The 54,375-nt window shown below is 62.6% G+C and carries 47 protein-coding genes and 4 pseudogenes; 27 read left to right on the top strand and 24 right to left on the bottom strand.

Going from position 1 to position 54,375, the window contains the following annotated elements; translation table 11 throughout:
• Positions 1-341 precede the first annotated feature (341 nt).
• A complete protein-coding gene (locus IVA82_RS48945; RefSeq protein ID WP_247386449.1) occupies positions 342-542 on the top strand; it encodes a hypothetical protein in 201 nt (66 codons plus the stop codon).
• Positions 543-851: 309 nt separating this feature from the next.
• A complete protein-coding gene (locus IVA82_RS12365; protein ID WP_247386447.1) occupies positions 852-1,010 on the top strand; it encodes a hypothetical protein in 159 nt (52 codons plus the stop codon).
• Positions 1,011-1,095: 85 nt separating this feature from the next.
• On the opposite strand, the gene IVA82_RS12360 is transcribed toward IVA82_RS12365, so the two are convergent.
• From IVA82_RS12360 to IVA82_RS12325, 8 genes and pseudogenes are all read right to left on the bottom strand, one after another.
• Positions 1,096-1,575 (bottom strand): hypothetical protein, encoded by a 480-nt coding sequence (locus tag IVA82_RS12360; RefSeq protein ID WP_247386445.1) that lies wholly within the window; start codon positions 1,573-1,575, stop codon positions 1,096-1,098.
• A gap of 48 nt (positions 1,576-1,623) precedes the next feature.
• Positions 1,624-2,856 (bottom strand): plasmid replication protein RepC, encoded by a 1,233-nt coding sequence (gene repC / locus IVA82_RS12355; protein ID WP_247386443.1) that lies wholly within the window; start codon positions 2,854-2,856, stop codon positions 1,624-1,626.
• 197 nt (positions 2,857-3,053) lie between these two features.
• Positions 3,054-4,073, bottom strand: coding sequence for a plasmid partitioning protein RepB (gene repB / locus IVA82_RS12350; protein ID WP_247386441.1), 1,020 nt, complete (start codon positions 4,071-4,073; stop codon positions 3,054-3,056).
• Positions 4,070-5,284, bottom strand: a complete 1,215-nt coding sequence (gene repA / locus IVA82_RS12345) for a plasmid partitioning protein RepA (RefSeq protein WP_247386435.1) — start codon at positions 5,282-5,284, stop codon at positions 4,070-4,072. Before repA ends, repB begins: the two co-directional genes overlap by 4 nt.
• A gap of 1,407 nt (positions 5,285-6,691) precedes the next feature.
• Positions 6,692-6,912 (bottom strand): annotated as a pseudogene (locus tag IVA82_RS12340) (integrase); the annotation flags it as partial.
• A gap of 13 nt (positions 6,913-6,925) precedes the next feature.
• Positions 6,926-8,014, bottom strand: coding sequence for a hypothetical protein (locus IVA82_RS12335; RefSeq protein ID WP_247386433.1), 1,089 nt, complete (start codon positions 8,012-8,014; stop codon positions 6,926-6,928).
• Positions 8,011-8,448 (bottom strand): type II toxin-antitoxin system VapC family toxin, encoded by a 438-nt coding sequence (locus IVA82_RS12330; protein ID WP_247386432.1) that lies wholly within the window; start codon positions 8,446-8,448, stop codon positions 8,011-8,013. Before IVA82_RS12330 ends, IVA82_RS12335 begins: the two co-directional genes overlap by 4 nt.
• Complete coding sequence (locus IVA82_RS12325; protein WP_247386431.1) at positions 8,445-8,723, bottom strand: type II toxin-antitoxin system Phd/YefM family antitoxin; 279 nt, start codon at positions 8,721-8,723, stop codon at positions 8,445-8,447. The genes IVA82_RS12330 and IVA82_RS12325 overlap by 4 nt, the downstream gene beginning before the upstream one ends.
• A gap of 136 nt (positions 8,724-8,859) precedes the next feature.
• On the opposite strand from IVA82_RS12325, the gene IVA82_RS12320 reads away from it, so the two are divergent.
• Both IVA82_RS12320 and IVA82_RS12315 read left to right on the top strand, forming a co-directional pair.
• A complete protein-coding gene (locus IVA82_RS12320; RefSeq protein ID WP_247386429.1) occupies positions 8,860-9,159 on the top strand; it encodes a prevent-host-death protein in 300 nt (99 codons plus the stop codon).
• Positions 9,160-9,415: 256 nt separating this feature from the next.
• Complete coding sequence (locus IVA82_RS12315) at positions 9,416-10,597, top strand: RHE_PE00001 family protein (RefSeq protein ID WP_247386427.1); 1,182 nt, start codon at positions 9,416-9,418, stop codon at positions 10,595-10,597.
• 13 nt (positions 10,598-10,610) lie between these two features.
• On the opposite strand, the gene IVA82_RS12310 is transcribed toward IVA82_RS12315, so the two are convergent.
• Positions 10,611-10,889 carry a DUF2285 domain-containing protein gene (locus IVA82_RS12310; protein WP_247386426.1) on the bottom strand — a complete coding sequence of 93 codons (279 nt, stop codon included), beginning with the start codon at positions 10,887-10,889 and terminating at the stop codon, positions 10,611-10,613.
• A gap of 209 nt (positions 10,890-11,098) precedes the next feature.
• On the opposite strand from IVA82_RS12310, the gene IVA82_RS12305 reads away from it, so the two are divergent.
• Positions 11,099-11,434, top strand: coding sequence for a type II toxin-antitoxin system PrlF family antitoxin (locus IVA82_RS12305; RefSeq protein WP_247386425.1), 336 nt, complete (start codon positions 11,099-11,101; stop codon positions 11,432-11,434).
• Entirely contained in the window at positions 11,431-11,934 is a 504-nt protein-coding gene (locus IVA82_RS12300; protein WP_247386423.1) for a type II toxin-antitoxin system YhaV family toxin, read from the top strand. The genes IVA82_RS12305 and IVA82_RS12300 overlap by 4 nt, the downstream gene beginning before the upstream one ends.
• 328 nt (positions 11,935-12,262) lie before the next feature.
• On the opposite strand, the gene IVA82_RS12295 is transcribed toward IVA82_RS12300, so the two are convergent.
• The 3 genes from IVA82_RS12295 to IVA82_RS12285 all read right to left on the bottom strand — a co-directional run bounded on the left by IVA82_RS12295 (position 12,263) and on the right by IVA82_RS12285 (position 15,052).
• On the bottom strand, positions 12,263-12,574 hold the full coding sequence (locus tag IVA82_RS12295) for a DUF736 domain-containing protein (RefSeq protein ID WP_029083789.1): 312 nt from the start codon (positions 12,572-12,574) through the stop codon (positions 12,263-12,265).
• Between the two features lie 667 nt (positions 12,575-13,241).
• Positions 13,242-14,168 carry a zincin-like metallopeptidase domain-containing protein gene (locus tag IVA82_RS12290; protein ID WP_247386422.1) on the bottom strand — a complete coding sequence of 309 codons (927 nt, stop codon included), beginning with the start codon at positions 14,166-14,168 and terminating at the stop codon, positions 13,242-13,244.
• A gap of 296 nt (positions 14,169-14,464) precedes the next feature.
• Positions 14,465-15,052: a hypothetical protein gene (locus IVA82_RS12285; protein ID WP_247386421.1), complete on the bottom strand. Its 588-nt coding sequence runs from the start codon at positions 15,050-15,052 to the stop codon at positions 14,465-14,467.
• Between the two features lie 413 nt (positions 15,053-15,465).
• On the opposite strand from IVA82_RS12285, the gene IVA82_RS48940 reads away from it, so the two are divergent.
• Positions 15,466-15,669, top strand: coding sequence for a hypothetical protein (locus IVA82_RS48940; RefSeq protein WP_346658749.1), 204 nt, complete (start codon positions 15,466-15,468; stop codon positions 15,667-15,669).
• A gap of 535 nt (positions 15,670-16,204) precedes the next feature.
• Here IVA82_RS48940 and IVA82_RS12275 read toward each other — a convergent pair.
• The 8 genes from IVA82_RS12275 to IVA82_RS12240 all read right to left on the bottom strand — a co-directional run bounded on the left by IVA82_RS12275 (position 16,205) and on the right by IVA82_RS12240 (position 28,937).
• Positions 16,205-17,071 (bottom strand): hypothetical protein, encoded by an 867-nt coding sequence (locus tag IVA82_RS12275; protein ID WP_247386419.1) that lies wholly within the window; start codon positions 17,069-17,071, stop codon positions 16,205-16,207.
• The gene (locus IVA82_RS12270) at positions 17,068-17,544 is read right to left on the bottom strand and encodes a hypothetical protein (RefSeq protein ID WP_247386418.1); all 477 of its coding nucleotides are present in this window, start codon (positions 17,542-17,544) and stop codon (positions 17,068-17,070) included. Before IVA82_RS12270 ends, IVA82_RS12275 begins: the two co-directional genes overlap by 4 nt.
• 92 nt (positions 17,545-17,636) lie before the next feature.
• Positions 17,637-19,316, bottom strand: coding sequence for a ParB/RepB/Spo0J family partition protein (locus IVA82_RS12265; protein WP_247386416.1), 1,680 nt, complete (start codon positions 19,314-19,316; stop codon positions 17,637-17,639).
• Between the two features lie 256 nt (positions 19,317-19,572).
• Positions 19,573-24,672, bottom strand: coding sequence for an N-6 DNA methylase (locus IVA82_RS12260; protein WP_247386414.1), 5,100 nt, complete (start codon positions 24,670-24,672; stop codon positions 19,573-19,575).
• Between the two features lie 167 nt (positions 24,673-24,839).
• Complete coding sequence (locus IVA82_RS12255) at positions 24,840-25,445, bottom strand: DUF1419 domain-containing protein (RefSeq protein ID WP_247386413.1); 606 nt, start codon at positions 25,443-25,445, stop codon at positions 24,840-24,842.
• 324 nt (positions 25,446-25,769) lie between these two features.
• The gene (locus IVA82_RS12250) at positions 25,770-26,678 is read right to left on the bottom strand and encodes a DUF3991 and toprim domain-containing protein (protein WP_247386455.1); all 909 of its coding nucleotides are present in this window, start codon (positions 26,676-26,678) and stop codon (positions 25,770-25,772) included.
• A gap of 203 nt (positions 26,679-26,881) precedes the next feature.
• Entirely contained in the window at positions 26,882-27,058 is a 177-nt protein-coding gene (locus tag IVA82_RS12245; RefSeq protein WP_247386411.1) for a hypothetical protein, read from the bottom strand.
• Positions 27,059-27,830: 772 nt separating this feature from the next.
• Positions 27,831-28,937 (bottom strand): citrate synthase, encoded by a 1,107-nt coding sequence (locus IVA82_RS12240; RefSeq protein ID WP_247386410.1) that lies wholly within the window; start codon positions 28,935-28,937, stop codon positions 27,831-27,833.
• 270 nt (positions 28,938-29,207) lie between these two features.
• On the opposite strand from IVA82_RS12240, the gene IVA82_RS12235 reads away from it, so the two are divergent.
• Together IVA82_RS12235 and IVA82_RS12230 are read left to right on the top strand one after the other, a co-directional pair.
• A complete protein-coding gene (locus tag IVA82_RS12235; RefSeq protein ID WP_247386408.1) occupies positions 29,208-30,614 on the top strand; it encodes an MFS transporter in 1,407 nt (468 codons plus the stop codon).
• Positions 30,611-31,624 carry a D-glycerate dehydrogenase gene (locus IVA82_RS12230; RefSeq protein ID WP_247386407.1) on the top strand — a complete coding sequence of 338 codons (1,014 nt, stop codon included), beginning with the start codon at positions 30,611-30,613 and terminating at the stop codon, positions 31,622-31,624. Before IVA82_RS12235 ends, IVA82_RS12230 begins: the two co-directional genes overlap by 4 nt.
• Before the next feature lie 451 nt (positions 31,625-32,075).
• Here the strand turns inward: IVA82_RS12230 and IVA82_RS12225 are convergent, their stop codons facing one another.
• Positions 32,076-32,804 (bottom strand): LuxR family transcriptional regulator, encoded by a 729-nt coding sequence (locus IVA82_RS12225; RefSeq protein ID WP_247386405.1) that lies wholly within the window; start codon positions 32,802-32,804, stop codon positions 32,076-32,078.
• 205 nt (positions 32,805-33,009) lie between these two features.
• Here IVA82_RS12225 and IVA82_RS12220 point away from each other — a divergent pair, with 205 nt between their 5' ends.
• The 15 genes and pseudogenes from IVA82_RS12220 to IVA82_RS12150 all read left to right on the top strand — a co-directional run bounded on the left by IVA82_RS12220 (position 33,010) and on the right by IVA82_RS12150 (position 46,655).
• Positions 33,010-33,645: an acyl-homoserine-lactone synthase gene (locus IVA82_RS12220; protein ID WP_247386404.1), complete on the top strand. Its 636-nt coding sequence runs from the start codon at positions 33,010-33,012 to the stop codon at positions 33,643-33,645.
• A gap of 43 nt (positions 33,646-33,688) precedes the next feature.
• A complete protein-coding gene (locus IVA82_RS12215) occupies positions 33,689-34,255 on the top strand; it encodes a type IV secretion protein (RefSeq protein ID WP_247386391.1) in 567 nt (188 codons plus the stop codon).
• Positions 34,256-34,331: 76 nt separating this feature from the next.
• Positions 34,332-34,628 (top strand): TrbC/VirB2 family protein, encoded by a 297-nt coding sequence (locus tag IVA82_RS12210; RefSeq protein ID WP_247386389.1) that lies wholly within the window; start codon positions 34,332-34,334, stop codon positions 34,626-34,628.
• Entirely contained in the window at positions 34,628-34,966 is a 339-nt protein-coding gene (locus IVA82_RS12205) for a type IV secretion system protein VirB3 (protein WP_247386387.1), read from the top strand. Before IVA82_RS12210 ends, IVA82_RS12205 begins: the two co-directional genes overlap by 1 nt.
• Entirely contained in the window at positions 34,959-37,325 is a 2,367-nt protein-coding gene (locus tag IVA82_RS12200; protein ID WP_247386385.1) for a VirB4 family type IV secretion/conjugal transfer ATPase, read from the top strand. The genes IVA82_RS12205 and IVA82_RS12200 overlap by 8 nt, the downstream gene beginning before the upstream one ends.
• A complete protein-coding gene (virB5, locus tag IVA82_RS12195) occupies positions 37,322-38,044 on the top strand; it encodes a P-type DNA transfer protein VirB5 (RefSeq protein WP_247386384.1) in 723 nt (240 codons plus the stop codon). The genes IVA82_RS12200 and virB5 overlap by 4 nt, the downstream gene beginning before the upstream one ends.
• Complete coding sequence (locus tag IVA82_RS12190; protein WP_247386382.1) at positions 38,041-38,286, top strand: EexN family lipoprotein; 246 nt, start codon at positions 38,041-38,043, stop codon at positions 38,284-38,286. The genes virB5 and IVA82_RS12190 overlap by 4 nt, the downstream gene beginning before the upstream one ends.
• 38 nt (positions 38,287-38,324) lie before the next feature.
• On the top strand, positions 38,325-39,284 hold the full coding sequence (locus tag IVA82_RS12185; protein WP_247386380.1) for a type IV secretion system protein: 960 nt from the start codon (positions 38,325-38,327) through the stop codon (positions 39,282-39,284).
• 352 nt (positions 39,285-39,636) lie between these two features.
• Positions 39,637-40,308 (top strand): virB8 family protein, encoded by a 672-nt coding sequence (locus tag IVA82_RS12180; RefSeq protein ID WP_247386378.1) that lies wholly within the window; start codon positions 39,637-39,639, stop codon positions 40,306-40,308.
• Positions 40,305-41,156 carry a P-type conjugative transfer protein VirB9 gene (gene virB9 / locus IVA82_RS12175; RefSeq protein ID WP_247386376.1) on the top strand — a complete coding sequence of 284 codons (852 nt, stop codon included), beginning with the start codon at positions 40,305-40,307 and terminating at the stop codon, positions 41,154-41,156. Before IVA82_RS12180 ends, virB9 begins: the two co-directional genes overlap by 4 nt.
• 11 nt (positions 41,157-41,167) lie before the next feature.
• Positions 41,168-42,313 (top strand): type IV secretion system protein VirB10, encoded by a 1,146-nt coding sequence (gene virB10, locus IVA82_RS12170; RefSeq protein WP_247386374.1) that lies wholly within the window; start codon positions 41,168-41,170, stop codon positions 42,311-42,313.
• Positions 42,310-43,340: pseudogene (gene virB11 / locus IVA82_RS12165) on the top strand (P-type DNA transfer ATPase VirB11). The gene virB10 and the pseudogene virB11 overlap by 4 nt, the downstream one beginning before the upstream one ends.
• Positions 43,306-45,270 (top strand): type IV secretory system conjugative DNA transfer family protein, encoded by a 1,965-nt coding sequence (locus IVA82_RS12160; protein WP_247386372.1) that lies wholly within the window; start codon positions 43,306-43,308, stop codon positions 45,268-45,270. Before virB11 ends, IVA82_RS12160 begins: the two are co-directional and overlap by 35 nt.
• Entirely contained in the window at positions 45,236-46,390 is a 1,155-nt protein-coding gene (locus IVA82_RS12155; RefSeq protein WP_247386370.1) for an LPD7 domain-containing protein, read from the top strand. The genes IVA82_RS12160 and IVA82_RS12155 overlap by 35 nt, the downstream gene beginning before the upstream one ends.
• A complete protein-coding gene (locus tag IVA82_RS12150; RefSeq protein ID WP_247386368.1) occupies positions 46,380-46,655 on the top strand; it encodes a hypothetical protein in 276 nt (91 codons plus the stop codon). The genes IVA82_RS12155 and IVA82_RS12150 overlap by 11 nt, the downstream gene beginning before the upstream one ends.
• 132 nt (positions 46,656-46,787) lie before the next feature.
• Here the strand turns inward: IVA82_RS12150 and IVA82_RS12145 are convergent, their stop codons facing one another.
• Complete coding sequence (locus tag IVA82_RS12145; RefSeq protein WP_247386367.1) at positions 46,788-47,270, bottom strand: hypothetical protein; 483 nt, start codon at positions 47,268-47,270, stop codon at positions 46,788-46,790.
• Between the two features lie 359 nt (positions 47,271-47,629).
• Here IVA82_RS12145 and IVA82_RS12140 point away from each other — a divergent pair, with 359 nt between their 5' ends.
• A complete protein-coding gene (locus IVA82_RS12140; protein ID WP_247386365.1) occupies positions 47,630-48,946 on the top strand; it encodes a cytochrome P450 in 1,317 nt (438 codons plus the stop codon).
• Positions 48,947-50,335: 1,389 nt separating this feature from the next.
• Here IVA82_RS12140 and IVA82_RS12130 read toward each other — a convergent pair.
• Complete coding sequence (locus IVA82_RS12130; protein ID WP_247386363.1) at positions 50,336-51,178, bottom strand: cyclic nucleotide-binding domain-containing protein; 843 nt, start codon at positions 51,176-51,178, stop codon at positions 50,336-50,338.
• 888 nt (positions 51,179-52,066) lie between these two features.
• Between IVA82_RS12130 and IVA82_RS12125 the strand changes: the two genes are divergently transcribed.
• Both IVA82_RS12125 and IVA82_RS12120 read left to right on the top strand, forming a co-directional pair.
• Positions 52,067-52,270, top strand: coding sequence for a cold shock domain-containing protein (locus IVA82_RS12125; protein WP_247386361.1), 204 nt, complete (start codon positions 52,067-52,069; stop codon positions 52,268-52,270).
• A gap of 294 nt (positions 52,271-52,564) precedes the next feature.
• Positions 52,565-52,885 (top strand): annotated as a pseudogene (locus IVA82_RS12120) (transposase); the annotation flags it as partial.
• Between the two features lie 528 nt (positions 52,886-53,413).
• Here IVA82_RS12120 and IVA82_RS12115 read toward each other — a convergent pair.
• A pseudogene (locus IVA82_RS12115) lies at positions 53,414-54,287 on the bottom strand (IS110 family transposase); the annotation flags it as partial.
• Positions 54,288-54,375 lie beyond the last annotated feature (88 nt).

The raw sequence follows: 54,375 nt of genomic DNA, 5'->3' as shown, positions 1-54,375 counted from the left end.
GGCGCGCAAGCGCGCGTCCTTGACCGCTCCTGCGCGCGCCGCCGTCGAGATAGCGCGGGTCGGGGCGGAGAAACGGGCTTCAAGTCGAACAAAGAAACCGACAAGGAGGGCTAACCCGGCGGCAGTATCCGTGGCATGACCATCTCGGCGGAACCGTCCACGCCTTCCGGCTCCGCTCCACCTCCACAACGAAGGCGACAGATCACGAGCTACAAAAGTACGACATCTTCACCCGCTACGGACAGTAGATCGCCGAAATTGTCCGCATGCACCAGAGCGCTTGACGCCGAGCGCGTCTCGCACTGAAATGAAGCTTTCAGTGATGTTGCGGGGGTGGCGTCGTGGAGGAATTTTACAGGGGCTTCGCGCAGCGGGCGCGCGATCTGGCCGAGAACGCGGACCCATTCACCAAGCGGCGGCTACTCGACCTAGCCAAGCGATACGATCTCAAGAGCAGACCAGGATCCGGAGGCGGTCGGTCCATCCCGCCCCCACGTGCGACACCGCCGACGGTGCTGTTTTCCGGGTCCGGCGAAGCCTAACACCTAGTCCGAGCGCGGCCCGGTCGCCGGTTTTCCGTATCTTCATCGGGCGGGACGAGTGTTCACGACTGTCCTGGCCTGTCCAAGTGCCATCTTGGCCGCCGCTTTTCGCATCTCTGCTACGAGATTGCTGTGCCGCTCGACAGCATCGAGATGCGTGGTCGACGACTACAAATCGGCGGCACCAAGCTGGTGCAATGCTTGCCCGCCAACCGACTCTCTAAAATCGAGCCGTCATTGAGACGTAGCTCACACGGCTCCGCGGCCCGGTGCTCTATGGTCTCGTCTCGCGTTCTTCGGAGGAGACAGATGATAGCCACCTTGGCGAGGGCGCTCTCGCGCGTCAGACGTCCGGCCACCGACGTTGAAGACCTGAAGACCATCGCGATCTTCTGCAGTGCCGGTCTGCTGTTCACCCTTTTGGCGGCTATGGCCTTCGGCCTTGCTCTTGGCCCGGAGCCGTTCTGAAGAAATACAGCCGGGACCGTTGTTGCAGCCAACTCGCGCGCTCGACGCAGAACTGAACCGCGCAGGCGCATACGCGGCTCGGGAGTCATCGCCTGCGCCGCGCGATCTCGTTAGCGACCATGCCTTGCGCCCGCACCAGCCGGTCATGCAGGGTTTCGAACATCTCGAGGATGTCATCATTCGGTTCATTCTTGCCCTGCTCTATGGCTTCGGCGACGAGTTCATCGAGGGGCGTCTCCTTCAATTGGCCCTTCTCCAGAAGCTCTTCAAACAGGCCATCGCTGGTCGGCTGCGGTTGAATGCGACCGTCAGAGTTGCACCAGACGGTGAATGTCTGTTGTCCCAGAACGGCGCTTTCGACCATCTCCGCATCCAACGGGACCAGCGTCCCCCAAGCCTCGCCCGCCTCGTCGGCGAACCCTGCCACGTACATCCGTTGCTCCACGGCGTCTTCATCGCGAAGCTGGAAGAACGGCGTGAGCATGATTGGAGGGCATTTTGCCATGACGATCTCTCCGAACGGCTTTGCGCCGACACAGTGCAGCAGCCGGGCCAGCGCCGGCACCTTCGATCACACGAAAAAGGCGAGGTCTGAGAGCGGCACCTCATCGCCTCACGCCCGCTGCTTGTCTCGCCGACGGGAATTGATCTGCGCCATCAGGATCGGGCCAAGCGAAAATTCGCCGACCTCGGCTTTTCGCGTCAGACCCCGCAGATAACCGCCGGCGGAATTGATCGCCGTCCCGCGCTGCAGGATACACGCGACGACGATGGCTGCAGGCACCTCGCCCATGACCGCTTGCGCCTCCTCCCAGGCGCTCGGACTAATCCCCAGCATCGATCGTACAACGGCCGCTGTGGCCAGGAAATCGCGCCAGTTCGAAACCCCAGCCTTGGCATAATCGACGATGTCAGGGCATGCACCCAAGACCATTCCCAACGGATACGAACTCTCAGCGACTCGGGATGGTTGAGGTTTTGGCTCAGCTCTCGCCGCCCTGCCTTCTCGAAGGCTAGGTTCAAGATCAATAAGGGCTTCTGGATTTGAATTCTGTATGTGGCGCTCAGGATGGGACTCATTGGCGCTCGGATTCTCGGATTTGATGTGTGCTTCCAGAAGATTGAGCACGTCATCAGCAAGTTGCGACAGCTCGTCGGCGATCGGCTCGAGCTCCTGGCGCGTAGCCGTGCGCGGAATCTGATCGACGATCGCGCGGAAGGCAGCGTGCACGACCTGCCAATCGGCAGGCCCCTGCCCTCCCCGTCGCGTCGGGACGCCTTCCTCGAGGCCGGTTGCAATCATCTTCGCGACGTCGCGCCGGCACAGCGTGATCCGCTCACGCACGAGCTTGAGTGCGCGGGCTTCGGCTTCGATATCAGCCGCCAGGTTCTCGAACTCCTCCGAGCGCACGACGAGCGGCGACAGATCAAAGCCGAAGGCGAGCTCGATTTCGCCGGCATTGCTCTTTCGCGCAAACCGCTTGCCATTCGGACTGTCGCGCCGAACGATCAGGCCCGCGTCGACCAACACAGCAAGGTGACGACGGAGCGTCGATGCCGGCATGCCGTGCGCCCGCCGAGTGAGTTGATGGTTTGACGGAAAAACAATCAGATCATCCTCCCCGGTGAGCGCGGTTTCGGGATGGAAGGTCAGCAGCGCGTTCAATACCGATAGCGAGCGCTCCGAAACCCCAAGGCGCGGCCGTGCTGTGCAGATGGCATGGAAGATCTTCCATTTGTGCACGATCTTTTCGGGCGGTCGTGCCGTTGCGACCATTTGGCTTGCCACGTGGGCAAGCGTCAGCGATCGCCGCCCAAAGGGCGTCGTTGGAGAGTGTGACTGCATGTCTTTGCCTCAGCTGGGCAAAGAAAACCTGCTCGCCGAAACGGCGATAAAATCGCGTAGAAACTCTTGACTGCGATTCGCGAAAGTGATTCTCTGTCAGTCGCCAAACTTGAAGAGAAGGCTTCCGGAACTCCGTTTCGGGGGCCTTTTTTCTTTTCCCTTGTCTGCTCCTGGTTGGTGTTTACGGGACGAGGCCGTCAGGCCTCGGTAGTTTCCTGGCCGCCACTCGTCTTGGAAAAGGCGTCGAAGATGGCCGGGAGTTGGTCCACAAGAAATGCCGCGAATGTCACCGAGACATTCTTGTCGATGGTAAGCTTCAATTCGCGCTCGATCTGACGCACGTGCGCAATCTTGTCCCCGGATGCGGAAAGGACTGGCTTCTCTTCCGAGGGCTTCGATGTCCCCGCGGGAGATGGACGGCTTGCTGCTGAGAATGCAGCGAGAAATCGCGCGTCGGTTTCCCGCTCTGCAAATTTCGGGTCAGCGATCACCGCTCTGACACGTTTGAGCGCCGCGGCATCCTTGAGTAATTCAGCGAAGGACTGCCAGCGGCCGCGGCCAACTTTCGGAGCCTTCCCGATTGCTCGAACGACTTCGGGTGGAACCGATCGAGCGACGGCAAGGAGTTTCGATGCCTCAGCCCGATCGATCGACAACGCATCCTGCACGATTGACCGGCTATGCCCGGCATCTTCGATATGCATCGCGAAGCTGGCGCGCTCAATGAAACTCAAATCCTCGCGCGGTGCGTTCTCGAGTCCTTGCGCCACGACAAGGGCTTCATCTGACAGCGATCGCAGGATCGCTTTGACGGAAATACCCAATTCGCGCGTGGCGCGGACGCGGCGATGACCATACGCGCTTTGATAGCGCCCTTTTGCTTCAGGATGCTCCCGAACGAGAATGGGCACCTCTTGGCCACGCTGTGCGATCGACTGTTTGAGTGCTTCGAACGAGCTATCATCATTGTCGCGAAACCGGTCGGACAGGGGTGACGGATCAATAAGCGAAGGGTCGATTTCAAGGATCACAGCCCCAGACGCGATTCTTTCGCGAAGCTCCTCGTTCTCCTTCTCGACTTCGGAAAAAGAATCCTTCAACGAACGGACCGAGCCCGACGAGACCCGCGGCAAGGCAGCGGGCACGTTGTCAGCTGACAACGTGCTTGATTGCGGGGCCGTGAAAAGGCTCTTGATAGTGTCAGTACGTTTGCTCATCGACCCCACACCTTCTTAAGAAGTTGCGCGATTTCGGCATTGACCGCATCGACTGATTCCAGCGCGCGGTCGTAGGCGCCCCGCCCTACCGCGCCGCGCTCCAGCTCATAAAGTGATTGCTTGGTGAGGCCAGCATTGGCGATTGCAGTCGATTTCCAAACAGTGGCCTGGAGCACATCCGATCCAAAGAGATTACGAAGGAGGGCCACGATTTGAGCTTCGGGCACGTCGTTGGGATCGTGACGCGTGATGACGTACCGGATGAAGTCGTGGTCGAGTCGCCCGCCGGCTTCCTCGATGACGGACATGAGATCCGACGTCATGAGGAGAAATTGGCTCATGGATGCGACATCGACCATCTGCGGATGGATGGTCACGAGCATCGCGGTGGCCGCGTTTAGCGCGCCCATGGTCAGGTAACCAAGTTGGGGTGGGCAGTCGATAACGACGACATCGTAGTCGTCGGCAACCTGGTCGATGGCGCTGGCGACTCGGCGAAAGAACAGGTCGTGTCCGCGTTCACGCCGCTCGATCATTGCGCGAGGCGTGTGGTGCTCGAACTCCATCAGCTCAAGATTGCCCGGAACAAGACCTATCCCGTCAAAGTAGGTCGGCCGGACAATGTCGCGCATCGGCCGGCGGTGCTCGTCATACCGGATGGCACCGTAGAGAGTTTCATTCGCCCCAATATCAAACTCGGGCTGGTACCCGAACATCGCGGAGAGCGACGCTTGCGGATCGAGGTCAATGGCAAGGACCCGAAAGCCGGCAAGGGCGAGGTATTGGGAAAGATACAATGCCGTCGTCGTCTTGGCGGACCCGCCCTTGAAGTTGGCGACGGTGATAATTTGGAGCTTGTCGCCCGGCTGGCGGCGCGGGAGAAATTCCGACGCGTCTCGGTGCCGCGCCGTGGCTAGATAGGCGCGCAGCTCATGAATCTGAGCCAGTGTATAGGATCGGCGGCCCCCAAGTCCGGTCGCTGGGGTCGGTCCAAGTCCGTCGAGGGAGAGCTGTCGGAGATAACCATCGGAGACGCGTACAATTCGCGCAACCTCCCCTGAGGAGAACGAGCGGAGAGACTTACTGGCTGAAGGCGGGAAAAGCGTTGTCGCCAGCGAGCGAAGCTGGCCGGAAAGGATGCCGGCGTGCCGGGTGATCCGGGCAGACGCAGTCTCGCTCATGGTAAGTGAATCTTCCGCTAAGCTCGGCATTTGCTTTCTCAAGACGTTTTCTGCGCGTCAGACGCCTGATCTCCGTCTTGAGAGATGGCCACGATTCTATGATTTGAGCAAGAATTAAAGGGTTAACGAGTTGTTAACGCCCAATGGCGCGCTGCCCACAAGCAATGGGGCTTTTCGGTGCCTCGTGCAGCTGTTGTCAGCTGACAACAAAGCCTCCAGCGACCGGGCGGAATTCTACTTTAGCATGAGTCGGCGCCCCCGCTCCCGCCGCTGCATCGAAAGGTGCAGCCATTGTGCATCGTCTCGATCAAAGAGACTCGCGCAGCTCGCAAAGTGCTCCGAACCGTCCCCCTCCCCCACTCTTGCCAGCGCGGGCCGCCTCGACATTATTCACCGCGGATGATGTGATGGCACGCTGCATCCAGCCCCCGTCAACCCGCTTCAGCCGCCTCGTCAGCGACACGGGCCTTTTAGCGCCCACGTTGGACGGGCGAAGAGTCGGCAACGCCGGCTCACTATTCCCGAGCCGTCGCAGATGAATCGAGGACTTCCCCGCCTACGCTGTACCGCCGCCGGGCAAACACGCTGTCGACGCTTCGGTCCGGATCTGCTGGACATGCCCCGCCCGGCGCGCCGCGAGCGGATATTAGAGGCAGTCTTCCTTGGTATTATAATACCATCGTCGCCAAAGTCTGCCAAATTCACGACGCTGGTTGCAACGGGGACCTTCTGCGGCGGCGCCGCGTTCCCGTGTGCCGCCAACGGCGGGTCCTGGGTGCCCATCCCGTTCGCGACCGCGACCGGATAGGCGACCTGGACTCGGTTCGCCACCTCGGCCGGGCACCACCAAGCAGCAGAGAACTGGCCTCGCCCGGCTCAATTGTAATGGCAGTGACTTGGCCCGGCTTCGGACAGTCGGCCGAGGCGACGTCCATCGCCAAGCTTGAGATGCGCTTGGTTCGGCGCATTCGCACGCAGGGGCTCGGCATCGCTGGAGTTAGGGATGGGGCCATCACATGCGACATTGGGATGACCCGGTCGAGGGGTGAATCGACCTCGCGGCGGACTGTCCTAATCGAGTTCAACAAGACGAGGCGCCCAGTGCCGAAGGCCAGCCGCTCCTTTGGATAGCAAGCAGCAAAGCATCCGCACCGAGCCTCGGCCCGTGGGAGATCCGCCGAGATCCGAGCTGCGAGCCACTCCGACATAGCGACATCGGACGGGCGGAACTCTTGCCAGATAACAGCGCCCCGGGAAGAGGTTGTTGTCAGCTGACAACAGGGGGCTTGCCTGGGATGGATGTTGTCAACTGACAACATTTCCCTGCTGCGCTGGCTCCCAATGCCATTCAGCACAGGCTCGCGGGAAGCACCAAAGAGGAGGGGTGGCATTCATAGAATGCTAACCTTAAAAATTCGGCCTCGGACGAGTTTCGCGCCAAGCTTCGAGATAGGCGAGGTCCGAGGCCAGCGCCCGCAGACTATTCTCGCCATGCCCTCGCGCGCGAGGTGCTTCAGCGTTTCGACGTCGTCGTCGGTCATGAGCGCGGCGAGCCGGTCACGCCGTTCCATCGGCAGGATCGCCGAGAGCGTATCGAGCTGCAATGCCCGCCGGGTTTCGGGATCGGAAACCAGCGCGCGGGAGGTGATGTCGTCCATGGGTGGCGCTCCCTCAGAAGCCGTAGGTGCGATCCGCCCAGCGCAGCAGCACGCGGGCGTCGGGGTCGGGTAGCCGCACGCGCTGCGCCTTCAGGCCTTGCGCGATCGCCAGGCCAACGTCGGGGTCGACCCAGTGGCCGTGGGTCATCAGGAAGAACCAGCCGAAGGACAGGCCGACCTCACGGTCGACCGCCTCGACCCGGTCCATCAGCAGATGAACCGAAACCTCCGGCGTCATCAACAGCCGCTCCTTCGGCGGCCTCAACGGTCGGGGAATAAAGCCAACTTCGCGCTCGCCCTTGTGGGTGTAGTCGCGGATATCGAGCGCCCAATGCGCGAAGACGCGCTGCGGTCTCGCGCTCGATTCTTCCCAGTCTTGAAAGAACCGCAGCTCGCGCGGCACAAAATCGAAATACTCCGGAACCGCCCCCAGGAACGGCGTCTCGCGCGTTCCGCCCGGCCCGACCTCGCGAATCACCCGCTGTTCAAGCTCCGGCCGCTTGGCCTCCCGCTTCTCATGCTCGACGCGGCCGCAGCGATCCAGAAAGCTGCGGACGTGAACCACTGCACCGCCGGCGCGGCCGAGGAGACGATAGACCGGACCGGCCAGACGATCCGAGTCCGGGAGCTGGTCGGTGCGGGGCCAGCTCGGATCGAGCAGTTCCTCTTCCCCGAACGGGCGGTAGTTGGGATTGACGATTGGACCGGCGCGCCATTCGATTTCGCGACCGAGCGCGATCTGGACGTAATCGGCTGCGCCGGGTCCAGTCGGCGCGAACACGAAGGCGCTGGTGCCGCGCCATTCGGTGATTTGCAGGTCGGTCTCCTTCAGGCGCCGCCACAGCGCGTCGATGTCGCCCCCTTCCTTGGCGAGCTCCGCTGCCATCCACGGCCGCAGTTCGCCGAGCCGCGTGCCGTCGGGACGAAGCACCGATCGGGTATCGCGCCAGTAATCGTCATCGATCCGCGCCACGCCGAATGCAAAGCCCGGAAACGCCGCGGTGAGGGCTGGGACCAGGGCCGTGTCTGCCGAGGCCGGATCGAGCCCGGCGAGGACGGTTTCGAGCGAGGCGGCATCGGGGAGGCGGGCAGGGGTGGTCATCCCGGTGAACTCTCATCGGTCCAGGGGTTGAACAGCGGCACGCCCAGCGGCGCAAAATCCTTAGTGTTGCGGGTCGCGAGCACGAGCTCGTGGGCGAGCGCCGTGGCCGCAAAAAACCCGTCCATGACCGAGAGCGCAATGCCGCTCTGGCGGGCTTGCGCCATCAGATCGCCCCAGCGTTCGGCAATTCCCGAATCGATCGGTACAATCCGTCCGGCGAAGCGCGCCGGCAGATCCTCGGCGAGCCAGGCCGCCAGCGCCTCACGACGCCGGCCGGAATCCATCAGGGCGATGCCGCGCTTGAGTTCGGCGATCGACGCCACGCTGATGAAGGCTCGGTCTTCGTCGATCGCGTCAAGCCAGGCGAGCACCTTGGGGTCGGGCGCCGGGCGACGCACTTCCGACAGCACGTTGGTATCGAGCAGCACCTTCATAGATCGAGGTCACGCGGCTGATCGCGGACCCGCTCAAGATCGAGATCGGCATCCCGCAGCGGCGACGTCATCAGGAACTCGGCAAGCGTGCCTTTGCGGACGGTCTTTCGCGCCCATTCCTCGGCCGAGACGATGACGACGCTCGGCTTGCCGTGGCGGGTAATGATCTGAGGATCGGTTTGAGCGCGCTCGATCACCTCGGACAGCCGCGCCTTGGCGCCGGCCACGGTCCAATGGCCCGAACCGGGCGCGGGGGACTTTTGGGATGTGGTCACGGTTTTCCCCTATGACTATAATGACTAATATGACTATAGGCGACTTCAAGGCGATTTTCAATGTGGCTTCGTGCCAGAAATGGCGCGGTTCTGCCGCCGCGCTGCTATTGTCGGCGACCGAAAGGAGAGGCGCGTCATGGCCCATACCGACAAGCAAAAGACCTCCCCACTGCGCGAAGCCGCCGGTAACCAGATCGCCGCCCGCGATAGGCGAGCCGTGCGCACCGAGGATCTGAGCGAGGAGGAAATCGCCGCGGTCGAGGCCAGCGAGATGGGACCCGGGTTCGAACATCTCGATGCCGAGCTCGACCCGGCCGGGGCGTCTGTGGTCGAGGTTGGCGTCGACTTCGGCCGAAAACTTCGGGCGCACGGTGATGCCACCAAGGGACGGCCGGCCGACAAGGCGTTTCGCGACAGCCTGTTCGACGATTCTTGACCACGATCCCGCTCCGGCGCGAATTGCCGGCGCCAATATCGATCGGAAGGGCAGGGGACTTTGTCTTCCGGAAGGGCAAAGCGCCTTAGCATGGCGGGCTCTCAGGTCGATCTGCTGCTCAGACGACGCGATGTCCGGGCTTGTAGACGACCAGAATCCCTGATTTGCGGATTTGCGTCCAACACTATCGATAAGGGGGAGTTATCGATAGTGAGCGGTCGCCGGAACAGGCGTCGCTGTGACGGAAACCAACACTATGTTAGCTTCCGTTTCGCCGCTCCCTGTTAAGGTTATCAAGACCTTGCCGTCCAGCTACAAAATCCCCGATCCGCTGCCCTGGCCCCAGCTCGCCGGGCCGCTTGCCGCCGCCGAGGATGCGCTCGCCCGCCTCGACGAGCGGCTGGCCAAAAGCCCCATCGGCAACGGCGCGATCAGCCGGATGCACTTCAGTGATGCCTGCGCCAGTCTGTGGCTCGACGGCGAGCTCGTCCACCTCGACGACTTGGTGCTCCACGACGCCGGCATGGATGTCCGCACCCCCACCCACGAGCTGACCCGAGCCCATGCCGTGCTGCGCGCCCGTCGGCGCATCGCCGAGGCGAAGCCCGAGTGGGCGCTGTCCGTTGCCGGGCTCGCTGGCCTCCGCGGCCGGAGCGAGCGAGAGGAGGGGGCGGCCAACCGAAAGGAAGCTGGGGGAAGTCTTGGGCTCGACGAAGACGCGGAGCGGGAGGAGGTGGGTTTCGAAGGGCCGGTTGGCGCCATCAACACCGATCCTCATCTAACCGCCGCCTTCGCCGCGATCGACGCCGCGAACGCCAGGACGGAGCGCAGGCTCGCTGACGAGGCTCGGTCGCGGCCGGAGCGGGATTCCCTCGTCTACGATCCGGAGTGGGACGAGGACGGCCGCCTCGACGACTGGCGCGCCGTCGTCGACGAGACCCGCACGCTGCCGCCGACCCTGGCGGCGGCGATTGCCGCGGATGCCTGGGACGAGATCGAACCGCTCGAGCACACGCCTTGGCTCGGCCGCCTGCTCGCAGCTAGCATGTTGCGCGAGCGCGGCAAGACACGCTGGCATCTGCCGTGCCTGCATGCCGGGCTGAAAAACATCTCGCGTGAGCGCCGGCGGCCGCGCGACGCCGCAGCGCGGCTCGCCGTGCAGCTCGAGGCGATGACGGCCGCGGCCGAGGCCGGCCGCAAGGACCACGACCGCTGGCTGATGACCAGAATCCTGCTCGCCCGCAAGCTCGCCGGCCGTCGCGCCACTTCAAAACTGCCAGCGCTCCTCGACTACGTGCTGACCCGGCCGATTGTCTCGGCCGGCATGATCGCGGCCGAACTTGGGATCACGCCCCGTGCGGCCCAAAACCTCGTCGCCGAACTCGGCCTGCGCGAGGCGACCGGGCGAGGACGCTATCGGGCGTGGGGCATCCTGTAGGACGCCGAGTTAGTTAGTGCGGTGCCCCGCCACGAAGCAGATGCCGCTGGCCGTGCTCGGTCATCCAGCGGGCGCGGGCAAGATGGGATCTCCAGGCGCGGCTGGCCCGATCAGGCTCCTGGGCCGGATCAAGGTGCAGCACGATCCGCGCAACCTCTTTCCAGTCGGCGCCGTCGGCTTCGGCATCGAGCAGGCGCAGGTAGGTGACCAGGTGCTCTTCGTCGTAGCCGGTCGGAACCGAGGCGGTCGGTGCGTCGTCGGCGACATCGGGGTCAAGCGGGGGCTTCTGCATGGGGCGACTTTCGCGGACGAGATTCTGGCGACCGGAGCGTAGGTGAGATGCTGCACCGGCGAATAGACCCCAAATGCGCACCACGTGGTGCATCACCGGCATTCCCCGGCACCGTGGCTGCTGCCGTATCTCCATCGCGCCCGGTGGCGCGGCTTGACATACAATGCAAATGCATTACATCGAAGCGTGTGCAACCCCCGGAGCCAGCCATGGCAAAAACGGCTGAAATTCTCGAAATCCCCGCCACCATCACTGAGCGTGGCCAGACGACGGTGCCCGCGGCCATCCGGAAAATGCTCGCGCTCGGCAAGCGCGATCAGGTGGTGTTTCGCGGACTTGCGGATGGCACCGTCGTGATCGCGAAGAAGGTGGTCGAGGATGGCGATCCCGTGATCGGCAAGTTTCTCTCATTTCTCGCGCGCGACATGGCGAAAGAACCGTCGCGGATTCGGCCGGTGCCGCGCTCGCTCGTGTCCCGCGGCAAGGATCTGGTCAAGGGCGTTAAGGTCGATCTCGACGCGCCACTTGCGGACGACGAGGCGTGAGCCACGAGACGCTCGAAATCAACGGCTGGACGATCTACGCACACCCGCTGTTTCTCGACCAGCTTGAGGCGATGATCGACGCCGTCGAAAAAGCGCGGAAGAAAGACCCGCAAGGATACAAGAAGAAGCGCACTACAAAACTGCTCGCGGCCGTTCTCAAGATCGCGTTCGAAGACATTCCGAGCGACCCGACGCGCGACACCTACCGCCAGGGCGGCACGCTCGGCGATGCGTACAAGCATTGGTTCCGGGTAAAATTCCTGCAGCAGTTCAGGCTGTTCTTTCGCTACCAGCAATCCGCGGATGCGAAGGTGATAGTGCTGGCTTGGGTCAATGACGACACGACGTTGCGCGCTTATGAGAGCGCAGACGACGCCTACGTGGTCTTTCGCAGGATGCTCAATCGCGGCCATCCGCCCGACAGCTGGACCGACCTGCTCGCGGCGGCGGGCGCAGATTCGGCGAAGCAACGGCTGGCTCGCGCCGCTCCCAAGACATAGCTCTCGCCCGGCCACCAACCGAGCGTCAGCCGGGGGTTGGGCTGCTCGGCGGATGGTAGCGGACAACTCGCCCCCCGACGCGCCGCAGGATCTCGTCGCGGAACTAGGCCTCGCAGGGCTAATCGTGCTCCTGGTGCGGGATCGATAAAGCTCACTCGACTTTGGCCTCGAGTTCAAACTGGTCGGTTCATACCTCGTAGCAATGCGACGATTCACAGGGATAAGCTAAACAGTTCCGTACCCGCGCCTGGGGCCCTGAGCGTGGCACATCTGCTGGTATCAATGCAGACGCGGGTACGCCTTTCAGCGAGGCCGCTCTCGCGGACCCTCAGTCCCGGCTGGGGCGGGACCAGATGAGCTGAAGACCTTCCTGGCCTTCCACCTCGATCAGGGTGGCGTAGATCGGAGCCGGGAAGCTCGGGTCGTCCAGCTTGACCGAGAGGTAATCGCGCTCGGTGTCCCTGGCGGTCTTCTGCCAAGCCGCTCCCAGCTCGACATTACCGGCGAAGATGCGGAAGTGTGGTCCCTTGTCGGAGGGGTTCTCGACCCGCACTAGCTTGGCTTTGGCATTGAGGGCGAGGGTGCGAACCGTGCCGGTGAAGCCGTTGCCGGTCGAGGTGAACGTGCCGATGGTCGCCATTCTCGTGTCCTTTTTCAGTTTCCGGGCCACGCCCATCGCGGCCTCGATGGCTGGCGACAGACCGGAGGCGGTCGACCCGCACCCCGAAGGGGCCGGCACGCAGTAGAGGGCAGTCAGGGCACGACTTTCTTGTCTTGCGCGAGGAATGGACGCGCAGCGGTCCAGGGGAAGAAAGTCGTAACCGGCTGTTGCGGGGGTTAGAGCGAGGCGGCGCTTAAGCGACGACGCCCTTCGGTCAGACATGCCAAATCGAGCACGACGTGGGTGTGCCAGAAGAAACGCCCGAGGAACACGACTTGCGATCATCGAAACCCTGACCGGGGAAACAACCCGATCACCGCTCATCGCACATCTGACAATTCCTCACGCTTGCCGGTCGAGGTTCGAACCCCAGAAGGCAAGGACGCTGCTCAGCCGCCGAGAGTCACGCAACCCGCAAAGTGAACCCGCAGGGTGCGAACGAGATTTGCTCGGCAAAACCGACGCCCCGTGCAAAACCAGAACGTTGCCCGCCCTCGAAGGAAGACAGGCAAGATTCCCCGTCAGGTCCCGCAGCGCGAGGAATAAAGAGTCAGCTATAGCGGCCAAGCAAGGGGCTGCGGTGTCTGCGCTGATCGCCGGATAAGTAAGGGCCGGGAAGCGCCGATGGCAATCCCGTGTGCGCGCATCATGCTGCCTCCTCGACACCTGCGGCTTTCGGCTGCAGGTCGTGCAGATAGGCGACGGCGCGTTGTGCATGCGCGGCAGCCGAGAATATAAGGCGCTTCTCATTAGACAAGAGGTCCATCCACGACGCGAGGTAGCTTGCATGATCCGGCCGAGGTTCCAGTTCAGGAGAGATCCCGAGATCAGCGCAGAGGAAGCAGCTCCCGAGTTCAGCAATCAGCTCTTCGCGCGCGCGTTCGCTCCGATCCTTGCCGTAACGGCTGAGATCGCGATTGACGCGGTGAGCAGGAGCGGTCCAGTGCACGGTCTCATGGGCTCTGACGGCGACATACGAGGCCGTGTCGCGAAAACTTTCGATCGGCGGCATCTGAATATGATCGGACGAAGGCGCGTAAAACGCCATCGAGCCGCCGTGCCGAACGATCGCGCCGGTGTTGGCAAAGAAAGCGTCGGCGTGCGCGTTGCGCTCGATCGTTGATGTGACGACGGGCGGCCGAGCGTAGTAGTGCGCGGGCAAACCATCGATTTGATCGACGCAGAAGACGGTATAGGCTTTGAGGAAGGGGATATCCCGTTCGACTTCGTCGCCGAGAGCGTCGGTCTCCGTCTTGGTGAAGCGGCTGGCATACACCACGGTGCTGCCGGTCTCACCCTTGCGGACATGCGCGCCAAGTTCATTTGCCTGCTTGAACGTCATCGAGATCGGCGAGCAGAAGCCGCGCGCGATGGCTTCTGACCAAAGCAGCAAGACGTTGATGCCCGTATAGGGCTGGCCGTTGTGTCGCAGCGGTCGGGTGATGCGGTTCGCTATATTCGCGGCGGTCCAAGGTTGAACCCAGGGGCGCACGCCGCGTTCGAGCTCGGCGATGATGCGGTCCGTGATGCGCGCGTACAGGTCGCCTCGCGACTTTTCTGCGTTCCTGCTCATTACAAGAACCTCCGTTCGGGAGGCCGCGCCAATCGCGGCTCCTCACGGGGTCCGCCACCGCCGGGCTCAAAGTCCGCGCACCCGAAGGGCCGAAGCACCGCGGAGGACGGCGAAGCCGTTGCGCGGACGTTGGGCCCGGCGCAGGACCACAGGCCGGGAGGGGCCGACGATGGCGAGCAGCAGGGGCGGCGGCTCCCTTTGTTGCAGCGTCGACACGAAAAAGGGTCGGTCTCGCGGATCGGCCCGTCAGCTGGCAGCAGTGGAAGAGGCGCGGGGCCAAGGCCCCGCGCCGACAGTCAGTCGAACGCCGACATCTGCGCCTTGGCCGCTTTCCGGCCGACGGTGTCGGTCGTGTTGTCGACGGGACGCTCGAAAGGCTTCCACTCCTCGCCGACGACCCGTTCGTAGGCGGCGACGGCGCCTTCGGCGGCCATGCGAAGCGCGTGAGCCTGCGCGCCCATGTCGGCGGCGAATTCGCGCTTGCGCTGTGCCTGGCTATCGAAGCCGACCGGACCATCGAGGTCCTCATCGCGGCTGTCGTTGGCGAGCTTGGCGGTCGCATCTCGCGCTTCAGTGACGGCTCGGGTGTAGAACTGGCCGGCGCCGTGCGCCGAACCGACATAAGCACCGACGATCCGTTGCAGGTGGATCTGCATGGCGCGTTCACTCAGGCCATCCTTGAGCGCGTCGGCGGTCTCGATGACGAGTCGCTCGTGCAAGTCGCGGATGCCGTCGCTGTCGAGGACGGCGAGGCCGAAGCTCTCGGAGATGCGCAATGTCTGTGCGGAGTCGGGGCAGACGAGGCGGACCATTTCGAGGGTCGTGCCGCGGCGGAGCGGGATGACACGGGCGGAGGAGCGGGGAGAGCGGGCGGTTTTGGTCATGATGAGATCCTTCTCGGTTTCGCCTTGGGAAGCGATCGGCCCTTGGCCGTCGCTCCCTCGGGTGCGGTCGACACGAACCGGCTGCAGCGGGCCGCTTCAGGGGGCGGCGGCTGCCAAGGCGAGGAAGGGCGGGTTGCGGGCAAGCGGGACTTTAGGCCTGCGAAGAACGCGGCTCCCCATCGCGAGACGGCGGCCGCCGATCGCTTCGCGACTTGCCCTTGAAGCGGACCGCGGGCGGTTCAGACCGCAGCACAAACCGAGGGAGTGACCGGCAAGGGTCATCCGCCGCCGAAACCGTGAGAGGTCGGGCCAATCCCGCTGGACTCTCCTCCTCGACATGGTGTGTTCGCGCCCGCCGCTCGCGCTCCGATTGGTGGATCCTTTGTCTCTCACCGCCACGCAGCGGAGACCCGATGGCGCGTACGAAACTCGGCGATCGCCGTCTCCTGCCGATCGAGCTTGCGCGTGAGAGCGTCGATCTCGCCGCGACGAGCCAAGGCGAGCTCCGCGACATGCTGCTGAAACAGCCGCTCGTCCGCGCTCGTCCAGCTCGATGCGTTGCGGCCGCGCTGCTTTCGCTTCGTCCGGTCGGTGATCGTCAGCCGTTCGGCCCGTGACGTGATCTGGCGCTGGATGAGGTCCGAGACGGCGCTGAGTCTCGGCTTGCGCGGCTTTCATGCGCGCGAGTAGGAGGCGTTGGTCTTGACGCTCAATCATCGCCCGGTCCTCACGGGCCATAGAGGAGGCGGACTCGTCGGGAGTGTTGTCGTCCGGGAGGGACACCGCGGCGATGGATGAAGCGATTTGGTCGCCAGCGACGCCCCGCGCCGAATCGATGCCAGCGTGCTTGCGCATGCCTGGCGTAAGGATGCCGTCGAGTGCGTAGGCGATGGCGCTCTCGGGATAATGGTGCACGTGCATGAGGAGATCGACGGCGACAAGGCATTCATGCTGAATCTCCTTTCTGTCGACGTCAGCCGGGCAGGGCTCCGGTGCGTGGATGGATACGCGCACGGCGCACCTCCAAGCGTCGGCGCCGGTGAAATGCCGTCGAAGCCGCGGATGCCAGACGACGAGGACCGGAGTTTCGCCGTGCTCGTCAGCGGCCATGCGCCAGCCGAAGGCTTTGGCAATGAGGCGCCAGGGCATGGGTCACCTCCAGCCGACGAAGTCGGAGGGGCCGCCGTTGACCTGGTGGCGGGCCTCGTCGATCACGAAGCCGAAGCGTCCGACCTGAAACTCGCCGGACGGCACGAGGAAGCGGCGCTCCTCAGTCCCGGGCCCGCGCTTTCCGCCCGGCGTGGCCACAGTTTCGACGAAGCCGGGCGCGTGCTTCGAGGTGATAGCCGACACGACGATCCAGTCCCGCGCGTGCGCCTGCTCGAATGCACGGCGGTCCTTTTCGCAGGACTCGCCCGGCTTGAGGATCGCGCCGAACATCGTTTCCCACGTGTCCGGCCAACTGTCCTTGATCGTTCTCTCGGCGCAACGGCGTTCGAACGCCGTGAAGAGATGCGGGAAGGTGATCGCCACGATCGCCCATTCGGCATCTTCCTCGTACCAGCCGCCCTTCGAGCGCAGCAGGGGGTGGACCTTGCGGTTTTGCTCGGCCGAGAGCTTGAAACCGCCGTGCCCAGCTGTGGAATGCGCCGTAACGCCTTCAGCGTAGACGGTCGCGCCCTGCGAGGCGCCCCAAGGCGTGTGGGCGCGCGATTGCTCTTCGACCCGGCCGAGCATCTTGCGCTCGCGTTGATGCTCGGCGTTTTCGAGCACGGCGTTACGAAACGCCGTCTCGTCGGCGAGCTCGCCGGAATGTCCGTAGAAATCGCCGCGCGTCCACTCGCCCATCGGACGGGAGAGGCGCCAAGCTGTGACGAGAAAATGCCGCCCGTCGTGGGCCGGCGCCATCCCAAAGCCCGTCTCGCCGACAAGCGCGACGAGAAGGCCGTCCGCGCTGCGGCCAAAAGACACTCCCGGGGTTCCAGGAGCCTCGTCGGAAGCGGAAGATGGCGCGTTCATGCCGCAGTCCTCCCCTCGATGATGTCTGTCCCGTCTTCCTCGACCGTCACGCCCTCGAGTATCGCGTTCGGATAACCGTGGCGTGTCAGCCACTCATTCGCGTCGGCCTCGTTCGTGGCGAGATAGACGAGTTCGGCATCTTCACCGGCGCGGTCGAACACGCGGACCGAGCCGATGGCCGGACGTTCGACGACGGTGAAGTGCAGCTTCGACTCGAGCGAAAACGTCCGGCGGACGCGGATGGCGATGACGCCGCCGGCGCCATAGTCGACCTCGTGCAGGGTGAAACAGGCCGACAGTGAGACATTCCCGACGCCTCGTCCGCCCTGCTTTCGGATCAAGCGGCCTTTGCTGTTGCTGGACTGCCAGGCGGCGAGCTTCTTCCTGAAGCGCGCCGGCGGCTGCGGCGTTCCGTCGGACCAGGCTATGATCGAGCCTATAGATGCATTGTCGAAGATCGTGTGCGCGGACATCGTGTCCTCCTTGTTTGCGCATGGGTGGAAACAGCACCGCCGCCGGCGGGGACCGGCGGCGGGAGATCGTTCGAAGGGGAAGTCGGGTGCGATTACTCGGCCGCCTCCCGGAACGCGTCGGCGTCGCCGTCGGCGCGCTCGTCGCCCGCGCCGTCCACGTCCTCATCGGCTTCGCCTTCGTCGTCCGGGGCGGCCGAGCCGGAGGACAGCCACTCGGAGAGTTTCGTCGCGTCGGGCGCGAACAGCGCGGAGGGGTGGACGAAGTGGCCCTCCTTGAAGTGCTCGACCAGCGCGGCGCGCGTGTCCTTCACGCGCTGGCGCGGCAGAATGGGGGTGTCCTTGCACGCGGCCTCGAGCGCTGCGCGCGACAGGCAGGAGAGGAAGTCCTCCGTGCCCATGTTCGGCAGGAAGGTGTCCGCGCCGATCACCGCGCCGGCGAGGCGGGCGACGATGCCGCTATTGGTAGCGTTCTCCCGGCATGAGAATACGTCGGCCAGCATGGCGCGCGCCGCGACCCGAAGCGTGTCCATGTCGAAGGAGATCTTGCCGTCGCCGTCGAACAGCGCCGCCGCGTTCTTCGCCAGGCGGCTGTGGCCGTAGTAGGTTCCGCAGCTTCCCGCCGTCACCGAGACGTTCTGCCCCGCGAAGGCGAGAATGAGGAGCGCCATCAACGTGTCGTCCTCGATCGGCGCGCGGCCGAGCGCCTCGCGCAGCGCGTCGGTGCGGTAGTCGCCGATCATCTCGACGCCCTTGCGCGTCACGTCGGGACGGAGCTTCGTGACTTCGCAAACATTGTCCGGAGCGTTGTCAGAATCTGAGCCGGTCTTACCCTTCGGCTTCTTCGGCGCAGGCATGCGGTAGTGCGCCGTCTGCACGCGGCCGTCGCGGTCGAGATACATTGCCGTGCAGTCCGACTTCGCCGGCTTGCCGTGGACGCGCTCGGCTTTCGGCGGCAGCTTCACCTCGCCGTAATTGGTGGTCTCGGCGATAATGCCTTTCTTCGGCAGGTTGGCCGTCATCCACTCCTGCTGCGCGCCGAGGAAAGCCTCGACGTCTGTGGTGTAGCGGCTGTCCTCGTCAGCCGGAGCAAACAGGTCCTCGACCCAATGAATGCCGTAGGCCTTCGCGAGATCGTCGCCGAAGCTGGCGTGACGAGCAAACATCCGGGTCTTCTGCAACGCCTGGGCGACGCTCCACCACGAGACCTGCGGATCGGCCTTCGACGGCTTGTGCTTCTTCCAGACCTCCTTTTGCTCATCGAGCGAGGCGGCAGCGATCGTGCGGAGCTGGCGCTCATCGGGCATGTCGCCCTTGGCCATGTGGTCGAGCATGGCGGGAAGCACGTTCGCCAGCAGGCGTAGCTTCCTGATTTGACGCACCGGCAGCGCGAGCGCGACGCCGATCGCCTCCTCCGTCCAAGCGAGCGCGACCAGACGCTCGATTGCGCGCCACTGGTCGACCGGGTTAAGCGCCTCGCGGGCGATGTTCTCGACCATCGAGCGCATGCCGCCGTTGTCGTTCGCCGCCTCGTCGACGAGCACGTCGATCTCCTCTAGGCCGGCGGCGATCGCCTGCTTGACGCGGCGGTGGCCGGCGTTGATGACGTAGCCGTTGCCGCCGCCCGTGTCAGGCGAGATGACGGGCGGCTGGACGATGCCGACGGCCTTGATGGTAGCGAGCAGCAGGGCGTCGGCCTGGGGCGTCGACTTCGTCTGGCGCATGCGGTCCGGGTTCTCTTTCAGCGCGCGCGGATCGACCTTGATGAGTTGCATGGGAACGCTCCTTTTTGGGGTTGCGGACCGGCGCTGCCGACCCTTTCTCGTCTTCTTCCCGAAGACACCCCTGGGCCCTGCGGAGCGGGCGGGGCCGGTGCAACTGCGGCCGAGCATCCCTGGCCGGCAGGCCCAGCGGGGCAAAGCCCTGCGCAGGACGACGGGCTGGGATCGCGCAGGCGGCGGTTGAGCGCCAGCGTCGGTGGCCCGCCCGATCTGCGAGCGGGCCTTCTCCCTTCCTCTCTCCTCCCTTTTTTCATGCGGCCGCGGTCAGCTCACCGGCGCTATCGCTATCCTCCGCCAAGGCCTTCTCCACCTCGGCCAACTGCCTGCGCTTTTCGGCAAGCTCGCCAGTGAAGGCGAACTCGCCGCCGTCGCGCGACTCGTAAGACGCCAGCCGTCGCCGAGCCTCAGTGAGGCGCTGGCGGTAGCGCTCGCGCTCGCCCTCGAAGTCCGCCAGCGCGTGCTCAAGACGGGCGACCGCGCCGAGTGGCGTGACCGTCACCGGCAACTCGATCTCGTATTCGGCGCCCGTTCGCAGCAGCATCGTGGTGTAGCGGTAGCCGTCGCGACCGATGCGCTCGCCGCTGTACGCGACGTCGAAGCCGCCGATCGAGGCGATGACGATCTCGCCCTCCTGCTGAAGCTGTACCAGCGTCAGGATCTCCTTCGTCAGCGCGCGGCTAGCGAGCTTGCGCTCGGCGTACGGCGTTCCGGTCACCTCCATGGTGAAGCCGTCACCGGCGGTCGGGATACGATGCTCGATGTCCCGGCCAATCTCGCCGATGCGACGGACGGAAAGCTCGATGTCCCGATCGGCGTCGCGCATCTGCCGCCGCACCGCGTGCTGATCGTCAATGTGCGCAGCCCGTAGCCGTTCGAGCCGCGCGATGTCGGCCTCGAGGCCAGCTTTCTGCATCAAGCGCGGGTCGCCCGACGCGATGGCTTTCGCCATGGCGAACTGGTTGGCCTGGCTCTCTCCCATGTCCTCGAGCCGACGGATCGAGGTGTCGCCGGAGAGCGCGGCGGCGATGAAGCGGGCCTTGCGCTCGTTGTTCTGCCACATCTGCGCATCGAGGCTGCCTTCAGTCGCGTAGGCGAAGATATCTACCTCATCGTGCTGGTTGCCCTGCCGCACGATGCGGCCCTCCCGCTGCTCGATCTGCGACGGAAGCCAAGGCACGTCGAGGTGGTGCAATGCCTTCAGCCGAAGCTGCGCGTTGACGCCGGTGCCCATCGTGTCGGAGGAGCCGATCAGGAAGCGGACCTTGCCGGCGCGCCCGTCGCCGAACAGGCGCTGCTTTGCCTCCGACTTCTTGTAGTTCTGCATGAAGGCGATCTCGCCCGGTGGCACGCCGAGGCGGACCAGCTCGTCGCCGATCCAGCGGTAGGCGGAGAAGCCGCGGCTCTTCTCGACGCTGATGGTGCCGAGATCGGAGAAGATCATCTGCGCGGCGCCGGGCAACTCGAACGGCTTGCCATCCGTGCGCGTGTAGCTGCTCTCGGCTGTCTCGTTCCAGATGCGAAAGGCATTGCCGACAAGCATGTTCAGCTTGTTGTCGGCCTCGTTGTCGCTATCCGGATCAACGAGACGCAAGTCGATCGCCGCGTGGCGGCCATCGGTGATGACCGACAGCAGGATGTCGTCGCCGGGCTCCGGGGCGCGGTCGCGCTCCTCGATTGCCTTGATGCGCTCGCCGAGCAGGGTCTGGTAACGCTTGAATGCCGCGGAGGGCCTCGCGGTGAGGATCTGGCGCTTGCCGGTCGAGATCGCCGGCACCTTCACGTACTGGCGTAGGTCCTCCGGCATCACCACGTCCGCGAAGGAGCGGAACATGGCGATGAGCTCCGGCACGTTGACGAAGGTGGCGAAGCGCGTCACCGGCTTGTATTTGCCGGAGGGCTGCAGCTCGAGTTCGGTCGTGACATCGCCGAATGTACTCGCCCAAGCGTCGAACTCGTGCAGCCCGCGCTCGAAGAGCGCCGCGTAGCCGAGGTAACGCTGGACCGAGAACATCTCGCCGAGCGTGTTGGTGATCGGCGTGCCGGAGGCGAGCACGAGCGCGCGGCCCGGGTTCTTCGTCTCGATGAAGCGCGACTTGACGTAGAGGTCCCAGGCGCGCTGCGAACCGTTCGGGTCGACGCCCTTCAAGGTCGACATGTTGGTCGCGAAGGAGAGCTTCCTGAACTCCTGTGCCTCATCGACGATGATCTGGTCGACGCCGATCTCGGAGATGGTCAGCAGGTCGTCCTTGCGCGTCGATAGCGATTCCAGCCGCTCCTTCAGGCCTTCCTTCAGCCGTTCGAGCCGCTTGCGCGAGACCCGGTCGTCGCTCTCGACCTTGGTCAGCAGGGTCTCGTAGAGTTCCAGCTCGTCCTGGATCATCTGCTGCTCGAAGGCTGAGGGCACGGCGATGAAGCGGAAGGCGCTGTGCGTGATGATGATCGCGTCCCAGGTCGCGGTCGCAGCGCGCGACAGGAAGCGGTGCCGCTTGTCCTTGGTGAAGTTGGTCTCGTCGGCAACGAGGATGCGGGCGTTGGGATAGAGCGCCAGGAACTCGCGTGCGGCCTGCGCCAGGCAGTGGCCGGGCACGACCAGCATCGCCTTGGCAATGAGGCCGAGCCGCCGCTGCTCCATGACGGCGGCGGCCATCGTCATGGTCTTGCCGGCGCCCACCGCGTGCGCCAGGTAGGTCGAGCCGGCCGAGACGATTCGCCAAATGCCGCGCTTCTGATGCCCATAAAGAACGAAAGCGCCAGAGGCGCCCGGAAGCTTCAGGTGCGAGCCGTCGAAAGCTCTCGGCGCAATGTTGTTGAAGCGGTCATTGTAGACGCGCGCAAGGCGGTCGGTACGATCAGGATCCGACCAGATCCAGCGCTGGAACGCGTCCTTGATCTTCGATAGCTTCGTCTTGGCGGCTTCGGTGTCGACGATATTGAGGACGCGGCGCTCGCTCTCGCCGTCCTTGACCGTGTCGAAGATCTGCGGGACGCGGCTGTTCAGCGCGTCGCCGAGAAGCTCGCCGGCGTGCCTGCGATCGGTGCCCCACTCCGACGTGCCGGCCGCCATCCAAGCGAGCTGACGTGCCTCCACCGTCCAGGAGGCGAGCTCCGGCATGTGGTGGATCCTGATCTCGGCGTCCATGGTTTCCTTCACGAAGGCGACGACATCGGCGGCCGGAATCCACGGCGCGCCCAGACGCGCGGTGATGTCGGAGGGCTTAAGGTCTGCGGGCTGCACGCCTTGCAACGCCGTAAGGTTCGGCTCGTAGGAAGGGTCGAGCGCGGCAGCGGCCTCCGCAATCTTCATCTTGTCCCGCACGTGGCCAGAGAGGTAGGCGTCGGCCGTCTGCCACGAGCCGTCAGCGGGGTCGCGAAAGACGGCGCTGCCGAGTTCGGCGACGACGTCGTCGCGGTCCCGGTGCAGCAGCTCGGCCATGTGGTCGATGTCGACGCGGCCGCGCTCATTGAGCACGACGGCGAGCGCGTCGGCCGCGCTGGTGATTTCCGGGGCCGCCGGCGGCGCGATCACCCGCTCGGTGAAGATCGGCCCGGGTTTCGCGGTGTTGGTCTCGAGGTCGTAGTCCTCGATCGAGGCGACCAGCCAGCAGTCGGGGTCGTCAAGGAAGGGCTGGATGTTCGGCCGGCGGTGCGTCTCGCGCACCTCGCCGGTCTCCTCGTCCTCGGCAGTCGAGACCGTCGTGAAGTTGATCGGGCCGAAGTCCCGAACGAAGTTCGACCAGGCGATGCGCAGCCTGACCTGCGCGTCCTTCCACGGCCGGTCGAGCTCCTGCGCCTTCAACACCTCGCGCACGGCGTCGCGGACCGGAATCAGCCTCCGGATGATGCGCACGTGCTTTTCCGGGATGCCGTCGGCGCTGCGGCCCTTGCGCGCTTTCACCGCGAGGGGCTCGCCGTCGACGACCTGCATCAAGCCGTGGGCCTTGTCGAAGAAGTAGCTGCCCTCGCGCACATGGCGATCGGCGGGCCAATCGCCGCGCGATGGATCGCTGGCCGCTTCCAGGTCGGGATCAATCACCTCCGGCTCGCCGTCGTAGACGGCTTCCGGAAGGAGGCCGATCGTGGCTTGGAGCATCGCTTCGAGATCCTCGTCCTCGCGCAGCAGGCAGGTGTAGGCCTCGCCGAAAGGACCGGACGCGAGCGCGTGCGCGCCGAGCACGAAATCCGGGCGCTGTGCGAACCATCGGTTCACGCGGATCGCGCTCTCGTCTTCCACCGCCGGCCGAAGCTCGTCGAGGTCGAGCCACGACAGGTCGCCTTCCGCGTCGCCAACCTTGCGCTTGCGGAAGAACAGGATGTCGACGACAACGTCCGTGCCGGCGCTGGCGCGGAAGCTGCCCGCGGGCAGGCGAATGGCTGCGATCAGGTCGGCCGACTTGGCGATGTGCTGCCGCGCCGAGGCGTCCGCCTTGTCCATCGTGCCGGAGCTCGTGACGAAGGCGGCGAGGGCGCCGGGCTTCAGGAGGTCGATCGCCCTGGCGATGAAATAGTCGTGCAGCCGCAGGCCCATCGACCTGTACGCGCGATCCGAGCGCACGGTCCGGTCCGAGAACGGCGGATTGCCGACGGCGAGGTCAAAGCTCGCCGGTAGCTCGGTGCGTGCGAAATCGCCTGTGACGATCCGCGCCCGCGGCTGCAGCAGCCGGGCGATGCGTGCGGTGACGGGGTCAAGCTCGACGCCCGTGACGTGGGAGGTCTCGCGTAGTTCCTCCGGCATCAGCGCCGGAAACAGCCCGGAGCCGATGCCGGGCTCGAGGACGCGGCCGCCGCGCCAGCCGAGGCGCTGCAGGCCTGACCAGATCGCGAGGACAATGAACTCAGGCGTGAAGTGGGCGTACTGGGTGCACCGCGCGAGCGAGGCGTAGCCGGCGTCGTCGACCGCGTCCTCGAGGTCGGCGCCGATCTCTCCCCAGCCCGGCGCGAACTCGGATTCGCCTGGCCTGCGGAAGACGCCGTTGGCGAGCTCGGAGGCGCCGAAGCCCGTGAAGCGCATCAACTGCCACTGCTCGTCCGGCGAGGCGGGCCGCTGCTCCGCCTCGATCTGCGCGGCGAGCCGAATGGCGGCAACACTGTCGCGGGCGCGCTGCTTCCAGCCCTTTGCCAGGCCGCGCTCGCTGGCGAGGTGGAAGTTGTCGCCGCGTGTGCGCGTCTTGGGCGCGCACAGACGCGCGGGTGCGAGCGCCGGCCCGGCGGCGGCCGGCGCCGACGGCGGCGGGTCGTGGTCGTGGTCATTGCCGTCCAAGTCGGCGGCGAAGGCGGTGACGCCGAGGCCAAGGCCCGACGAGTGGGTGGTGTTGCCGAAGAGGTCGATCGTGAAAAGGTCGTCCTGCGCCATTGGAAATGTCCTTCTGCTGGGTGCGCGCGACCGCGCCGCCGCCGCGGCTGCGGCGGACGGCAAGGTCTTGCGGGATTGACGGGAGAGCCGCGGGAAGCTGTGTGCTGAAATTGCGAATCCCAACGCAGGCGCCGGGCAAGGTCGAGGAGGGCGGGGGCACGGCCAGGCTAAGCCGCGACCGCTTCCGGCAGGTGGCGGAGCTGCACCGGCAGTTTCGCCGCGATCTCCCTTTCAGTGAGGTCGTCCAGCAGCTTCAGCGCGGTGCCATGCTGGCCGGCGTAGACGAGCACGGTGCGGCGGCCGCGCACGGCCGCGGGCCAGCGCTCGCCGGCATAGCCGCGGTAGTCGTCGTGCGTGCTCGACCAGATGTGCTCGAGCCGCTCTTCACGCGTCATCGCGCGGACAGGACGAGACTCGCGCGCGACGATCGCGGCCTTCAGCCGCTCCGGCGACGCTCTGTCCGATAGGTCGCAGTAGCCGTGGAACCAGCGCATTTGGCCGTCAATCGACAGCGACAGGAAAACGCTTGTCACGCTTGCCGTCATGAATTCACGCATTGCGAACATGTCGCCTCGCATCCAAAGTGGCGGCAGGATCTCGAGCATGTAGTCGTGTTCGCGCTCGGCGAGCTCGAACCATTCGCCAGCGAAGAGGTGGGCGGCGTCGCCTTCGGCCATCGCCGGATCGTCGCGATGGCGGTTGAACATGCGGTACATCTCGGGGCGCGTCGCGACGCCTTCGAAGACTTTACGGATAGTGGGTGAGGTGTGCATCGGCGGCTCCTCTTGGCCTGGCCGGACTGAAGCGCGAGCGATCGGCGTGATCTCTTCGTCACTTCAGTCCTTCATCACACCTCCTCGGCGGCCGCATCGAAGGTCCGGCGGGTCAAGGGCCGCGGAACGCGGGCGAAGCTTCACCCTTGACGCGCCGGCCGGGCATGCGGCAGCGATTTACCTCTTCCTATTTTCTCCCTCTTATTCGGACTTCCCCGTCGCATCGCTCAGGTGCAAGCCCCGCCATTGCGATCATGTGGCGCCTTGACGTCGCGTGACCCGCGCGGGCCCGCGCATCGGGCGTGCCTCCGGCATCGACTTTGCTCAGCAGTTCTTCAATCTCTTCGCCAGCCCCGTCAGATCCTCATTCCAGTCGCCGGCGCACGGGCGCGATCGCACATAGTGCACGCCCGCTTCCGCGGCGATGGCACGAACGCGATCAGCGTAGACGTCACCCTGTCGATTGTTATCGGTTGCTGCCACAAGCCGGGCGTTGGGGCGCTTGGCCAAGCCGCGGATGGCTTCATCGGTCGCCGGCGACCAGCCGCCTCCGGTGCTGACATAGAGGGTGTCGGAGCGGTGGATCTCGATCGCGGCAAGGCTCATGGCATCGATGGCCGCCTCAGTGACGCAAATCCGCTCGGACCTGGCCGGTCCGAAGCGAAACAGCTCCTTGGCGCCGTCACTGGCGAAGCCGCGCCATGCCGGCCCGCGCTCCTCCCAGCCCGTGAGTGCTCCAGCAGAATCGCTGTGTGCCGCCCACATGCTGCCCTTTGGCCCCTCACGCAAACGATCGCAGATGATTGCCTGCTTCACGATCTCGGCCGGCAGCCCGCGTTCATCCGTGAGATAGTGCCAGGCTTGCGAGCCCCGGCGCGGCTTGACCCGATGTCTCCACCGCTCAGCAATAGGCCCAAGCGCCTTGGGCCTTGCCGGACGCTGCCACGCAGGCGTGCTGGGAAGGAAGCCAACCGCCTCCGCAACATGGTCGCATGCGTCAGAGAAACCGACAGATCCAAGATGTTCGGCGAGCGAAAATACGTCCCCTTTCGCCGGCGACAATGGGTCGAACCAGCCGCGACCTTCGTGGATGACGATAATGATACTGCTATCGCGGCGATACTTGATCGCGCGTCGGGTGCTTTCCTTAACGTCGATCTTCCAACCGTCTTTCTCCAGCAGGGCCGCGCAGCCAACCTTTTGGCGCAGCTCTTCGATTTCTCTCTTGTCCATTTGCTTGCACCGGACTCGCGCAGGCGGGTCCGCCCCTTCTTCTGTTGGTCTCTCTTGTTCCTCGCCTTGCGGAACATCCCCGACCGGCCGCGAAGCCTGCCGAATGCAAGGGCGCGCTGACCAACGGTCAGTCGTCGCATCGTCAGGCGCGGCGAAGCCTCCCTTGCAGCCGGCATGGCGCCAGCGGCAGCCGGTCACCCGGCTCAATGAGCCGGGGTCCAGGGGTCGTACTCATGAACGATGGCGTCTTGATCGCCGTCGTACTCGCTGGAGACCATCACGCCGAACTCTTCGTCAACCTGGAAAAGAATGACCGGCACCATGAGCGTGCGAGCCAGATCGAAGGCGTGGTTCTGAGCGAGAGTGAGATTGTGCGACATTGAAGGCTCCCATCTTGCAGCGGGGACCATCCCCGCTCGACAGGCGCCGACGTGTTCGGGGGCGGCTGCGGTCACCTCGAGAGGCGAAGCCGAAGAGGTCGCACGCTTGCGTAGCGAACCCCTTGCGGGTTGATCGTGGAAGGCCGTACCTGAACCAAGGAAAGCCCATTCGAGAGCGGGGCTGGTCCCTCACCGGAAGCATGGTGCACCACCGTGCACATCGTTCGTCCGTAGGATTGTTGCTACTCGGGCTGACAGCGAAAACGAACGCGGTCCTTTTGTCCGGTGTCAATGAAAGCTGTTCGCCGTACCAAGCGGACGCTGCATCGCGACACTATCGTCCATTCGATGACTTCGTGCATGGTATCCCCTTTTGGCATAAGCCCTGATATGAGTCTGTGTTCAGGCACTCGTTTCGGCGCAGCAACTGCACTGCCGAGGACGTGGGGAGACATCTCGATTTCATTCCTGAGCTATGTTCACATAAAGCGCGGGTAGTCTCGCCCCGCCGAACCCCATCACGGTGCGTGCTTCAGGCGTTCCGGACGAAACGCGGATCAGGCAGAAAGAGTGAGCGGCAACGATCGTCACCCGAAGGGCGGAGACGTTTCGCGACTCCGGTCGCAAGCGCTTGCTTGCGGTAGAGCGTGACCGACCGGCAGGGAGGAGCCGCCCGGCAGTACGTCCCCTTATTCCTGGACAGGAGTCATCCGTGACCAGTACTCGACCACCGTATGGTCAATTGCTGCCGGCGCGCATTTTTGGTAGTCAATCATTGCAATGGCGTGCCCACATATCGTGCGCGCGGACGTATCATGGCGCCCGGATTTGCAAGCACCTGCTCGATGCTGTGTGCAAGCCAGCCAAGGCTCCGGCCAATCACAAAAAGTGAGAACGGCGCATCATCGGGCAAATTGTAGCGATCTGCCAACGTGGCAAGCGCGAGATCGATCGTGGGAGCCAGACCTGTACTGGCGCTGACCTTGGCAATCGTTCGCTTAAGGCGTGCCCGTGGTTCAAATGCTCCGAGAAGCGAAGACGCACGTGGGTCTCCATCCGGGTACATGTAATGCCCGAAACCGGGAATCGGCCATCCCGATTCCAGATGACGTTGAATGACCTCGTCAGCGCTCGTGCGATCGATCTCCTTCAAGAGACCCTGAACCCGAATTGATGCGCCACCATGCAACGGGCCGGAGGTTGCAGCCAACCCGGCGAGCACACAGGCTCCGAGGCACGCTCCCGTCGAGGCCGCGACACGCGCGGCAAATACCGAATTGGTTAGTTCCTGATCAGCCAACAGAACCAGAGCGCGCCTGACGAGATCAAAGGCTGCGGGCTCCAACTTCCATCCCTTCGCCAAGCGAACGTGCACAGGATCGTCGCCCTGAGTGGCGCCAAACGCAGATACCAACCGCCCCACCAGGCTCGCGGCCTCCTCGCTCAAAACGCTGGAGGCCAAGCCCAAAGTTGGAGCACCGCCCGCTGCTGCGTCCGCAATTGCATTGAAGGCCCGGGCTCTCATCCGCGAGCGTCCTGCCGAACCAAGGCGGATGGTTTCAAACCGTGGTGTCACGGGAGACCCCCACAACACCGCCGCGGCTTCCTCCAACGTCGCAGTTTTCGATAACTGGATCGCGTCGCGGCCGCGATAGTACAAGCGGCCGCGATGAATTGTCGAAATAGCGGTTGTGATGATCGGTTCCCCGAGCCAGATGGTCCCAGCCGCAATGGCTTCCGGTCGTCGACCACGGTTACGCTTCGCGACCAGGCTCGCGATGTCCTCCATTCGATAAAGACTTCGTCTCGGATTGCTGGGATCGCTGGAAACCCTGATCTGGCCTCGGCTCGCATACGCATAGAGTGTTTGCAGTCGCACGCCGAGCTCTCGCAAGGCTTCCGCGCGTGTTAGCCACTTCCCCATAGTTGATTCACATTATCAAGGTTGATCCGATCATCGTTCTAGTACGATGATCGAGCTGTCGCAAACTTGAATTCTGAAGATGCGAGCCCGGCCGACAGCGTCGCCGACCGAACACCTGCGGCGGCTCTTTCGGATCGAACCACGACATCTGCCGTCTCTTTGGCGGCCAACAATCAGCGCCCGCGACGCCTCTTTCGGGCGAACGCGGGACCGTGGGCGCATTGAATGCTGGTGGGGGTATTCAGTCGCGATGGCGGCTTGAAGAGCGGCCATTTAGCGAGTGGTGAAACAATTGAGTCAAAAAACGAAAGGGACAAGGAAATGCAACTAAATGTCACCAATGTCCGCGCAGCGCCTTCACGTCCACGCTCATGGCGAATTCCTGTCCGATATACGATGCTCTCCTTCATCCTGCTTGCAACGCTGGTCAATTTTGTCGACCGAACCAATCTCGGTGTGGCGGCCCCGTTCCTGAGCAAGGAGCTCAATCTGGACAAGGCGCAGATGGGGCAGATATTTGCCGCCTTCGGCCTGACCTATGCGATTGCGCTGGTGCCCGGTGGATATCTCGTCGATCTGTTCGGATCGCGCATCACCTATGCCTTTGCGCTCGTGGCGTGGTCGATGGCAACGATGGTTCAGGGATTTGCGAATGGCTTCAATATGCTGATCGGGTCGCGCCTTGCGATTGGTGCCCTTGAGTCGCCCGCCTTTCCTGCCAATGCACGCGCAGTCACGATGTGGTTTCCGATGAGGGAGCGCGGCCTCGCGACCAGCATCTATGTGGCCGGCCAATACCTCGGAACACCGTTGTTCGCAGGTGGGCTGCTTTGGATAGCCCTCGACTTCGGATGGCGCTCTGTGTTCTTCACAACGGGGATTGCCGGAATCGTGCTCGGCACAGCCTGGTACTTCATTTATCAGGACCCTCGCGCGTGCAAGCGCGTCAGCGCGGAGGAGCTCCAGCAGATCGAGTCCGGCGGAGGACTCATCAATAACAAAGAACGCACGGATTTCGATTGGCGAGCGCTGCTCAAGCTTCTGTCGCAGAGGCAAGTGATCGCGATCTGCCTGGGGAAATATTGCAACAACACCGTGCTGGTCTTCTTCTCGACGTGGTTCATGACCTTCTTGATCGAGGATCGCCAGATGACGATGCTCAAGGTAGGCATTTTCCAGGCTATTCCGTTTCTCGGCGCCACGGCCGGCATCCTCGCAGCCGGAGCCGTATCGGACTTCTTCATCCGCCGCGGCACTAGCATGTCGATCGCCCGAAAATCGCCGCTGATTATCGGCACGCTCCTCGGTGCCTCGATCGTGCTGGTCAACACGGTCACTTCTGACGAGTTGATCATCGCCATTCTTACCTTGACATTCTTTGCCCAGGGCGTCGGGTCGTCGTCCTGGACGGCTGTATCCGAGATTGCGCCGAAGCAGTTCATCGGCTTGACGAGTGGGATCACCAGCCTCGCGGCAAATGTCGCCGGCGTGACGACGCCGCTCGTGATCGGTTACATCCTCAAGTTTTCGGGTTCGTTCTACTGGGCGCTCAATTTCGTCGGAATCATGAGCCTGCTCGGAGCGCTCTCCTATTCACTGCTCCTGGGGCGTTTGCACCGGATAGAATTATGAGCAATCGCACCATGCACGGGCTAATCAGCGAAATGGAAAACGGAATGACTTTGACAACCGATGCGCCGAAACTTCTTGTTGCCCGGCGCGTGCCCGAAGCCGTCGCCGACCGGGCCGTCCGCGAGTTCAACGCAATCGTCACCGACCACGACATGGACGCCACAGCCGTTATTGCCGCAGCCCGCGCCCAGGGCAGCCAAGCCATCATACCCGGAAAGAAGGCGGCCTTGCAGGCAAACGACATAGCGGCCCTGCCTGATAGCGTCCGCATCATTGCTAATCCGAGTGCCGGCGTCGATCACATGGACGTGGACGCGGCCCGCGCCCGCGGAATCGTCGTGACAAACGCACCCGACTCCCTCACGGAATGCACGGCAGATTTTGCATTCATGTTGATACTTGCGGCCTGCCGGCGGGCCCCCGAATACGAACAGATCATGCGCGCTGGCTGGCGCAAATCTTTCGGCATGCCGGACATGCTCGGAAAAAGGGTCAATGGGCAAACCCTTGGGATCGTCGGCTTTGGTCGCATCGGCCGGGCCGTTGCCCGGCGCGCGCAAGCCTTCAAGATGCGTATTCTCTACAATGATCGATCGCCGGCGCCCGCCGACGTTGAGCAGGGCGCTGAATTCGTCGCAGAGCTCAACGACATGTTGCCGCGCTGCGACATACTCACTCTGCACATACCTGGAGGGCTCGGCACGCTGATGACGCGCCAGGCATTCAGTCTTCTTCCCCGCGGCGCGGTGTTCGTGAATGCGGCGCGCGGGTCGCTGGTTGACGAAGATGCCTTGATCGATGCGCTTAAATCCGGCCATCTATTTGCAGCAGGCCTCGACGTCTACCGCAAGGAGCCGGACTTCGATACCCGCTTTGCCGAGCTGCCGAACGTATTTCTATCGCCGCACGTTGCGAGTGCCACGGTGGACGCCCGGAACGCCATGGGCTTTGCGGCACTCGATAATGTTGCGGCGGTGCTAGGCGGTCGCCCACCGATCAATCCGGTCTAAGCGTCGCTGCGCCGCGGCCGGACGCCGGTGACGGCACCGCGGTTGCGCTCAGTAGCAAGGTATCGCAGGCGATCGGGATGTACGCGACAATCGGAAGCAGGGCCCCAATACACACTTGCAATATGAAAAATGCCGGCGACGGAAAACGTAGGCGGCCGTAGCCGCTCCAGGAACGGCAGTGCAATGCTGGCATCCCACACCTGACGGCATCGTCAGCGGTCCGCCAAAGCTCAATGAGCAGAGGCGGGGACAATTATTCTCTGCCTTACCGAAACAGCCCCTCGGTAGGTGCTCCGGAAATGGCCTAGCGGTCAGTACGGCCGACACGGCACCGGTTTGAGCATTCACGGCTCGGACCAACAATGACGCTATGAAAGACGTCACCACCTTTTTGGACCAACCGGGAACGCTCTTGCGTGGTTTTTGGCGAGTTGGACGGCCGCTCTGCGTATTATGGGAGCAATCCCTGCCGAAGCGCGAGGGCCACAGCGTGTGGAAGGGTTAGTGCGGCAAGATTTCGCCTGGCATTGTCCAGATGAAACTTCACGCCTCGCGGCGTGACGTTCAGAAGCTCCGCAATATCCTGCATCGTCTTGCCGTCAGAGATCCACGCGAGACACTGCCGCTCGCGCTGGGTTAGTGGGTCTCCCATCCCGCCGCCCGATGACGTGCGTCCGATCTTGGCACCCACATGGGCATGGAAGTTGAGGCCCACCGTTACTAACATGTCTTGTGAGGTCTCGATGAAACGATCGAGTCCAAGGCTGCGGTCGTCCACCGCCAGCGTAAACGCCGCGAACTGGTTTTGGCTTGCGGGAATGCGAACCGTCAGACCGGTCCTGATCTTGAAGCTGAGCGCATCATCAAACAGACGGCGTTCTTTCGCCGACTTTGCGCTTCGCGCCTCACGTCCATCCCACAGGAACATCCGGCTTGCGTTTCGCGGATCCTGAAGAACGGGATCGATGTTGTCGTATCCTTCCCGAAAATAGTGGCTGGTCCAACTCTTCGGATAGGATGAGATCAGTTTGGGACCATTAGCGCGGTGGCCAAAGTAGGCGAACCAGCGAAAGCCCAATGCATGCGCAGTTCGTTCCGCGACGCGCCGAAAATCATCTTCCGTATGGGCAGAGTGGAGACAATCGACAAATTCATCGCATGCTCTTTTGACTTCTTTCATCGCACCCCCTTTAGAACTATTCTGGTTCCCAAAAGCGACAATCACGCAACATTCGCGCGCTGCGTGTGGGGCGTGTATTGCCGCCTTGCGGCAGCTTTGCGGCAAGAACGATTCCAAAACGCCCTGTCAGAACTGACAGCGCAACGCCGTGACCGCGCCTGCTCTCTTGATCTCGAAGCTGTGATTCGTAAGCGAGAGGTCAAGAATGAAGGTCATTGTGCGCACGCGTATGGCGCTCCTGCGCGACTCTGAACTGACAATGGGAATGCATCGTCTGCGAGGACGCGTGTTCAAGGAGCGGCTCGACTGGGACGTCTCTGTCGCGGGCGGATTGGAGATCGATCAGTACGACACATTGAAGCCGACTTATCTCTTGTTGGTCGAGCGGCGCGAGGTTGTCGGTTGTGTTCGCCTGCTGCCGACCACTGGGCCCAACATGCTGGCGGATACGTTCCCAGTGTTGCTGGATGGCCACGCGGCGCCCAGAGCAGCCAATATCTGGGAGAGCTCGCGTTTTTGCGTTGATACCAAGAACGTCGCGGCGACAGCTGAGAACGGCTTGCGGGAAGCGACCTTCCTGCTTTTTGCGGCAATGATCGAATGGGGCCAGCAGTGCGACCTGCAGGCCATCGCAACCGTCACTGATCTGCGCATGGAGCGCATCCTGCGCCGAGCGGGATGGCATCTCGATCGCCTCGGCACACCGCGTCAAATCGGAACCACCAGGGCCGTCGCAGGACTGTTGCCAGTCACCGATGACGCCCTCGGGGCCATCCGAGCAGCCGGCAAGACTTCGAAGCCGGCAATTGATGTTCCGTCAAGCACGGCGCTCGCGGCATAGCGTCGCGTCTCCAGCTCCTGACAATAGCGAAAGGCTTTCTGCAATGGATCCAGCTGCATTCGCAGCTCTGGTCGAACAGTGCGCCCCGACGCCGGACTTGGTACGGCCGCTGACGGCGATTGTGCGGCGAGCGAGTTCGTTCGAGCCGCTGCTCATCACAGTGCAGGCGCGCACACCAGTTCCGATTCAGGCAAGTGATCGCGACGAAGCGATCCAGCTCGCGACCGAGGCCATCGCTACCGGCCAGCAGGTCCGTGCCGGACTCGCTCAGCTTGATGGCGAGGAAACAAAGCAAGCCGGGTTGACGGCTACCACGACCTTCGACGCCTGCAAGCACATCGCGGGCCTTGGGAGATTGTTCAAGGTTCGATTGCAAGCGGCAAACGCGACCGCCTCGGGCCGCGATCAGGCCATTGCCAGGGTCGTCGCGAGCTTCGCGACCAACGCTCCCCGAATAACGCCCGAGCCCCGTACCCCGCCGGCCGATGCGGGCATTTCGACCGGCGTCACGCCGACAATCAACACGCCAGCTCCCTCCGTCAGGGAGCGTCCGAACTGGGACGTCTATCGCTCGGGCGTTGGCACGTCAGCCTTTGTCTATGAACGATGAGGACCTCTTTTGCTTTGTCTCAACTCAACACCGCGGTCCGGGCTGGTCCGGCTGCACTGCCAATCGGAGCCGTGTCATGACTTCTCCTCTTAAACACTCCGCTGCACTCTTTTGCATGGGAGCCGTCCTCAGCATCGCCTTGGTCGAGCCTGCGCTCGCGCAGACCGCGAACATCGAGGGCGTGCTGCAGAACATCGTCAACATGCTAACCGGCAACGTCGCACGGCTGCTGGCGACGCTAGCGGTCATCATCGTCGGTATCGCCTGGATGTTCGGCTATCTCGATCTGCGCAAGGCCGCCTATGTCGTGCTCGGTGTCGCCATCACGTTCGGCGCCTCCGAGGTGGTCTCGACCTTGACCGGAGGTCGTTGATGAATGAGGCCACGCGTCTCACAGAGGACACCTTGTTCCTCGCCTGCACGCGTCCGGCCATGATTGCCGGCGTCACCATGGAAGCCATGGCGCTCAACGTGATGTTTTCCTGCATCCTGTTCCTGGCGGCCGGGAGCATCATCTACGGTCTGGTCGCAATTCCGATCCATGGGCTTTGCCGCATCATCTGTCGGCATGACCCTAACATGTTCCGGATTCTCCTCGCCTGGATCGAAACCCGGGGACGCTCGCGCAACGCGTCCTTCTGGGGCGGATCGTCCTGCACGCCGCTGAGACTTGTTCGGCGATATCGAGCACGAGATCTTGGCTATGCGTAGCGCAGCGCTTAAAAACCGGGAGATCGGGCCCGAAATCTACCTGCCGTTCGGCCGGCATGTCACCGACACGGTAATCAGTCTCACCACGCGAGCGCTGCTCACGGTGATTCGGCTCGACGGTACCTCGTTCGAGACCGCCGAGACGGCGGACCTGAACGACCTGCACACAAAGCTGAACCTCACCCTGCGCAATGTTGCGGATCCGCGGCTGGCGCTCTGGACCCATCTGGTACGGCGCCGAACGTCAGACTATCCGGACGGTGCGTTCCGATCGACATTTTCAGCTTCGCTCGACGCACAATATCGCGACCAGCTTCGCAAGGCAGCGCTATTTCGCAACGATCTCTATCTGACGCTGGTTTGGCATCCCGGCCGCGCCACCGCTGACGCCGCAGCGGCGTTCTTCAAACGGCTGGGCCGGAGCGCTGCGGCTTCCCTCGAGGTCGACAGCGACGCCTTGAAGCGGCTCAACGATGCCAGGCGGGATATGGTCGCGGCATTGGAGCGTTACGGCGCTCATGCTCTCGGATTGGCCGAGCGCAACGGCATCGTGTTCTCGGAGGCAATGGAATTGCTCCACGCCGTCGCCTCCGGCGAGTGGATGCCCGTGCCATTGCCGCGAGGGCCGATCGGTCCTGCGCTCTATTCAAACCGCGTCATCTTCGGTCGAGAAGCCATTGAAATCCGCAGCGCGGGCGGATCGCGCTTCGCTGGCATGTTTGGGCTCAAGGAATATCCGGCGTCCACCAGGCCGGGCCTGCTGAACGCGCTACTTTCCGCGCCTTTCGAACTTATCCTAACGCAATCCTTCGCGTTCCTGTCCAAAGCGGACGCCAAGACAGTCCTGACGCGCAAGCAGAACCAGCTGGTCTCGGCTCAGGATCCGGCGGCCTCGCAGATCGACGAGCTCGGTGACGCGCTCGACGATCTTGAGTCCAATCGATTCGCGTTTGGGGACCATCATCTCTCGCTGCTGATCTACGCCGAGACACCTTCGCAGTTGCAGGATCAGATGAGCGTGGCGCGGCGCGCACTGGCCGACGCGGGCGCCGTGGTGGCGCGCGAAGATCTAGGCCTTGAAGCGGCCTATTGGGCGCAGCTCCCTGGGCTGTTCAAATATCGGGCACGAACTGGGGCGATCAGTTCGCGCAATTTCGCGGCATTCGCCCCGTTCCACACCTATCCCATAGGGCAGCCTGCCGGCAACCATTGGGGGCCGGCGGTTGCGATGCTCAAGACCGCCTCCGGCTCACCGTTCTATTTCTCGTTCCATCACGGCGACCTCGGCAATACCTTCATCTGCGGCCCCTCCGGTTCGGGCAAGACGGTGGTGCAGAACTTCCTCCTATCGCAGGCTGAGCGGCTCGGCGCCACTTACGTCTTTTTCGACAAGGACCGCGGCGCCGAAATTTTCATCCGTGCCGCCGGCGGCACCTATCTGACGCTCCACAATGGCGTTGCGACCGGTTGTGCGCCGCTCAAGGCGCTGGAGCTGACGCCAGCCAATCTTTCCTTCCTCGGCGAACTGGTCCGGAAGCTCGTCACGCCAGACAACCGTCCGCTGACCGCGATCGAGGAGGAGCGGATCGATTCCGGATTGCGAGCCCTTGCCCAGCTTCGGCAGGCGGAACGCTCATTCGGGGCGCTGCGGGCTTTTCTCGGCCAGCAGGATCGCGAAGGGATCGGCGCACGGTTGGAGCGATGGTGCCGGGGCGCTCCCTACGGCTGGGTGCTGGATGACGAGCAAGACGCCATCGGGCTAGAAGCCCGGTTGATCGGCTTCGACATGACCGATCTGCTGGATCATCCCGCCGTTCGCACACCGCTCATGATGTATCTGTTCCACCGCGTGGAACGTCTGATCGACGGCAGGCGCCTGATCATCGATATCGACGAATTCTGGAAGGCGCTTGGCGACGAGGCATTTCGGGATCTTGCCAACAACAAGCTGAAGACCATCCGCAAGCAGAACGGCGTCATGGTGTTCAGCACGCAATCGCCGCGCGACGCGCTGGCCTCTCCGATCGCACACACCATTGTCGAGCAATGCCCGACGCAACTCTTCCTGCCGAATGCAAGGGGAACGCGCACGGACTATGTCGACGGCTTCCATCTGACCGACACTGAATTCCGTCTGATCAAGGAGGAGCTCGCGCCCGAAAGCCGGCGGTTCCTGGTCAAGCAAGGCCACAACTCGGTGGTGGCGGAACTTGATCTCGGCGGCTTCGACGATGCGCTCGCCGTGTTGTCCGGACGGACGGAAACCGTCGAACTGCTCGACCGCGTTCGAGCGAACGTCGGAGACGATCCGGCACAATGGCTGCCGGTATTTCATGCTGAACAGAGGACAATCCGATGACGGCTCAGCGTATCCGGACGATACTCACGTCCGCCTCAGTCCTGACGCTCCTAATGGCATCACCTGCGAGAGCTGAGATTGTATTCGATCCCAGCGTCTATGCGCGGCAATTCGAGCAACTGACGGAGCTGAAGAAGCAGGTCGACACCCTGACGTCCCAGCTCAGGGTGGCGCAGGATCAATTGAACCAGGCTAAGCAGCTCTATGACAGTTTCAATAAGCGGACCAACGCCAACGACATCGGCGCGCTCCTGAACACGCCGCAGATCCGGAAAGTACTGCCTCAACAATTCTCTGACATCGAACGTCTCGTTGCGGGGCAGGGTAGCGGCAACTTCGCCGATGCGATGAACCACTATCTTTCGCAAAACCGCGCGTATACCGCCAACAGCGGCAATTCGTATTACCAGAGCGAGCTCGACCGCGTCGCGCGGCAGACCGGCGTCAAGCACTCGATGGGCCAGGCGGTCTATGATACCGCCTCGCAGCGCATCGATGCGCTCGAAGAACTGAGAACGCGCATCAGCTCGGCGACCGATGTCAAGGAGACACTCGATCTGTCGGCGCGGCTGCAAGCCGAACAGGCGCTGCTGCAGAACGATGTGCTCCGGATGCAGGGTCTTGCGATGATCCAGCAGGCCCGCACCGACATGGACGGACAACGGAAGCAAGAAAAGCAGCGCCAACTGGTCGATGAAATGAAGGCGGCCCTACAATGACAATGAAGGCATCTATTCTGGCGATCGCTGTTGCGGCTGCTCTTACCGGCTGCAACGATTCCGACAACGCACAGCCGACGAAGACCGTCAGCTGGTTCTTCAATCATCGGGATGAGCTTCAGGCAGCGCTCAAGGCGTGCCGCGATAACCCAGGCGAACGCGGGAACACGGCCGACTGCATTAACGCCAACGAAGCTCGCAAGAAGATCACTGTCCAAGAGATGAAAGACGCCCTGAAGTAAGGATCGCGGCGATGGCCATAAACGTCTTTGACAGCTTCTTGAAGGAGTTCGAGCAGCCGATCACGACATTCGTGTCGACCTCGGTATCGAATCTTGCCTCCTACATTGATGGTCCGCTCCGCACGGCCGTGATGCTCTATGTCATTCTCTACGGCTTTGCAGTTATGAGGGGCGCAATCTCCGAGCCAGTCATGGAGTTTGCCTGGCGGGCGATGCGGATTGTTGTCGTGGTTATGCTCGCGACCAATTCAGGCGCGTTCCAGCAGTACGTCACGGGCATTTTCTTTGATTCCTTGCCGAGGGAGATCGGTAACGCGTTAGCGGGCTCCGGGCTGAACACGAGTTCAGGAGCTCCCTTCGATCAGCTTCTGTCCAAGGGAATTGACGTCGCCAATAAGATCTACGATCAAGCAGGAATAACCGACGTGGCTCCGGCACTGATTGCCGCCATTCTCCTGATCTTTGTCGCCGTTGGCTCCTTCTTGCAATTTGCCATCTTGCTCTATGCCAAGGTTGGTCTGGGCGTCGTGATCGCGCTTGGACCGCTCTTCATTGCACTTGGATTATTTGAGGCCACGCGGCCTTTTACGGAGGCCTGGCTTCGGCAGGTCGCGAATTTCGTGATCCTGCTGGTGCTGGTGGTGGCGCTGGTCGGGCTGATGTTGACCACCGTCAGCGGCTTCATCGACAGGTTCGCGGCAAACGCAGGCACGGCCGGAGAGATGGTGGTGGCCGCGGTCGCCATCAGTGCGGTGCTTGGTCTGTCCGGATACATCGCGCTTCAACTGCCGATCATCGCGGGCGGTCTCGCCGGGGGTGGCGCTTCGCTCGCAAGCCGGATGGTCACGAGCCCAATGATTGCCAACGCGACGGCCGCAGCCGGCGGCGCTTATGCCGGAGCCCGCTGGTCAGCCAGCCGCGGTCTCGCCGCCATAAGAGCCAGCCGCCAGGGCGGCAGCATGCAGCGCACCCGATCGCCGGGGAGCACAGCGGCGTAGGCGGTCATCGTCGGAATCAGGCGACAAAGACAGACAGGGGGCACCAGAACGATGTGGCGTCGACTATTCATCATCTGCGTGATCGCGTGGCAGCTGGGCGGCTGCGCGATCTGGTCAAAGGCACCGCCGTCATGTGACGGGCTAGCTCGCCGGCCGCTCAATCGTTCGCTGTGGGATTGGGAGACGGGTACGCCGGTGGCGACCCCGGAGCCGTCACCTCCGCCATCCGGGCCAGCGCCGATCGTCCGCAAAGGCGAGACCGGCCCGGCAGCGCCCTCCACGCAACTCGCTGCATCAGGGCACCAGGCCACCATCGCAGCCTCTTACCGCGCCTGCGGCAAGGAGGCGTGAGATGGTCGGTCACGATGACTTGAAGGCGTATTTCGACAATGCGCGGCGGTGGGAGCAGGATCTGCTGCTATCGGCCCATCGTTCGCGGCGAACCGCATGGGTGATTGCCGCGGTTGCTGGCGTATTGGCGGTCGCCTCGCTTAGTGCTGTCGCAGCGCTTGCGCCGATGAAGACGGTCGAACCGTTCGTCATCCGGGTCGATAATTCGACCGGCATTGTGGACACCGTCTCCGCCCTCACCTCGACGCCGGCGCGCTATGACGAAGCCGTCACCAAGTATTTTCTTGGACGCTACGTTCGCGCGCGCGAAGGCTACAGCTATCCGGAAGCCGAAACCAACTTCCGCACGATTTCGCTGCTCTCGGGGCAGGGCGAACAGGCCCGTTTCGCGGCCTGGTATCGCGGCTCCAATCCCGAAAGCCCGCAAGTCGTTCAAGGCCGTTTCGGGGTCGCCACGGTGCGGATCAAGGCGATCTCGCTGCTGGCCGATAATGTCGCCTCGGTGCGGTTCATGAAAGAAAGCCGCAAGGGCGAGGAAACCCGCGTGACCCACTGGGTCTCCACCCTGACGTTCGCCTATGCCAACGCGCCAATGTCCTCCGCCGACCGTCTCATCAATCCCCTCGGCTTTCTGGTCTCGGAATATCGCGCCGATCCGGAGGTCGTGCCATGAGATCTTTCGTTCTCTTGATGACCTTTGCCCTGGGATTCGACGGACCGGTGCTGGCGCTGCAACAGCCGTCACCTGGCCAACACGACGCCCGCGTGCGCACAGTGACCTATGATCCGGCCAACGTGGTTCGGGTCAACGGCGTGATCCGGGCGTCGACGCAGGTGTTGTTTGCCGACGATGAGGAGGTCGCCCATGTTGCGATCGGCGACGCGATCGCATGGGAGGTTGCTCCGGCAGGCTCGATCCTGTTCCTTAAGCCGCGGGAAAAACATCCACCGACCAATCTGCAGGTCGTGACCACCCGGCCTGACGGGCGCAAGCGCTCGTATCAGTTCGAGTTGTCCATCGCCGAGACGACGCTGGCGGACAGTTATTTCGTCGTTCGCTTCGTCTATCCCGGCGACGAGATGGAGCGCCGGCGCGCTGAAGCCGCCGCCCGCGGCGCCGAGCGGGAAGGGGCGGTGATCGAGCAGACCTTCGATCTGCATCATGCCTATGGCGCGCGCAACTGGCGTTTTTCAGCGCAAGGTGCGATCGACCTCGAGCCCGAAGCCGTATTCGACGACGGCAAGGAGACCACGTTCCGCTTTGCGGGCAACCGCGAAATCCCCGCGATCTACCTGATCAACTCCGACGGCTCGGAAAGCCTGGTGCCCAAGGATGTCCGCGGGGAGCTCGTGGTGGTTCACGCCACGGCCCGAGAGTTTCGGCTGCGCAAAGGCAACGACGTGCTCTGCGTCTTCAACGAAGCGTTCGACCCGGTGGGGATTAACCCGGGCACCAATACCACGAGCCCCTCGATCGAACGGCGGGCGAAGAAATCACTACCCACCCCAAGGCCACGATAGGCGAGCGCGACATGACCGAACATCACGATCAGACGATCGCCGGCGACCGTGGCATTACCCCCGTGGGAGGAGGGGACAATGGTCGCTCCGCAATGCTCAAACGCGGCTTCGGCGCGCTGGCGCTCACCGCATTTGCCGCTCTGATCATCTGGGGGACCTGGAAGGGCGATAAGCCGGTCACCGATTCCGCGCGCAAGCTGGTGATCCGCCAGGCGGCGGCGTTCGAGCCTATCCCGGAAGCGCCCGCCGCGCCCGTTACCACGGCCTCAATTGGAGCCGCTCCGGTCGCAGCCACGCCAGCCGCCCCCGCGCCCGCCTCCGACCAGCTTCTGGAAAGTGCCCGCCGCGCACCCGTGCTGGCCTATAACCGACCGATCTCTGCCGGACGTGTGGCCCACGACAGCGTGACCGGAAGTGTCGTCACCGATCCCTATGGATTTGGCCGGGGGGAGCCGCGCAACGACCTTGCTGACAGGCTGAAGCCCACGCCGATCGAGGGCGTGCGCGCAGCGCGGCTTCCCAACCGCAATCTGCTCATCACCCAGGGCACCTCGATCCCGTGCGTGCTGGAGACGGCGATGTCCTCCGACGTGGCGGGTTTCGTCTCCTGTGTCGTGGTGCGCGACGTGATGTCGGATTCCGGCAACGTGGTGCTGATGGAAAAAGGCACGCAAGTGGTCGGTGAATATCGCGGCAATGTTCGGCGCGGTTCAAAACGCCTGTTCGTGCTATGGACCCGCGCCAAGACACCGACCGGCGTCATTGCGGCATTGGCCTCGCCGGCCACTGATGCGCTAGGCCGCGCCGGCTTCGACGGCGACATCGACACCCACTTCTTTGAACGCTTCGGCTCGGCGCTCCTGCTGTCCGTTGTCAATGATGCCTCCTCGATCGGACGTCAGCAGCTGCAGGACAGCTCCATCCAGATCAACAACACTACCGGCGCCACCAACAGCGCCGCGGCGATCGCCGTCGAGCAGTCCATCAACATTCCGCCAACGCTGAATAAGAACCAGGGCGAACTGGTCAATATCTTTGTCGCGCGCGACGTCGATTTCTCCTCGGTCTATCAATTGCGGCGGGTTGAGACCCGCACGCAGATAATGGACCGCACCATCCCAGGGGGCCTCGTGGCCCCGGCCCTGGTGACAAAGTGAGCGCCATACACTCCGTAGAGCGGGATGGCAGCCGGCTCGTGCTGGCGCGCTATCTCGAGCCATTGGCTCCATTTCTGGCAGATAAGTCCCTGACCGAAATCGTTGTCAACCGCCCCGGCGAGATTTTCGTGGAAGGTTCCGGCGGCTGGACCCGGCACGAAGCGCCAGCTTTGACGCATGCCTACCTTTCGCACCTGGCGACCGCAGCTGCCGGCCACACCCGCCAGGACATCGGTCCGGAGCATCCAGTGGTGTCGACCACCCTGATCGGCGAGGAGCGCTGCCAGATCGTCGTCCCGCCGGCTGTGCCCGCCGGCACAGTCAGCCTCACAATCCGCAAGCCGTCGGCTCTGACGATGACGCTGGATGCCTTTGAGCGGGTAAAGCTTTTCGATGAAATCCGCATCGCCAACGACGAACTCACTGCCGATGAGCATCGGCTTCTGGCTCTGAAAGACGCTGGCGCCGGCGGGATTTCCTCGAGCTTGCCGTATCAACTCGGCGCAACATCATCATTTCCGGGGCGACTGGTTCGGGAAAGACGACTCTATCAAAGGCGTTGATCGCGGCGATCCCGGCCCAGGAGCGGCTCATCACCATCGAGGACACCGCCGAGCTTGTCATCCCGCATGAAAACTCTGTACGGCTGCTTTATGCCAAGGACGGGCAGGGCGTCGCCAAGGTTGGACCGCGCGAACTTCTCGAGTCTTGCCTGCGGATGCGGCCGGATCGCATCCTCCTGCAGGAGCTGCGCGATGGGACCGCATTCTTCTATCTGAGGAATGTGAATTCGGGCCATCCAGGATCGATCACAACGGTTCACGCCGACAGCGCTCAGCTCGCCTTCGAGCAACTGACGTTGTTGGTCAAGGAAAGCGCGGAAGGCCGCGACCTGCATCGCGACGACATCCGCTCGCTCCTGCTGCTTCTCGTCGACGTCGTCATCCAGATGCAGAAGCGGGACGGCCGCTACCGCATTTCGGAGATCTACTATGACCCCCTTCGCAAACGCGACCAGGTCAGTTAGGGCCGCGCGGGGCCTCGCGGTCGCGGTCGCGGCCTGCGCGCTGTTCCTGCTGGTCGCCTCGAACGTCCTGCTGCTGGGGCTCCGGCTTCACGACGGCGGCCTGCACTGGTCGGAGATCGCCACGGGCTGGCCCCGTTACGGCGCTGACCCACGTTTCGACCGCTGGCTGACCCTTTCGACCCTCGCCGGGGTCGTTGTGGTCTTTGGCCTGCTCGGGGCTATCTTCCGGCACCGTCCTCTCCCGCTTCACGGCAGCGCTCGTTTCGCTTCCGAGCGCGAGATCAAGGCCGCTGGCCTGCGATCCAAGGAAGGCGTGCTACTCGGCCGCAAGGACGGTGCGCTGATCTGCTTCGGCGGATCGGAACACGTCCTGGTCTACGCTCCGACCAGGGCCGGGAAGGGCGTCGGCTATGTCATTCCAAACCTGCTCAATTGGCCGGATTCAGTTGTCGTGCTGGATGTGAAGAAGGAAAACTGGGATCGTTCCGCCGGGTTTCGCGCAGCCCACGGGCAAGAGGTCTATTTGTTCGACCCGCTCGAGGAAAACGGTCGCACCGCGCGCTACAATCCTCTCGGTTACGTCCGCGGCGATCCGTCGGATCTCTATGACGATCTGCAGCGCATCGCGGTGATGCTGTTTCCGGCCGAAAGCCGGGGCGATCCCTTCTGGTTCGAGGCGGCCCGCTCGGCCTTCGTGGCAATCGGCGGCTATGTCGCGGAAACGCCTGGGTTGCCATTGACGATTGGGGAGATCCTGCACCAGTTGTCTGCTGCCCCCGACCTCAAGGCACATTTTGAGAAGATTATCGCCGCGCGCAAGTCTGGCCCTTCGCCACTATCGCGACACTGCATCACCGCGCTGAACGATTTCCTCGCGGCTTCTGAAAACACCATGAACTCGGTGCGCAAGACCGTGACGGCTAGGCTCGGTCTCTGGCTCAACCCTCGCATCGATGCTGCCACGTCGGCCAACGACTTTGATTTGCGGCAGCTGCGGCAACGGCCGATGTCAATCTATCTCGGTGTGACCCCCGATAATCTCGACCGCATGGCGCCGCTTCTCAATCTGTTTTTTCAGCAGGTGGTCGATCTCAATACCCGCGAGCTGCCGGAGCAGAATTCGAAACTCAATCGCAAGGTGCTGCTGTTGCTGGATGAGTTTCCGGCGTTGGGCAATGTCAGTGTGCTCGCCAAATCGATCGCGTTCATCGCCGGTTACGGCATCCGCCTGCTGACCGTCGTTCAGAGCCCGGCGCAACTCCGCGCGATCTACGGGACCGACGCGGCACGCAACTTCATGACCAACCATGCCGTCGAGGTCGTGTTCGCCCCAAAGGAGCAGGACGTGGCAAATGAGCTCTCGGAACGCATCGGCTACGACACCGTGAAGGCGCGTAGCCGCAGCGGACCGAAAGGGCTGGCGATGCGCTCGACCAGCGAGACGATCTCCGAACATCGGCGTGCCCTGATGCTCCCGCAAGAGCTGAAGCTTCTCCCAAAGTCGATGGCATTTATCCTGGGCACCGGAATTCCTCCGGTTATCGCTGACAAGATCGTATATTACGAAGACGAGGGTTTCCAGAGACGTCTGCTACCGGCCCCAGTGCCGGAGATGCCCAGAGGCCGCTCGACCGCGCTGCTTGACGCCGAGATCAAGGAGCTTCGCTCCGAGGTCGCCGAGCTCCGGGCGGCATTTCGGTCGCGGCCGATGACGGACGAGGAGGTCGCCGATCCTTCCACGATCCCCGCCGGCGCCAGTTTCGATTTCGGGGACGTGGAGGTGGATCTCGAAGGGCTATCCGAGGAGGACATGAAAGCCTGGACTCTGAATTACATTGACTCTCAGGCCATCCCGCCGGCGCGGCGGCCAAGCCGCAAACAGAACGGACGACAGCATGAACGGCATGCCGGACCACAGCGAGGACTTTAGCCTCGAACGGCAGGATCGCGCGAGTGGCGATCCTAACAAGTCGGGAGAGAATTCGGCAGCGAAGTCAGTGCCGACCGACAAGTCATCCTCCGCGACGGTCAATGACAATGCACTCCCCGATCGTATCCGTCGCAAATACTACGTGGTGGCCAATGCGTATGAAAAAAATGGGCTAGCCGGGGAAGCACGGCTTTACGCCGACGAGCGCGGCGAGTATCTCGCCTTCAAGGTCACCGAAGATCGTCTGGTCACGCGTTTGGCCGCAGCCGAGGTAATCCGCGACATGGTCAGCGTTGCGCAACATCGGCAATGGGAGTCTCTCCAGGTTCGCGGCTCCGCGGAATTCCGGCGGGAGGCCTGGCTCGAAGCTGGCGCGCGCGGATTGGAGGTTCAGGGGTATCAGCCAACCGAGCTTGACCGGCAGACGCTCGCCGATCGGCGAGAAATGAGGGACCGGACCCGTTCGGACACGCCCGAAGTCCGCTCGGCCACGATTACAGGTGAGCGCGCGAACAAGTTCGACTACGACAAAGGCATATCGGGACGCCTGATCGAGGTCGGTCAAGCCCCCTATCGCAATCGCAGGGACGCCGAGGCTTCGACTTATGTTGCTCTCGAGCTCGAGAATGGACGGCAGCATCAGGTATGGGGCGTTGGTCTTGAAAAGGCGACGGCCGATAGCAAGGCACGACCAGGCGATCGCGTTCAAGTACGTAGGGACGGCGTCGAACAGGTCACGAAGGAAATCAAGGTGATTGATGCCGCCAACCGGCAGACCCGCGTTGAGCGGCGGCAGGTGCAGCGTAAGCGCTGGCGGGTGACGGCAGAAAAGTTTCGTTCAGCCGATCGTCAGACCGCGGCGCGTGATGTCGATCTGGTCGCAGCGCAGTCGCAGATGGTGAACATCGAGAAGGTACTAGAACGAGTGTTTCCGAACGACGAGCGCGCACGCCAGAGTATCACCGAAGCAGCGAGGGAGCACATTGCGCGACACCTTGAAGAAGGGCGTTCGTTTGCGAGGGCCGCAGTCGTAGAGCCCGTTCGAGATCGTCAGCGATCAGAAGGAGATAAGGAGCTCCGTCCAGGCGAACGATTGAGAATGCAAGAGCGTGACCGCTGAACGCGCCGGGTCAACAATCAACCCGTCCGCGCCGTGCGACGTTACACTCAGGGCGCTGCTGGATGCCGGTTATCGGGACGAAGCGAAGGCATTCCGTGAGTGGGGTCTCAGAGCTGCCGGTGGCGAACCGGAGAAGGTCAGGATCATGTACCGGGTCGACGACTCGCGCGGGTTCGAGGAATGGACCCGCGCCGCGGCCTCACAGCGGCAGCTCGACCTCTATGGCGAACTCCTGGAATTCAATAGCTGCCGCAGCGAAAGCTGAATTTTGCCCACGCACGCGAAAGCGAGCTGATCACAGCCATCGTTGATGAGGTCGACCGCGTCTCGGACCAGCCAGACCGCGGTTTGCGGGAGTTGAGGGGGATTTGCGTCACTACGCCTATCTTCCAACGTCTCAGCGCGGGCGGCGGTGGATCATTACGTTGCTCGGCGTGATCTGCATCTGGTAGCTGCCCGCCATTTCCTTCGGCGGATGGCAGTGTTGCGCGACCGGATGCATCGCGAAATATGCGAACGAGCATTCGATCGCGAGCGTGAGACATTCGTTGAACTCTACGGAGCTGATGCGGTGGGCGCCAGACTTCTCAACTTTCCTCTGCTTGGCTTTCTGCCGGTAACTCACGAAGGCATCCGCAAGACCATCGCCGCCATTGAGCGCGAACTCGTGCAACAAGGCTAGTGTCCACCGCCGCTCAGCAGGCGCCATTTGCGAAGGAGCATCCCAACGTGCGGCGGGCGGCAGGCGGCTTGCCTGCTGATGCAGGGCAGACGGGCGGAGGCGAAGAAACCGTTTGAGCATCTTGTGCGGACACGCATTGATCTTGGGTTTCCGGCTGAGGAATGCGCCGATAAGGGCAAACAGCAGGCCGAATGACAATGAAGCACTCCAAATTGTCGTGGCGCGTTGGGCTCTGCCGGCATGTCATCGCCGCGGATGCTGATGGATGTCAAAAAAGCGGGGTAGTTGCGAACCGGACCGTGACGCTGCGACCAATAAACAACGACCCGAAGAATTGGGTTCCGCCAACGGAACCATTGCAGCTTTTTCCTGTTCTACTCTTTCCGAGCCGAGGATTCCTCTAGTGTGGTGCATTCGCGAAGCGGTTGCTTCCGCGGCACCGGGATTGGCGATGTTGCAGCGCGTAACCCCCCGTACATCCCTCCGAAGCCGGAGCCTCCGGAGCGGCTTCCAGGCTTCCTCGGCGTGTTGGGGCGTCTTCGCCGGAATCCGCTCGAGTGCTGGAGCGCAGAATTCTTCGCGAGCCGATCGTCCAATCAGGCTTCCGCTGTTTAGGGCTTTATCGTCAACGATCCGCTGGCGATACCCGTGTCTTGATGGAGAACGCTCCGAATTACCGCAAGGACCCGATCCAGCGCCGCATCCTTTCGAGCGGGCTTGCCGCCGGTCTGCTGAGCGTGGAAGGCGAGCGATGGGAGATGCAGCGCCGAACGCTCGCACCGCTGTTTGCCAAGAGAACCGTGAATTCCTTTTCCAGCGCGGTGCGACGGGCCGCCGAGCAACTGGCTGATCGGTGGATGAAACTCGGTGACGGCGCGGTTCTCGATGTGGCGGCAGAGATGACGCTGGTGACGCTCAGCGTCCTCGCCCTGACCATATTTTCCGATGGGATAGGCGGGAATCCCGAGGACTTCCGAGCGGCCATGAATGCCTATTTCGGCGTGATCGGGCGCATCGGCATCCTCGACTTGCTTGGGCTGCCACCGACGGTCCCGCGCCCCGGGCGTTCACGTCTACGTCGGACAATGGGCTACTTCGAAGGCGCGATCGATGAAATCATTGAGACCAGGCGGCGCCGATTGAACAGCTCCGATTCCGCGCAGGCGAACGATCTGCTGACACTTTTGCTTCAAGCCAGCGATCCCGCAACCGGTCGGGCGATGAGTTTGGCGGAAGTCCGCTCGAATATTCTGACGTTTCTTTCGGCGGGACATGAGACTACTGCCAACGCGCTCTCATGGTCGATATTCCTGCTCTCGCAATCTGCGGAATGGCGAGCGCGGGTTCAGGAAGAGGCCGAACGCGAATTGAACGGATCGATCGATGGCTTGGCGGATCGGCTCGTCGTTACGAAGGCAGTGGTCGAGGAAGCGCTGCGCCTGTATCCGCCGATCGCCGCGCTCAGTCGTTCCGCCGACCAGCCGGACACGCTCGGAAACTTCCGGATCGGGCAAGGCGCCTTGGTGGTGGTCGCACCGTACGTGCTTCACCGCCGTTCCATGCTTTGGGATCGACCCGACGTGTTCAATCCGGCTCGGTTTCTGCCAGAAGTCAGAAGCGCCGTGCCGCGGTTCGCCTATCTGCCGTTCGGAATAGGACCACGAACCTGCATCGGAGCCTCGTTCGCTCTGCAGGAGGCGGTGATAGTGCTGGCCGTGCTGATGAGCCGCTTCGATCCCACGATGCTGGACGGGGCAAAAGTGTGGCCTGTCCAGAGCGTCACGTTGCGTCCTGCCCCGGGATTACCTATGCGAGTGACATCGAGAGCGCGGCGATCTTCACCGTGCGAGCCGAGCCGCGTGAGAGTTAGCTGACCTGGCGCGTCATGTTAAGACACTGGCTTACAAGCCTCGGCGGTCATCTTCGGGGCTTTCCGGCTGATCTCACTTGACCGATGATGATAGTCCTTGGATGGCTGCGGATTGTACATTCGGGGGGCTTGCTCGCACGGCAAAGCGAGCAGGTGGTCATCTCCTAAGCGACCTGGCGTGATTGTCAGCGTCTTTGCCGAGGCTTCCAGCTCGGCCGAAGCTGAAGCAGCGGCCTCCACGATTTCGCCCACCGCGTGCCTCGAGCTCGCTCGCAAGCATCTCCTGTTTACGGCGAGCCAGGCGGCCTGCTCGGTGCTTTCGGCTCCGGTTCCAAAGCCCCAATCGACAGCCCGTTCTCCTTTATCACAAGGAGAGCCTTCCCATTTGGCGCCGATCTCGCGGTTCCTCACCTGCACAAAGCTGCATAGCCTCAACCGCTTTGAGCGGTCTGGCCGAGCTCGTCTCTCAAGCAGCGTCGCGCGGCCTTGATCTGGGCCTCGGTAGCACCCTGACTACGGGCATACATTTCTGCCGTCGCTACCGAATATCTTGCAACGTAGTACCGAACGTCAGAGCAGGACATTCTTTGCCTCACACCATGCTGGCCCGCCGCGTGTGCGGCAGAGGCCAACGGCAACATTAAAGTGGCAGAGACAATTGCACGCATCAACATCTTGTACCCCCAAAGGCATCAACTGCTCTGTCCACTAGTTCTCACCCGCGTGCGCGGTGCAAATTAACAATGGCGCTGAGGACGAATTCCATTTCGGGTGTTGCCGTTATGCTTCAGCTTCTAGGTCATCCTCCACGGTTAGATTGACTACGTTCCTGGGTCGGCGATTGAGCTGCCGTTTTCGCTCGCTACTTCTTCTGGCTACTACGGCAGCTGATTGACAGATTCCCTGAACTCAGCGAGCCTCGAGCGCGGGGAACCCGCCGCTCTCGCGGCGTGAATGAGATCACACGGGAAAGCCCGGCGTGACGTAACGGTTGGGAAGGCGAACAGCACGTAATGCAGTGCCGGTCGATCCGGCGATCAGGACAACCCACATGGGCCACAGCATCGTCGTGCGAGGTATTGACCGGGACCTGATCCGCCGAGCGCATTATGCCAGCGGTCACGTGAACCGCGCAAAAGGGCCGAACACATCGCTGCTCCGACCAATGCTGCGACGTGAAGATTCTTATTGCCAACCTGGAGCCGTCCACACATGCCCCATCAGCGCAGTAGCGGCGCGTCTGGTTGAGGTCCGCTTATTGAGCCGCGGACTAGATTCGGCTCTGGTCGGGGTTTTTCGCATTCTGACCCCGAGCGGACGTCGTTGCCTCGCGAGACCTGCACCGCGTCGGGACAGTTCTGTCACCACTAATGGAGGAATCAAGAGCCAAGCTTCAAGCCGCACCATCCGCGGCTGGGGTCTGTCGCGCCGCTTTCTCTTGCGCGAGAGTTGCTTCCAGCCGCGCGATGTTTTCCTGGAGGCGCTGGTTGTTTTCCAGCAGACGGCGACTAGTGAGGAGGAGGATGTAGTAGCCGAATTGCTGATCACTTTGAAAGTAGATTTCAAGCAACCTTTCATAAGTTATAGTCAGGACTTGTCCGTCTTCTATGCACTCGACCGTTCCGGTTCGTCGGTTATCGGGCGAAAGGAAGCCAAGTTCTCCCATGAGACGCCCTGGCGGAATCTCGACGCCGATTTCTTTGACGAGAAACTTCCCGGTGACGGTGAGAAACATTTCGGCCGCCGCATCACCCTTCCTAAATAATCGGTCGCCATGACGATATCTGCGTTCGGTCATGAAGGGTTTGAGCCATTCCATCGACATGTCACCTTGCGTCGCGTTACTTGCCTTCTTAACGAGCCTGAGCAGTTGACGGAGACGAACGGCGTTGACCGGCAGCAACAGCAGATATAGCAGAAAGGTGGCGACGCTTCCGGAAAGCGCGCCAGAGGTTGCGAAGAATGCACAGCCGACCATATTCGCGACCCGCAGCGGCACCATTCTCTGCATCAGCAAGGTAGCGACAAAGAAGATTGCGCCGACCAAGGCAAACATGCTGGCGAGCGTGATGTTGGCCAGTACAATTTCCAGCAGCCGATCGAACAGTGCGTCGTAGGTGATGTTGTTGGGATCAAGCCCCATTTGAACGAGAATCTTCGCAATCCTGAGATTATCTGCCGCCGTATCAAGGATGCGGTTTAGTATCTTGGGAAGATCTGCACTGATGGGCTCCATTGGATCATCTCTCACAAAGCGATCAGTATCCCCCGAATACATCCCGGATATTGATGATCGAGGGGCGATATTGAAGGCGCCTTTTGTTGCGGGCGCATGAGTCCGAACGTGGCCCATCTGCGACTTCGGAGTTCCATCGCTCTTCGACCGCTGTTGGCGGTAAACCGGACATCAGGCGGCCAATCACTTACAACAGGTCGGCCGCGAGGTTCAGGCCGTCGCGGCCATCAGCGACAGGAAAAGACCGGCTCCGCAAAAACATCAGGATAGTCTTTGCTCGACCTCCGCGCCCATGGAACGCGATAGCATCTTCGCTAGTGCGGCAATCATCGGTCTCCTCCGGAGAATGCAGCGATGAAGAACAATAGCCTGCGACGGCTTCGGCGAGTGTGAGCCAGCTCTCAGGTCCGGCGGCATCGTTTGGGCCGCTCGCGTGCCCGTCCGGACTGCAGCGAAGGGCGAGCGCAAGTGTTTAGGCGGTCTTGCCGTGCTTCGGCTAGTTGTCTCGGGTTGGAATGCTGAAGCTGCGCAGGTGCTCGCAAAAGTTCTTCTGCAGCAAACCCGTCCGCGCCATCGGGTGGGCTAACCTGCGTGGTCTGTAACCGATTGAGCGTCTCGCTTCGCTTGAGCACGAGCTGTTAGCATATCCAGCTTCGATTGGTCCTCGCTCAGACGCCTTTCGACATACTGCCGTTCGAACTCTGTCAGAGTGGTTTGCAATAAGAAGTGATAGCGTTGAATATTGTTGCGATATGCCCGGGCCAACTCGTCAATCATCGTCGTCGCCTTTCCGTGTCTGAGACAACAAACAATTCATCGTCGGCTTGATGGCTTGATGGGCAGGCGGCCAAGCAACAGCAGGCGCGGAACATCCCCGCCGCGCTCTCCATGCTAGCGAGCTTTTCTTTCCCAATCTGTGAACTATTTCACACTCTCCAAGCGATCGTCGCCTGCGTGGCAACAGGCATTGTGAAGTGGTTTAACGGGGAGCGCGCCGGATTGTCGAGCTTGGCTGAGGACCAGAAGGTCTCTTATGAAGCTCAAGTCGATCAAAAGCGCGGCAAAAATAGTGCCGAAAATCTGTGCGTCTGACGACAGCTGCAGCGACAATGGGCGCGGCGTTTTGATCACGGCATTTTCTGCCCGAAGTCTCTCTGTAGCGTGTGGAGAAAGTCGCTGGCATGGTCGTATTGCGCGTTGCCGTTCGTCATATGACGGACGCGCGATTCATTGACCGACCACCGGTTTCGGAGCCGAGCAACTCAACTCTGTCCGACCACTGCTGCAGCAAAGTATCGGGTATATCGCTCCGCAGATCCGACCATCTTCAAAAGGGAATGTTCGCCCCGGGTCTTGTGGTCGTGATGCGCCTTCGCCGCATAGATCGAGACTTTCACCAAGGGGCGCGACTTTGCCGCCTGGTTGGGTCTCACGCCTCTTCAGAAATCGACGGGTGGCAAACAGAGGCTCGGTGCGACATCCAAGATGGGCGAACGCACGCTCAGGCGCCTTCTCATCATCGGCAGCAGCGCGGTCGTGCAACAGGCGAGCAAACGCGGTGCGCCAAGGGGATCACTCGAACAGATGCTGGCTCGCAAACCGCGCATGCTGGTGACGGTCGCGCTCGCCAACAAGATGGCGCGGATCGTCTGGGCGCTACTTATCAAGCAGGAGAATTACAGGGCTCCGGTCGCAGCCAAGGCGTGATCCTGGCGGACCTGAGGTCGTCGGAGATGTAGCCGGTCGAAGGAGAGTATGGCGCAACAGTCCGCGAGACGAGACCGGAAGAACCAGGTGTACTCATCGTGCCTACCGAGCACACCTTTATGATTTGGTTCCGGTCTGCGAACTCCCATACGGGCCCGCAGCTTCATCGCTGCACCATCAGAGGCCGGACAGATGGCAGCATCCGACTACGTGCCGATCTTCTTCAAAAATCGCTTGCATCTCGCGGGGCGTCCACAGATGAGTACACGCTTCTGTAATGGGCCCGATGATGTCAAGCCTCCCGAGTGAACGTCACGCCGCCGAGCTCATGCTTCTGTCCGTGGTCGACGCCTGGCCGCCACATCATGCTGTCAGAGGGATCGGTGAGCCTATCTAGGTACGCGTGGTTCGTCGGACGACGGCCACTGGGCGTGTAACGGCTTCACCGCATCCACCGTCCCGGCGACGGGACTTCGGGCACTGGGCTCTGTTCAGCCCGATTGCTATTCCGGCTCTTCTCCTCGTGCTCTATGCTGCGATCGGGCTCGCTTCACCCCATCGGTAAGTTGTGCCGTCGACCCAGATCCGATGCAGGATCACTGCAAGCTTACGTGCCAAGGCAACTTTTGCGCGCTTCGAGCCTCGCCGCTTGGCGACATCCATCCCCCAGCGCTTGAGTTTTGAGAACCGCATGATGCGCGATAGCAGAACGTTGGCGGCTTCATACAACACCGTTCGCACCATCTCATCGCCAGCCAGCGTGATTCCGCCCGTGACGTCCTTTTCTCCCGCTTGGTACTTCTTTGGCGTGAGCCCGAACAGTGCGCCTGCCGCCTTCGATTTTGAGATGCGATAAGGGTCATCAATCGCCGATTTGTAGGTAATAGCCACCAGGGGACCAACGCCTGGTACTGTCATCAGTCGGCGACAGACCGCATCGTCACGCACAATTGCCAGCACAGCCTTGTGTAGCCTTCCGTACTCTGCCTTCAAGGCCGATCGCGCCGAAAGCATCGCGCCGGCAATGCACTCCAATGTAGGCTGACCCGCAACCAGCTCTCGGATCCGCGCTTCGAAAGTCTTCCGCGTTACCGGGCCAACCTTCAGCCCGAAGCCGCGCAAAATCCCTCGGATACTTAATTCCACATCGATAAGTCGCCCGAGAAGCTGTTTGCGTGCAATCAGAAGTGCCCGGATCTCCTGCGCGCCGACCGACTTCGCATGTACCGGCTGGAACCATCCCATCTGGATCAACTGGGCGATCCCGCGGGCATCCTTGCGATCAGTCTTCACCGTCATTGCAGACAATGCGGCCTTCACATGCCGCGTCTCGAGCAGGACTGTCTCGAGCCAAGCCCGAATGCAGCCATTGCGACAGCGGCCCCGCCTCCTATAGCGCGACAATCTGGATGGGAAGCGCGCGACAATCAGGATGGCGAGTCGGTGTCGCGGCGAGGTGATGATTGCCGCGATGATTGTCGCGCGCAAGA

The organism is Bradyrhizobium sp. 142 (assembly GCF_023074015.1).
In the GTDB taxonomy this organism is placed as follows: Bacteria; Pseudomonadota; Alphaproteobacteria; order Rhizobiales; family Xanthobacteraceae; genus Bradyrhizobium.
This window is presented reverse-complemented; position numbering and strand designations above follow the sequence as displayed.

Bases quoted from the DNA above. Each gene is read 5' to 3' on its own strand.
- IVA82_RS12335 (WP_247386433.1), bottom strand. From the start codon at position 8,014: ATGACCACCCCTGCCCGCCTCCCCGATGCCGCCTCGCTCGAAACCGTC.
- repA (WP_247386435.1), bottom strand. From the start codon at position 5,284: ATGCCGAGCTTAGCGGAAGATTCACTTACCATGAGCGAGACTGCGTCT.
- IVA82_RS12365 (WP_247386447.1), top strand. From the start codon at position 852: ATGATAGCCACCTTGGCGAGGGCGCTCTCGCGCGTCAGACGTCCGGCC.
- IVA82_RS12205 (WP_247386387.1), top strand. From the start codon at position 34,628: ATGAATGAGGCCACGCGTCTCACAGAGGACACCTTGTTCCTCGCCTGC.
- IVA82_RS12210 (WP_247386389.1), top strand. From the start codon at position 34,332: ATGACTTCTCCTCTTAAACACTCCGCTGCACTCTTTTGCATGGGAGCC.
- IVA82_RS12275 (WP_247386419.1), bottom strand. From the start codon at position 17,071: ATGAACGCGCCATCTTCCGCTTCCGACGAGGCTCCTGGAACCCCGGGA.
- repC (WP_247386443.1), bottom strand. From the start codon at position 2,856: ATGCAGTCACACTCTCCAACGACGCCCTTTGGGCGGCGATCGCTGACG.
- IVA82_RS12255 (WP_247386413.1), bottom strand. From the start codon at position 25,445: ATGCACACCTCACCCACTATCCGTAAAGTCTTCGAAGGCGTCGCGACG.
- IVA82_RS12330 (WP_247386432.1), bottom strand. From the start codon at position 8,448: ATGAAGGTGCTGCTCGATACCAACGTGCTGTCGGAAGTGCGTCGCCCG.
- IVA82_RS12265 (WP_247386416.1), bottom strand. From the start codon at position 19,316: ATGCAACTCATCAAGGTCGATCCGCGCGCGCTGAAAGAGAACCCGGAC.
- IVA82_RS12285 (WP_247386421.1), bottom strand. From the start codon at position 15,052: ATGACCAAAACCGCCCGCTCTCCCCGCTCCTCCGCCCGTGTCATCCCG.
- IVA82_RS12315 (WP_247386427.1), top strand. From the start codon at position 9,416: ATGTTAGCTTCCGTTTCGCCGCTCCCTGTTAAGGTTATCAAGACCTTG.
- IVA82_RS12230 (WP_247386407.1), top strand. From the start codon at position 30,611: ATGAGCAATCGCACCATGCACGGGCTAATCAGCGAAATGGAAAACGGA.
- IVA82_RS12160 (WP_247386372.1), top strand. From the start codon at position 43,306: ATGACCCCCTTCGCAAACGCGACCAGGTCAGTTAGGGCCGCGCGGGGC.
- IVA82_RS12190 (WP_247386382.1), top strand. From the start codon at position 38,041: ATGACAATGAAGGCATCTATTCTGGCGATCGCTGTTGCGGCTGCTCTT.
- IVA82_RS12180 (WP_247386378.1), top strand. From the start codon at position 39,637: ATGGTCGGTCACGATGACTTGAAGGCGTATTTCGACAATGCGCGGCGG.
- IVA82_RS12270 (WP_247386418.1), bottom strand. From the start codon at position 17,544: ATGTCCGCGCACACGATCTTCGACAATGCATCTATAGGCTCGATCATA.
- IVA82_RS12235 (WP_247386408.1), top strand. From the start codon at position 29,208: ATGCTGGTGGGGGTATTCAGTCGCGATGGCGGCTTGAAGAGCGGCCAT.
- IVA82_RS12225 (WP_247386405.1), bottom strand. From the start codon at position 32,804: ATGAAAGAAGTCAAAAGAGCATGCGATGAATTTGTCGATTGTCTCCAC.
- IVA82_RS12290 (WP_247386422.1), bottom strand. From the start codon at position 14,168: ATGAGCAGGAACGCAGAAAAGTCGCGAGGCGACCTGTACGCGCGCATC.
- IVA82_RS12320 (WP_247386429.1), top strand. From the start codon at position 8,860: ATGGCCCATACCGACAAGCAAAAGACCTCCCCACTGCGCGAAGCCGCC.
- IVA82_RS12250 (WP_247386455.1), bottom strand. From the start codon at position 26,678: ATGGACAAGAGAGAAATCGAAGAGCTGCGCCAAAAGGTTGGCTGCGCG.
- IVA82_RS12200 (WP_247386385.1), top strand. From the start codon at position 34,959: ATGCGTAGCGCAGCGCTTAAAAACCGGGAGATCGGGCCCGAAATCTAC.
- repB (WP_247386441.1), bottom strand. From the start codon at position 4,073: ATGAGCAAACGTACTGACACTATCAAGAGCCTTTTCACGGCCCCGCAA.
- IVA82_RS12260 (WP_247386414.1), bottom strand. From the start codon at position 24,672: ATGGCGCAGGACGACCTTTTCACGATCGACCTCTTCGGCAACACCACC.
- virB10 (WP_247386374.1), top strand. From the start codon at position 41,168: ATGACCGAACATCACGATCAGACGATCGCCGGCGACCGTGGCATTACC.
- IVA82_RS12295 (WP_029083789.1), bottom strand. From the start codon at position 12,574: ATGGCGACCATCGGCACGTTCACCTCGACCGGCAACGGCTTCACCGGC.
- IVA82_RS12130 (WP_247386363.1), bottom strand. From the start codon at position 51,178: ATGGAGCCCATCAGTGCAGATCTTCCCAAGATACTAAACCGCATCCTT.
- IVA82_RS12215 (WP_247386391.1), top strand. From the start codon at position 33,689: ATGGATCCAGCTGCATTCGCAGCTCTGGTCGAACAGTGCGCCCCGACG.
- IVA82_RS12125 (WP_247386361.1), top strand. From the start codon at position 52,067: ATGCTAGCGAGCTTTTCTTTCCCAATCTGTGAACTATTTCACACTCTC.
- IVA82_RS12305 (WP_247386425.1), top strand. From the start codon at position 11,099: ATGGCAAAAACGGCTGAAATTCTCGAAATCCCCGCCACCATCACTGAG.
- IVA82_RS12245 (WP_247386411.1), bottom strand. From the start codon at position 27,058: ATGTCGCACAATCTCACTCTCGCTCAGAACCACGCCTTCGATCTGGCT.
- IVA82_RS48940 (WP_346658749.1), top strand. From the start codon at position 15,466: ATGGCGCGTACGAAACTCGGCGATCGCCGTCTCCTGCCGATCGAGCTT.
- virB5 (WP_247386384.1), top strand. From the start codon at position 37,322: ATGACGGCTCAGCGTATCCGGACGATACTCACGTCCGCCTCAGTCCTG.
- virB9 (WP_247386376.1), top strand. From the start codon at position 40,305: ATGAGATCTTTCGTTCTCTTGATGACCTTTGCCCTGGGATTCGACGGA.
- IVA82_RS12155 (WP_247386370.1), top strand. From the start codon at position 45,236: ATGAACGGCATGCCGGACCACAGCGAGGACTTTAGCCTCGAACGGCAG.
- IVA82_RS12220 (WP_247386404.1), top strand. From the start codon at position 33,010: ATGAAGGTCATTGTGCGCACGCGTATGGCGCTCCTGCGCGACTCTGAA.
- IVA82_RS12310 (WP_247386426.1), bottom strand. From the start codon at position 10,889: ATGCAGAAGCCCCCGCTTGACCCCGATGTCGCCGACGACGCACCGACC.